This window comes from Desulfoluna spongiiphila (genome assembly GCF_900101345.1).
GTDB lineage: Bacteria > Desulfobacterota > Desulfobacteria > Desulfobacterales > Desulfolunaceae > Desulfoluna > Desulfoluna spongiiphila.
The window spans coordinates 1-47228 of the sequence record NZ_FMUX01000004.1 but is presented as its reverse complement, the minus strand read 5'-3'; the positions used below and the strand labels follow the sequence as shown (position 1 = coordinate 47228).

The following is a 47228-nucleotide window of genomic DNA, read 5'->3' as shown; positions in this document are numbered from 1 at the left end:
TCACGCCATCGCCATCCGAATCCTTTTGTGAATCAGAGCATCCATTGGCATCTACGGATTCACCTTCAGGCGTTTCACCACAAATATCAAGGTTGTCCGTTACCCCGTCTCCATCTGAATCTTTCTGAGAACCAGAACACCCACTGGCATCGACCGTTTCACCTTCAGGCGTCAAATCACAGATATCAAGATTATCCGTCACGCCATCGCCATCCGTATCCTTCTGGGAGTCAGAGCACCCATTGGAATCTACGGCTTCGCCTTCAGGCGTACCACCACAGGTATCAAGGTTGTCCGTTACCCCGTCTCCATCTGAATCTTTCTGAGAATCAGAACACCCACTGGCATCAACCGGTTCACCTTCAGGCGTCGCATCACAGATATCTAGATTATCAGTTACCCCGTCACCATCGGTGTCTTTCTGGGAGTCGGAACATCCGTTGGCATCTACAGATTCTCCTGACGGTGTGTTGTGGCAACTATCCCTGTCATCAGTTACCCCATCGTCGTCACTATCTCTGCAATGGCGATGATCATTAACGATTAAAGCACCAAAATAGGGCGGCACTTCATCTCCCTTGCCATACGTATTCACCCCATGGTGCCCCCATACCACCAACTTTTTATCATTTCTCAGGGCAGTGCTCTGTTCCCCGCCTGCGGACATCACCAGCCAACTGCTGTGGGGGTCCACAAGAATTGGTTCATCAATGACAGGATCATACCAGTTGCTAACCTGACCTGCTCGGTTATCCCCCCAGGCATAAAGTTCACCACCCTGTGTTACGGCAAGTGTATGGTCTTTGCCAGCATCAATGAGTTTTAACTGATTTCCATCCAAGACTTTCTCTGCTATGGGTCGTTTCTCAGGAGCTTCCTGCCCCAACCCCAACTGCCCTCTGTCGTTTTTTCCCCAGGTGTAAACAGATCCGTCCAATTTGACTGCAACAGAATGGCTCTCGCCAGCCGAAATAGAGACCCACGGATTCGGGGAGCCAGGATTATTCTGGCCAGGAAGCATCATGCCCGATGGGACAAGTATTGGATGACTGGTATAATCTCCACGGCCCAACTGACCATAGGTATTTTTTCCCCACGCAAACAGCTGTCCATCGTCCCTAAGGACAAGGGTATGGTCCCCCCCCACAGAGACATCAACCCAACCGTTGTGATCACCAACAACCTTAGGCTCATAATAAACCGCCGGGAAAAAATACCCTTGTCTGAGTCCCCAACGAAATAACCGCCCATTTATCTTGATCCCCGCGCTTGCACCCCTGCCTGCTGAGACTGTTTTCCACCGACCGTCAGAAGCAATCAATACCGGGACATGCCGATCAACTTTCGTTCCATCGCCAACTTGACCTTTATTGTTGTGACCCCACGCATAAAGCCGTCCATCTTCTTTCAACGCAAGGCTATGATCAAAGCCAGCCGAAACGAAGGCCCAATCGCTGTCGTTCCCGATCTGGACAGGTTCATCCCTGTCGATTTCTGAGCCATCACCCAACTGTCCACCCGAGTTATCACCCCATGCAAATAGTTTTCCATCCTCACGAACAGCAAGGGTATGGAGGTAGCCAGCAGAGATGGCTTTCCAATCCGTTTGTATTTGGGTGCAGGCACAACCATACTCATCAACAGGCTCACCGGGATCAGTACCGGGGCATCTGTCGGTAAAATAAGGGAGCCCATCGCCATCATCATCTTCCTGCCATTCGGAACAGCCAGAGTGATTGACTGTTGCTCCCGGCTGCGTTTCGGGGCAAAGGTCCCACGCATCGTTAACGCCATCTCCATCCCTGTCTCTTTGGGTAAAAGAACACCCGCCCCTGTCTACGGGCTCACCAAAGGGCGTATCCCCGCAATAATCATCTATATCTGGCACACCATCCATATCTGAATCCAGTGCGCCCTGCGGACAGCCATGATGACTGCCTTGTATCCCGGCACAAAGATCCATGTTATTGGCGACACCATCAGAGTCGTCATCATCACAGTTATCCGGGGCTTCTATGATAACACCATCTGTGAACCAGGCGTCTCCGTGCCCCAAACGACCATTCCCGTTTGAGCCCCAGGAATAAACCGCACCATCTGCTGTGATGGCAACAGAGTGCAAAGCTGCAGCAGCAAAGTCCGTAAATGTTTTCTCGGTGTCCAAAGCAACGGGTGTCTCTCGAGACTCAAAGGTCGAGTCCCCAAGCATCCCAGTGTGGTTATTGCCAAACGCATAGAGGCGACCATCATCGGCTTTCAAAATCACATGACTTCTGCCGATTGAAACCTCTCGCCAGAAATTATCATCCCCGATCCGGGTCGGAATGTTCAGCTTGGTGTAGGAGGGCACGTTGCGGCCCCATATGTAGCAGGTTCCATCGGCTTTTACGCCAGCCGAGGTATTTGTACCGGCAGCCAGCGCAACCCAGTCAGACTCTGAGCCGACTTGAACCGGTTCATTCCGGTCTTCATAGGTTCCGTCTCCCAATTGGCCGTCATAGTTATATCCCCAAGCATACAGGGTGCCATCACCCTTCAAAGCCAGGGTATGGTAACGTCCCAAGGCCACGTCCACCCAATCACCTTCGTTTCCAACCTGAGCGGGAGTCTGTCTATCTGTATTTGTGCCATCTCCCAGGCAACCGTAGTAATTATCTCCCCAGGTATATAACGTGCCGTCTCCCTTAAGCCCGGCTGAATGCACCCTTCCAGCAACGACTCGGACCCAGCCATTTTCCTCCCCAACCTTTGACGGTGTATCCTGGTCTGTCTTGGACCCATCCCCGAACCGTCCATAGGCGTTGCTGCCCCAAGCATAGAGAGATCCGTCCTTTTTAATCGCCAGGGAGTATCCCTCACCTGCAGAGACAGAGTCCCAGTTGGTATCATCACCGATCCTGACTGGACTCTGCTGATGTGACGACGTCCCATTTCCTATCTCACCAAACCCATCCCCCCCCCATGCATACATACTGCCATCGGCTTTCAACCCAACCGTATGCCAACCCAGGGATGAAATCTGGGCCCAATTCCTTGACTCGCCGATCCGCGTCGGTGAAGCCTTTTCTGCCGTGTTACCGACGCCAAGGGCCCCATCAACATTAGTCCCCCATGAATAAACATTACCCGAACTATCAATGGCAGTGGAGTGCAGAGAACCGCACGTAACATGAACCCAACTGCTATGGTCCGCAATTTGTACGGGGGCAGACTGTGTTTCAAAACTCCCGTCACCCAACTGGCCATATTCGTTAAGCCCCCAGGTATAGAGTTCACCGGTCTGCGTGACTCCTGTGGTGTGATGTTGCCCTGCGGATACCTGAACGAATCCCCCGACTTGGTCTACGAGCTGGGGCTCTGGGACTCCCCATGAGGAGTGGTCCGCCCCCAGGCCAAGCTCACCATGTTCGTTTTTGCCCCAGGCAAATGCTCTTCCATCTGCCTTTAAAGCAATACTATGACGATCACCGGCTTCGACGAAAACCCAGTCCCTTTCAAAACCGACTTGCGCGGGCTGAGTATAGTGTTCAGCGGTAACAATGCCCAGTTGACCGTAATCGTTGATGCCCCACGTATAGATATAACCGTTCTGCTTCAGGGCGATACAATGCTCACCGCCGGAAGAGACCTGATGCCAGTCATAATCATCCCCAAGCTGCCTGGGGACATATATTTTTGAGGGGCCAAAAGGGTCAATGTGGCCATGGTTCATCCCCCAGTAATAAAGGGCACCTTCCTGCGTGATCCCGGTCACGAAATTTGAACCGGCAGATACCGAGGCCCATCTCAAATTGGGTTCAACATATGGATCTCCAACTCGCCCTGGAACACTTCGATCATAGTCCGAGCCGTCTCCCAACTGACCGTCTTGATTCCCCCCCCAGGAATAGAGAATCCCATTTCGTTTCAGTGCCAAAGAAAAATTATGCCCCGCGTCGATAGAGAGCCAATCGCTATCAGAGCTGATCTGTTTCGGTTCATGACGGGTCGTATGTGTTCCATCGCCCACCTGCCCGCGATCATTTTTCCCCCAAGCGTAAAGGGTCCCATCGTGCTTGATGGCAAGGGTATGACCAGGTCCGGAAGAAATAGCCAGCCATCTGGTCCCGAGCTGTGAACAAGAACACCCGGTTTCATCGGCAAGTTCACCCTCTGGGGTATCTAAGCACGCATCATTAACATTGGGGACACCATCGTTGTCATCGTCGTGTTGCGAGTAAGAACACCCTTCAGCATTGGGTGTTTCCTCCGAGGGAGTCCCAGGGCATTGATCAAGATCGTCTGTTACACCATCATTATCGGTGTCTTTTTGGGAATCAGAACAACCGGAGGCATCGGCGCTCTCCCCGGCCGGGGTGTCAGTGCAGGTATCCAGGTTGTCGGTAACTCCATCACCGTCTGTGTCCTTCTGAGAGTCGGAGCAACCGTTGGCATCAACGGATTCACCCGCGGGGGTACCAACACAGGTATCCAGATTATCTGTCACACCATCACCATCGGTGTCTTTCTGGGAGTCGGAACAGCCATTCGCATCTACGGACTCACCCGCAGGAGTAGCTGCACAAGTGTCCAGATTATCAGTCACACCATCGCCATCCGTATCCTTCTGGGAGTCGGAGCAGCCGTTGGCATCAACGGTCTCTCCGGCAGGAGTACCAGCACAGGTATCAAGATTGTCGGTCACGCCATCACCGTCTGTGTCCTTCTGGGAGTCAGAGCAGCCAGTGGCATCAACGGTCTCTCCGGCAGGAGTACCAGCACAGGTATCAAGATTGTCGGTCACGCCATCACCGTCTGTGTCCTTCTGGGAGTCAGAGCAGCCAGTGGCATCAACGGTCTCTCCGGCAGGAGTACCAGCACAGGTATCAAGATTGTCGGTCACGCCATCACCGTCTGTGTCCTTCTGGGAGTCAGAGCAGCCAGTGGCATCAACGGATTCACCCGCTGGCGTATTCGTACACGTATCAAGATTGTCAGTTACGCCATCACCGTCTGTGTCCTTCTGAGAATCAGAACAACCGTTGGCATCAACGGACTCTCCGGCAGGGGTACCAGCACAGGTATCCAGATTATCCGTCACACCGTCGCCGTCCGTGTCCTTCTGAGAATCAGAACAACCGTTGCCATCAACGGCCTCTCCAGCAGGAGTACCAGCACAGGTATCCAGATTGTCCGTCACACCGTCGCCGTCCGTGTCCTTCTGAGAATCAGAACAACCGTTGCCATCAACGGCCTCTCCGGCAGGAGTATTCGCACAGGTATCCAAGTTATCGGTGACACCGTCGCCATCGGTGTCCTTCTGGGAATCGGAGCAACCATTGGCATCTACGGGTTCACCGGCAGGAGTAGCTGCACAGGTGTCCAGATTATCAGTGACACCGTCGCTGTCGGTGTCTTTCTGGGAGTCGGAACAGCCATTGGTGTCTACGGATTCACCCGCAGGGGTACCAGCACAGGTATCAAGGTTGTCCGTCACCCCATCGCCATCCGTATCCTTCTGGGGGTCGGAACAGCCATTCGCGTCTACGGCCTCACCCGCAGGAGTAGCTGCACAGGTGTCCAGATTATCAGTGACACCATCGCTGTCGGTGTCTTTCTGGGAGTCGGAACAGCCATTCGCATCTACGGCCTCACCCGCAGGGCTATCAGCACATATATCCAGGTTGTCGGTGACACCATCACCGTCTGTATCCTTCTGGGAATAAGAGCAGCCATTGGCATCTACCGGCTCACCGGCAGGAGTACTTGCACACATATCCAAATTGTCCGTCACACCGTCGCCATCCGTATCCTTCTGGGAGTCAGAGCAGCCGTTGGCATCAACAGACTCTCCGGCAGGGGTACCAGCACAGGTATCCAGATTGTCCATCACACCATCGCCATCTGTGTCCTTCTGTGAGTCGGTGCAACCTTTGGCATCGACTGACTCACCTGCAGGGGTACCAGCACACATATCCAAATTGTCGGTCACACCGTCGTCATCGGTGTCCTTCTGTGAATCAGAACAACCTTTGCCATCAACCGCCTCACCGGCAGGGGTCCCAGGACAGCTATCAACGTTATCTTTTACGCCGTCTTTGTCCGTATCTTTTTGAGAGGAAGAGCACCCCCGGGAATCCACGCTCACCCCAGGCGCAGTGCCCGGGCACATGTCAATGTTGTCAATTACACCATCGGTGTCAGAATCCCTTTGGGAAGAAGAGCAGCCATTTGCATCAACAGATTCACCGGATGGGGTGTCGGGGCAGGCATCGACGTTGTCATGAACGCCGTCATTATCGGAGTCTTTCTGGGAAGCGGAGCAGCCGTCTGCGTCAACAGATTCACCGGATGGCGTATCAGGGCAGGCATCGTCATCGTCTTTCACCCCGTCGTTGTCGGAGTCGACAGGGGCATTAACGGTGATTGTAAGAGTTTTAGAGGCATCGCCGTCATCGTTTGATGCGCTAAACACGTAGGTGGTTGTGTGGGAAGGCGAGACCGTTTCACTTCCTGAGCAGGCCGAGTTTTGCTTGATGTCCGGTTCAATGGTGCAGGACTCTGCGTAGGTCGACGACCAGGTAAGTCGCACCGATTCGCCTTGGGAAATCTCGGATTTGTCAGACGAAAATTCAAGGATAGGGGGTTGTTTCAAATTGCCCAGAGCAAATGTTTCTGCGACGCACATAACGTGTGAGATAACCACCAACATGCATATGGACACTACAGAGCGAAACCGTTTCATAAAATGGGCCCCCATGTACTCGTGCTTACAAAGTTAACTTCGTGCAGAAATATGCCTCGTCCAGCAAGACAAAACAATCTGAATCATGCTAATTTCTTAGGCCAACCACTCATACATTTCATTGTTGTCGGATGAAAAGCTACCTGCCGTACCTGCTCGTATAGATATCAGTGTGAGGCTGAAAGGCATCCATTTGAGCAAGTGAGCCAGCATTAAGGCACAACCGTAGTCCGAAAAAAACAGTACTTTTGATCACGGAACACAAAATCATAGGGCATAGTCTTCAGCCCTGTTATCTACAGCACACCGCAAGAAAGGACATCAGGAGAATAAATCTATCTATCATATCACCCGGAAAGTAATCCACAGAAAAACAGACACGCCTCAAACTAAATTTAAATAATAAAATTAGGACAATACACAAACATAGAAATTACCAAGAAGAGAAAAACACCATAAAAAAAGGCCACAGAAGAACCAGTAGGAAACACACATATTGCGGGGGAAGGATTACTGAACGATAAGTTGCAAAACGATCGAATTAAACAATAGTCGTAGGGCTAAGAACAAAGCGAAAAAATAAACTGAAGAGACATAATCAAAACAAATTCCATGAACATCGTCCCCCACCCTTCCTTCCAACGCACACATCCCCGCGCACGAAAACCATTTTTTCAAAGTTCCGTGGCGGGGATGCAGATAATGCGGTAGCTATGGCTTCAGTACCGGGCCAATACACTATAGGCAGACATATCGAGCAGCATGGCGTATGGGATACTGACCATCCGAAGATAGGTCTGTGCGTACATAAGGCCAACGCTGCTCACAGGATCCGGTTAAGAATAACCGGCCCCTTATTGATTCGACCAATCAGCAGGATACGTCACATACATAAACCGGGCCGAGTCCGGGGTGCTGAAGGTGATGGTGGAGTGCTGGGGAATAAAGAGAATATCCCCTTTATGGGCAATGACTTTGCGGTCATCCAGAAGAATCTCAAGGGTGCCGTCGATGATGTAGTCCACCTCATCGTAGCGCAGAGTCCAGTCAAAGGCGGAGCCTTCCTGCATCTCCATGATGCCGAAGCCGAGGCGGGGGCTCTCTTCCAGGGTCACCACGTCGGTGATAAACACCTTGTCGCCCTTTTTGCCGGTGTCAAAGGGCTCGGGGGTTACCGTTGCGGCTTTGACGCAGAACACCCCGCTCTCTTTATCGACGATTTTTTCAAACTCGCCGGCCTTGCCGCTGAGCTGCTCGGCGACGATCTTGCGAATCAGGGCTTCGATATTGACCTCTTGTTTATCCATGACACACTCGCTGCAATTCATGCACACCGGGGCACCGCAAGGGGCCAGGGGCGCGTTTTGGTTGTGGGCACTTGTCCCTGCCATGAGCAACACCCGGTTGTCCCGCAACAGGTCGCGGGCAGCCGGGGTCAGAATGATATCCTCGTCCAAATGGAAGACGCCGTCCGTCACGTGTTTCATAACGGTTTCGGCGCCGATCAGTTTCTTCTTCATTTTTTATCCCTTTCATGAAGCCTTGTGCAGCGCCATAAAGCGAGCCACCTAAGGCTGTCATCCACCGGACACCGTGCTCATCTTTTTGAGCTGATCCATGATCATGTGAGTCACCGCCTGGGCGTCGACGGTATCGGCAGACCGTGCCGGAACGGCCGCCGCATCATCGAGGCCGTAGGCCATGCGCCGGATATTGAACAGGTGCTGGGGCCCCACGTTTTCCGAGGTGGCGCTGCCTCCCACCGTGCCGCACCCCAGGGTAAAGGAGGGGGAGAGATTGGTGGTGATGCCCACGGCGCCCTGGGTGGTGGGGGTGTTCACCAGAAAACGAGAGACGGGCTTTTTCAAGGCAAACTCACGGATTACGGTCTCGTTGTTGGAGTGGATGCCCATGGAGTGGCCCATGCCGCCGTTTTCCAAGAGCTTGTAGCAAAGCTCGCAGGCCTCCTGCCAGTCATTGACCGTGTAGAAGCCGAGGAGCGCGGTGAGCTTCTCCTTGGAAAAGGGGAACTTCGGCCCCACGCCCTCCTCCTCGCACAGGAGCATGGTGGTGCCCGCGGGGACTTCAATGCCTGCGATCTTTGCGATATCTGCGGCAGAGCGCCCCACGATGGCAGGGTTCATGGCGCCATTGGGTCGCTCCATGACACGTTTCACCCGGTCCAGTTTGTCCCCTTCGAGAAAATACCCGCCTTGGGCAACAAGACTGGCCTTGACCCTGTCGGCGATGCACGCCTCGGTGACGATGGCCTGCTCGGATGCGCAGATGGTGCCGTTGTCAAAGGTTTTCGAGGCCAGAACCTTTTGAACCGCCACATCCACATCGGCGCTGCGCTCAATGAAGACAGGCACGTTGCCCGGCCCCACGCCCAGGGCCGGGGTGCCCGAGCTGTAAGCGGCCTTCACCATGGCCGCCCCGCCTGTGGCCAGAATCATGTCGCTGATCTTCATGAGTTCGTCCGTGCCCTCCATGGTGGGCACGCTGATAACGCCCACCAGGTCTTCGGGCAAACCCATGGCCTTGAGCACGCGTTTGATCATGTCCACGGTGGCGGTGATGCACGCAACGGCCCCCGGATGGGGACTGAAGACAATGGCGTTGGCACTCTTCAGGGCAATGATGGCCTTGTAAAGCGTAGTGCTCGTGGGGTTGGTGGATGGAATGAGCCCTGCGATAACCCCCATGGGCATGGCGATTTCAACGATCCGTTTCTCAACGTCCTCGCTGACGATCCCCACCGTCTTCATCTCTTTGAAATAGGCCGCCAGTTTTTCAGTGGCGAGGATGTTCTTCTGGGTTTTGTCTTTCCACTTGCCGAAACCGGTCTCTTCGGCTGCCATTTTGCCCAGCTCTTCGGCCATTTCAGCGCCTACCCCGGCGATGGCGTCCACCAGAGCGTCCACACGCTCCTGACCGGCCTGTTCAAGGGAAGGCTGCGCTGCCCGTGCCGCTCGAACCAGTGCCCGTGTTTCCTGAATGGAGAGTAAATCCTTGTCTACCATAGTGTGTCTCCTTGCTTACGACTCCGATGTCGTCATGTACTGAACAAATGCGTCGAGAAGGTCCTTTTTCCTGGCATATTTGATCTCACCCCGTGCCAGGGGAAACCCGGGGATCCCCCGGGCAAGTCGCCTCAGTGCGGTGACCTTCTTTTTCTTGAGATCGGCCATGTTGTGGGCAACGGGTTCACCTGCATCGGTTCTCCCGTCTCCCGAATCCGAAAGTGGCCCCTGCGAGGAGGCATGGGCGTTGTCTCGTTCCGCGCCACCCTTGGAGCCCGCGCCCGGGTTTCCGGCAGGCACGCTTTTAGGCCGTGCTCCCTCCCGGACCAACACCTCCTCCAATCCTTCTGCGGTGCGAGCGATGACGGTCACGGAGTGCACCTCGCCGATGCGAGCCGCCGCCGTGCTCCCCGCATCCACCGAGGCCTTCACCGCGGCCACGTCCCCTGTCATCAAGACGGACACAAGGCCACCTCCCACCGCCTGGGAGCCAAGGATGGAAATGTCGGCGGTCTTCACCGCCACATCCCCTGCCTCCACTGCCGGAACAAGCCCCACGGTTTCAATCATGCCCAAGGCCTTACCCTTCATGGCATCCTCCCGTCCTCTAGTATTTCAAAGGGTTGTCCGCCACGTGCTGAACGGCATCGGCAAAGGCATCGCAGGCCGCTTTGCAGGCGGACTGGCTCCCTGTAAGAAGCGCCCCGCCGAAGTTGGTCTCCGAGGGAGGGCCGTAGAAGACCGCCATCTTCACGTCGGCCGCTTTCAGGGCAGCATCCACGGCGTACACCGCCTCGATGGGAGGGGCGATAAGATAGGCCAGGGCTTCCCCTTCCTGAATGCCCCCTTCGGCGGAAAGAAACGAGCCGGTACGGGAGATGCAGTGGGCGTAGTAACAGATGGAGTCGTCGTCGTTGCAGCTGTAAAAACAGGCGTCATTCTCCAGAAAATCCACGGCCGCGTTGATGCCGCTTTTCACCTCCGCCGGGTTGGGGCCCGAGAGGATGGCAATGAACTCACCGGCCAGCTTGGTGTTGGCGTTGACGGCCCCGCCATAGAAACTTTTTGCATAGGCCACCTTCACGTCGGCCTTCTTGGTGGCCTCGTCAATGGCGGTGTACCCCACGTCATCGATATCGCAGGTGAGCATTCCCACGCTGCGATGGCCCTCGGGGAGCGAAAGCTCCCGAACCATGTCCCGGTCCACGTTGGGTATCATTTTCACGCTCAGCACCTTGGACTTCAGGGCATCCCCTTTCATATCTCTCCTCCTTGCCGGCCTGTGCCGACATCATTCATGCGTCGATGCGTCGCAGCATCTGAAGTGACATCTCACGTCCGTGCGCCATTGCACGGAAACGGAGGGGTCGTCATATAAACGTCGCAGTAACTATTCAGCTCACCTTTGCCTTTATGACCACAGTAGATTCAAAAAGCATGCCTTCTATGGTTAAAGTCGGATGAATCACAGGGTCAAAAGGGCTCAGGAAAAAATAAAAGCAATGCCTCCGGCGGCGAGGGTGGCGAAGCCACTTAGGCAAAACACCTCGAAAGCTGGTTGCGAATGCGCTTTCCCCTTCGTTCCTCAGGGAAAATCACATTCGCTATTAATTCAGATTAAACCGAATCTATTTTTGAAACCTGTTTATTAAACCCGTCGTTATAAGATCAGGCAAAAGTTTAGCCCCCGGCAGGGCCGCCGGAGGCAGCTAAACAGAAACACGCTGCCTTCGTACCCTTTCACGACTGCCGGGTTTCAAAAACAAGTGTCTTGATCACCACAGGCACCACCGTCCCCCCGGCAATGGAGCGGCCGATGTCGATGTAGTCCCCTTCGCCGACCTCGATCTGGTCCACGCAGATGACCTGTGCCCCCGGATTCAAGGCCCGGAGGCTCTGCCCCAGGACCTTGCCGCTGTCCTGTTCCATCACCACCACCACGGGGTGACCGGCCCGGATCAGGGGGGCCAGGCCGGAAAGGAGCCCCCGGGCGAGCAACTGCACCTTTTTATAAGAGAGGTACCCGTCCCCCTGAATGCCGATGGCCAGGGGCTCCAGGTCCATAGCCTCGTAGAGGCTGGAGACGCCCCGCCCCACGGCGTCAGCGATCTCCTCCGGGTTCTCGGGGATCCCCTCACCAAAGGGGATGACCACGGGGATGTTCTTCATGGGCAGACGTTCGTCACTCACCACAATGGTGCTCCCGCTCACATCCACGGTCTGGGCTCCGGCGCCGATCACCGTGGCACGGATGGTCTCGGTGGGCCGGATCATCTCCATTCCCTCGGCCTTGAACACCTGCCGGACCTGCCGCCCCAGCATGGGACCGATATCACCGTAACGGGCAATCTCTTTAAGCGTATCGCAGGGAGCTGTTGTGTAGGCATGGTCGGCCACGCCCCCTGAAATCATCACGCAATCCACCTCGTAATCGAGGCGCAGGGGCGCCGTCATCATCAGCGCATCCTCCAGGCCGGCCAGTTTTTTCGTCTTCAATGCGTTGGCGACAACCTCGGCCATGCGGCGGCAGATGATCTCCACAAGCTGGGGATCCACAAGCGCCCCCGGAGAGAGAGAGAGCCTCAAGTCATCCAGCACGCGGGCCATAGGCTCTGTCACCTGGACAACCTGTCCCCCTTCCGGGTCCACCCGGAGCAGGTGTCCCCCGACGTTGATGCAGCAGCTGTCGATGACTTTTCCGCACCTGTACACCCCGATGTTTGCCGTGCCGCCCCCGATGTCGATATTGGCCACGGTGAGAAAATGCCTGCGGGAGTAGTCCGAGGCCCCGGACCCGCGCCCGGCGATCACCGACTCCAGCTTGCCCCCAGCCGTGGCCACCACAAAATCCCCGGCATAGCCCGCCATCTCGCCGGAAATGCGGCGGGCGTTCTCTTTTTTGGCAGTTTCACCGGTGATGATCACCGCCCCGGTGTCGATGTCCGAGGGCGAGATCCCCGCCCTGGTAAACTCCGCGTTGATGAGGCGGAACACCGCATCCGTGTCCACGAGGTTGTCCCCGGTGATGGGGGTGAAATGGATGTCGCTTCGATAGATAACCTCCTTGTCGGTGATCTCCATACGCGGCACCAGGGTCCCCGGTGCGGTGTTCTTCACAGTCAGCCGACTGATGACACACTGGGTGGTGGTGGTGCCGATGTCGATGCCCACACTGGTCACCACCTCGGCGACGGATGAATCCACTGCCCCACTCAGGTGGGCCGAATAAAGGGACGATATGGTTGAACTCTCAGACATGGTTGGCCTTTCACTGGTTGGTGCTGCAGGGCTGAAGGATTCACGGAGGCAGACCCGTTTTTTCCGGTTCTCCGACGTTGTCTGTGCCTCGCTTTTCTTTCAACGCAACTATTCAGCTTGAAAAAACAGCCTCCGGCGGCAAGGTGTGCCACCTTGAAAGCAGGTTGCGGATGCGTTTTTCCCCTCGTTCCTCGGGGAAAATCACATCCGCCTTTGACCAAGGCTGTACCGAATCTGTTTTTTAAAAACCTACTTGTTAAACCCGTCGTTATAAAATCAGGCAAAAGTTTATCCCCCGGCAGAGCCGCCGGAGGCATACGCTGAATAGTTACCTTTCAACTTACCCTTTCATCGCCTCGGACAGAGCCACGCCACTGGCCTTGTGGGCGAGCATCTGCTTGACCACCGTCGCCATGTGAGCCCCGGCCTCAGCAGGGGGCGTTCCACCCCTGTGAATGTTGGAGATAATGGTGCGATCTGCCTCCACTGTTTTTTCACCGGCCTTATAGACCATGTAGGCACTCATGGACTCGGCGGTGATAAGGCCGGGCCGCTCGCCCACCAGTTCCACAACCACGTCGCAGCCGAGGAGGGCGCCCACCTCGTCCATGACGCCCACACGGCCGTACTTGATAAAAAAGGGCGTGCCCACGCTCAGCCCTTCGGCCTTGAGCCCCTGGACCAGGGCGGGGACGGTGTCGGCGATGTTGGCTTCAATGGCCGTGGAACTCAACCCGTCCACCACCACGATTTGAACCTGGACGCCCCTGTCGCATCGTTCGGAAAGGGTCTTTTTGGCCCCCTCACTGAGCCGTTTGCCAAGCTCGGGCTTCATGAGGTATTCGTCTTTGTCCTTCACCACGGTCTGGACACCGAACAACCCGTTCTCCGCCAGGCATTCATCGGAGACATCCAGAAAAACGGCGTCCACGGCCGCTGCGTGGTCGGCCTGGAAGTGAAGAAACGAATGGGTCTTCTGACGCGCACCGCACCGGCCCATGAGAATCCTGGCGGGGGTGGTCTTTCGCATGGCCTCAAGGGCCGCCATGTTTTTGGGGTTGTCCACCTTTACCTCGTCCAGGGGAGGCAGGGTAACGGGCTCACCGGCAGCAAGGCCGGAAGCCGTCGATGCAGCCGGGACCGGCCCACCCGTCTGCGCTGCAGGGGCCCCCTGGATCACGCCCTGCGCCACCAGCTTGCCGATGACGCTTTGAATCAATTCCTGTTCGTTCATTGCTTTAACGCTCCTTCGCTATTTATCAAAAATTGAGGCGTCGCCAGCAGCCTCTGTGAGGCAGCCCTCTTCCATGATGCCCATTTTCTCAAGCCAGGTTTCAAATTCAGGGGCCGGACGAAGGCCCAGAATTTCGCGGGCGGCGGCATCGTCGTGGAAGCTGGTGTCCTGGTAGTTGAGCATGCAGTCGTCCCCGCCGGAGACCCCCATGAAAAAATTGGACCCGGCCATGGCGCAGAGCATGGTGCCCAGCTCCTGATCGTCCTGGTCTGCTTTCATGTGGTTGGTGTAGCAGGGAGCAATCCCCATGGAGATGCCGTGCATCTTACCCATGAAAAGATCCTCCAGATCGGCCCGGATCACCTCTTTTCCGGTGTAGATGGTCTCAGGACCGATGAATCCGGAGACATTGTTGAGCATAAAGGGATCGTAGCGCCTGGCCAGGCCATAGGTACGGGCCTCAAGGGTCATCTCGTCCACACCGTGGTGGCAGTCCAGGGAGATCTCCGAGCCCTGGCCGGTTTCAAAATACATGACGTTGGGACCGGTGGAGGTGGCCCGGTGCAGGGCCAGCTCCCGCGCTTCCGCCAGCATGGCGGCGGAGATGCCGAAGGCGTCGTTGGCCGTCTGGGAGCCTGCGATGCTCTGGAACAAAAGATCCACGGGCACGCCCTTTTCCATGGCCTGCATCTGGGTGGTGATGTGGGCCAGCACAACACACTGGGTGGGGACCTCGTAAAGGTCCCTGAAATCCGTGATGGCCCGCATGACCCGCGTGTACCCTTCCACATTGTCTTCCACGGGGTTCACCCCGAAGCAGGCGTCCCCGGAACCGAAGGAGAGCCCCTCCTTCAGGGAGGCCAGGATCCCTTCGATGGAGTCCGTGGGGTGGTTGGGCTGACACCGGAACGAAAGGGTGCCGGGCAGGCCGATGGTGGTGTTGCAGTGGGCGGACACCTTGATCTTCTTGCTGGCGTAGACCAGGTCCATGGTGGACATGAGCTTGGCAGCGGCTGCAATCATCTCGCTGGTAAGGCCCCGGCTGATGTTGAGCAGGTCTCCCTGGCGACGGGTCTTGAGGATGTACTCCCTCAGCTCGGCCACGCTCCAGTTCTTCACCGAGTCATAAATCGTGGTATTCAGGTCGTCGTAGATGACCCGGGTCACTTCGTCGTCATCGTAGGCGATGACCGGGTTCTCATAGATGTCCTTGAGCTGCAGGTTGGCCAGGCAGAGCTTGGCCGCAACGCGCTCTGTGGCGGATTCCGCGGCGATACCGGCCAGGGCGTCGCCGGATTTTTCGTTGTTGGCCTTGGCCAGGACATCTCGGACCGATTGAAAGGCAAACACCTTATCGCCGATCTTGCTTCTCAGATTCACGTGTGTATCTCCTTACTTGGTTATGTGGTTTTACTCTTCCTCCTGCTCCTGCTCGATTTTCACGGCAGCGGGAACGGACAGGATATAGGCCAGACAGAAACCTGCAATGCCCCCCGCCAGCTTACCGCTCATGACGGGCAGAATCATGTTGGGCTGGAAGTTGGCGGTAAAGGCGAGGTGATCCCCGAACATAAAGGCGGCGCAGACGGAAAAAGCGATGCATAGAACCTTGTCCTTGGCCCGCATGTCGGCGATGAGGCGGAACATGGCCAGGATGTTGGCGGCGGCGGCCAGAATGCCTGCGGCCCCTTCGCTCCTGAGGCCGATCTTTGCACCCACGGCGTCCATGGGACCGGCCAGGTACTGCTTAATAAGGTAGACCATGGGAAAGGCGCCGCAGAGCATGATGCCGATGTACCCGGCGATCTCAAGGGCCCGGAACTGATCAGCCTCATCGGCGATGATGGGGTCAAAGCCCCAGCCGCCCAGAAGGGTAGAAAAGACACCGGTAAAGTACTCCACCACGGAGAAGACCAGGACCAGGGTCAGGCCGATGCTCATGGCCCTGCCAAAGACCAGAAACCCTTTGATCATGGCCTTGGGGGCAAGCTTCAAGCCGATGGCAAGGGCCACACAGAAAATGGTCAGGGGCAGCAGGTTGGCGAAGATGGTGCCGAAGCTTAAGGAAAGAACATAAACGGACTCGGCGTTGGCCGAGATCACGCCCCGCACGGCAAGATCCGTCACGGAGAGGATGGCGCTGCTCACAAAGACCCCCACGGGAATACTCAGGATCCCCGCCATCACGCCCAGGGCCATGTACTTGTGGTCTTTCTTCTGCAGCATGGTCAAGCCCACAGGAATGGAAAAAACGATGGTGGCGCCGGACATGTAACCCACCACCATGGCCATGATCCAGCTCTCTTTGGTCTGGGCAAGGACATCCGCCAGCTGATACCCCCCCATGTCCACGGCGATGAAGGTGGTGGCGGCAATGGCCGGATCCGCACCGATGGCAGAAAAGAGGGGACCAAAAACGGTTTTTACAAAGGCGGAAATGTAGGGGGTGGCCGCCATGATCCCGGCCACCGGGACAAAGATGGGGCCGATGCTGTTGAGGCCCTCGATGAACTCCCGGCCCAGGCCGCTCTCGTCGTCCCTGATGTAGGCAAAGGCGCCAAGAACAGCGCACCCCATGATAATGTAAATGATAATCGTACCGATGCTACCCATAAGGCAATTCTCCTGATCTGTGGTGTCACTCCATCATGACGGTTCGTCAGGGCTGAGAAAAAAGGATGAAGCCACCCTGCGGCCTTTACAGTGAAGAAGCCCGCGCTGTAAGCTGATCCGTTTGGTTTTTCCCCGCGCCCTTAGATGCTTCCGGTGGCTCCCCGGTCTCCTTCCGGGGCCGGTGCAGACATGGCCCGGGTCAAACCGGCCCCATTGCCGGTCAATCCGAGCGGAAGGCACCCCTTCCCTGCACGCGATCGCCACCCATGCCTGTGGCCCTGCAACGCATCCATCCCATTGCAGGTACACCCTTTCCTTAATCAAAATGCATACCAACCGCGGGCAAATGATTTTTCAGCCAAAGTTACAAGGAGTTAAAACCGAAGAGACTATTTTGGTGGGATATCAAAAAACCGCCCGTCCAGCAGGGAAAGGGATGTATCCACTTTTCGTGAACGCTTGTGCAGGGGGGATGGAGAGAGAGAGGGGCTAAATTTTTACCTGATTTGAAAGAGCGGGTTTCACAAACAGGCCTTCAAAAAACTGTTTGAATGAACTTCACCTTAAAGGCGGATGTGCTTTGACCCGAGGGACGAGGGGCAAAGCACATCCGCAACCTGCTTTCAAGGTGGCTCACCTTGCCGCCGGAGGCTGTTTTTTTTGCGTTTTATTCTTACTCCTTCACGCCCCAGCCCATGCGATCCACGCTGTGCTTTTTAAGAAGGGTGTAAAGACGGGTGCGGCCAAGGCCTGAAATGGCACAGGCCTCTTTGATGGCACCCCGGGTGGCCTTCATCAGCTCCTGGAGGTATTTTTTTTCTGCCCGATTGAGAACGGCCTCACGGTACACTTTGAAGGTGGCCAGGGAAGATGCCGACGTGCCGTCCCCTTCGATGGCATCCCCGGGGACAGGCGCCAATCCCGCAGGAATTTCAAAAACCGGGGCATCCGACACAGAGCCCGGTACCCCGGCCGTGTCGCGCACCACCGGGGCAACCGCCGAGCGGGCCATGGTGATACGGATCCGTTCGGGCAGATGCTTGGAGAAGAGCTCCGGCTCGTAGTAGGCGTCGCTGATGGAAGATTCAAGGATGTTCACCAGTTCACGCACGTTCCCCGGCCAGTGGTAGCTGCCTAAAGTCGCGATAAAATCCTGGGAGACGAGTTTTGGCTTGATGCCCAGGGTCGCATACACTTTGGCGCTGAGCTGTTTCACCAGGCCGGGCAGGTCTTGAAGGCGCTCGCGCAGCGGCGGAAGGGTAAGGGAGACGGCATTGAGTCGGTAGAGCAGGTCTTCCCGGAACCCCCCTTTGTCCACCATTTCGGAGAGATTCCGGTTGGTGGCGGCCACCAGCCTGAAGTCGCTCTCCACCTCTTTTTTGCTTCCCACGGGACGGTAGCGCCGCTCCTGAAGGACCCGCAGAAAGGCCTTCTGAAGGTTGAGGTTCATCTCCCCCACCTCGTCTAAGAACAGAGTGCCCCCGTTGGCAAGGCCCACCAGCCCTTCGGTGGCCTTGTCCGCTCCGGTAAAGGAACCCTTTTCATGACCGAACAGGGCGCTCTCCACCAGGGTCTCGGGCAGGGCCGCGCAGTCCACCACCACAAACCGGTGGCGGGAGCGGCTGCTGTTGGCATGAATGGCCCGGGCAAAGAGCTCTTTGCCCGTCCCGGTCTCCCCGGTGATCAGCACATTGGAGAGGCTCTGGGACGCCTTGGCCACGGTATCGAGACACTCCTGAATCTGGTAACTTCCCCCGACGATTCCCGCACGCTTGAGGTTTCGGGTGGGCCGGTTTGCGCTGCGGATGTTGTCCCGGTACTGGAGCACCCGGTTCAGGGGCTGGATGATCTTTTTGGGGGACAGGGGCTTCTGGATGTAGTCCCAGGCCCCGTTTCGAATGGCCCGCTCCGCACCGTCGGAATCCCCCATGCCGGTCATGACGATGATCTCAGGGGGGAAATCGATCTCCAGGATGTCCTTCATCACCTCAAGACCGTTGCCGTCGGGCATGCGCACATCCAGGAAGATCACGTCAAAGCCCCCGGTGAGGGCCAGCCGCAACCCCTCGGCCAGGGTCTGCGCGTAGGCAGCCTCGTGGTCCACATGGTGGACAAGGTCGCACAGCATGGTGCACATCTGCAGGTCATCATCAATAATCAATACATTGGACATCTCTTTCCCCTCTGGTATGTGGTCCCGACATCGCCTCCTGACCAGAGGCCCCTCTCATCATGCCACCGGCTCACGGTGCAGCACGCGGGTGACCAGATCGGCCAGCTGACGCGCCCCGATGGGTTTTTTCATAAAACTCCGTATCCCCGCAGCCCGGGCCTCCTCCTCCAGCTGCGATGAACTGAACCCTGTGCAGAGCACCACGGGCAGCTCCGGCCTCACGGCCATGACCTCCAGGGCAAGGTCAAACCCCGTCATCTCGGGCATGGTCTGGTCGGTGATGACCAGGTCAAAGGCGGACGGATCCTGCATAAATCGCCTGCGGGCATGGATGCTGGAGGTTTCTGCCACCACATCGTACCCGAGGTGGGACAAAATCTCCGAGCTGAAGCTCACCAGCTCCTCTTCGTCGTCCACAAAAAGAATCTTCCCCCGGCCCCGGCTGACGGCCACACGGGCCTCCTCTGCCGCCGCGTCCCCGGCTTCTGAACCGGCGGGTATCAAGATATGAAAGGCAGTTCCCTCCCCCGGTGTTGAACGCACCGTGACGGCACCGTTAAAGTGCTTCACGATGCCGTGCACCACGGCAAGGCCCATGCCGGTGCCGTCCCCTGTCTGTTTGGTGGTGAAAAAGGGGTCGAAAATACGATCCATGAGTTCCGGCTCGATGCCCGGCCCCGTATCAATCACCGAGAGCTGCACATGGGGGCCGGGAAGCACCCCCGAGAGTTCCCACGCCTGGTCCGCATCCACATCCACCTCGCAGAGGGACACGGTCAATGTCCCTCCCCTGTCCTGCATGGCATACGATGCGTTGGTGCACAGATTCATCAGCACCTGGTGCATCTGGGTGGCGTTTGCCATCACCGCATCATTGGGGCAGTCCACCCTCTCTTCAATGCGAATCGTCGATGGAATGGAGGCCCGCAGAAATTTAAGGCTCTCTTTGACAATGGGCCCAAGGGCAAGCAGGCTCTTCTCCTGTTCGCCGTGACGGCTGAAGGTGAGGATCTGGTCCACAAGTTCCCGGGCCCGGTATGCCCCTTTCAGGATATGCTCGATGCGCACGGCCACCCGGTCGTTTCCTTCCACGTCAAACATCTCGACCATCTCGGCATACCCGATGATACCCCCCAGAATATTGTTAAAATCATGGGCAATGCCCCCGGCCAGCGTGCCGATGGCCTCCATCTTCTGGGATTGCTGCAGCTTGGTTTCAAGGGTCTTCTGCTCGGTGAGGTCCCGCTCGTTGACCACCACACCGCTGACGGCACCTGCCGAGTCAAAGCTGGGGTAGAAGGTAAAATCCACAAAACGAAGCCCCCGCTTCGGAAACCGCACCCAGGCCCTGTGGCGAACGTTTTTTCCCAAAAGGCACGCCTCAAGATACGGCTTTACGTGCTCTGCAAAGAGGGAATCGCCCAGCACCTCGGCAACGGGGCGGTTGATAAGTTCGGCCCGATCCCGACGGGTGGCCTGGAGGTAGGCCTTGTTCACTGCCTGCATGGAGAGGGCTCCGTCCACCAGCCACATGCAGTCACTGGATGCCGCCACCATCTGCTCATACTTCCGCAGCTCATCTTCCGAGTGCTTGCGCCGGGTGATGTCCCGGGCAATGCCCATGGCCCCCATGGGGGTGCCGTCGAAATCCTTCTGGATGGTGATGTTGAGCTCCATGTAAATGAGGGTGCCGTCTGCCTTGGTGAGCCGTATCTCATGCAGGTTGGTCCTGCCCTCAAAAAACCCCTGCTTCAACCGGTGAAAATCATCCGGCCCGTACCCCGAGGCCAGGAGCTCGAAAAAGGGCTTGCCCAGGAAATCGGCCACCTGAAAGCCGGTCCATTTCTCAAAGTTCTGGTTCATATAAACCAGACAACCATCCAGATTAGTTCGAAAAATAATATCCGTTGTCCCTTCCACCAGGTTTCGGTATTTGGTTTCGCTCTCACGGATCTTGCTGTCCCGCAAGGCCACCTGTTCCACCATGGTGTTGAACTCATAGGCGATGACCGAGAGTTCGTTGTTTTTCCTCAACCTCACCCGTCGGGAATAATCCCCGGCGGAGATCCGGTGAAAGGCTTTTTCCATCACCCCCAGGGGTTTTAAAATCTGACGGTTGAGGAGAATCCACGTGGTGCCCAGCACCGCAAAGAGGGCCGAAAACATGATGGCAAGGTCCGAAAAGATCATCTGCTGGGTCAGCATCCAGACATCGCTGTTGGTAAAGGTCATGACAATGCGGCCGATGTTCTTGCCGTTGTGGCTCACCGTGCGTTCCAGCTCCCAGCGAATGCGTGCCGTTGCCAGGGAGTCTCCGGCGCGGTCTTTCACCACCAGGGTTTTCCCCTGCTCGTCAAAGACCTCCACGTGGACCAGGCTGCGGTCGTTGGCCAGAATCTCGGCAAAGGTCCGGATAAAGGCCACGTCGTAATGCCAGAGGGGCTGCTCCAGGGTCTTTACTGCCCTTTCCATGGTGCTCCCCGCGTTTTTTTCAAGCATGCGGGTGTTTCGCGAATAAACCATGTAGCAGTCGATAATCGTCACGATAATGCAGGTGACCCCCAGAACCATAAAAAACGCATAGATAAAATCGGACCTCAGGGAGGTCTGTTTGCCGAGGTCGCTGTGCACCGGCTTCATCGCCCCTCCCCGGCCCGTTCGGACGGTCTCGTCTTCATGGCTTCGCTCCATAGAAATTTAAAGGCGTTGCGATCCCGCGTTTCGAGAATCTGCCAGGGGATCCTGTTTTTCAGTAAAAGTCTCAAGGTGTCTCCGGACGCCGTATCCGGCAGGGAGGCCACATACTCGGAGAGTCCTTTGCGGGTCACAGGGTAGGTCCCCAGCTCCATGGCAATGGACCGGGTCTGGACCTCATCGGTGAGCAGGTGGTTGATCCACTCTTCGGCAATGCGTCGCAACAGGGGCTTCTCCTTTAAGGTGTGGCTGATGAGCATGGCATCCACCCACCAGGTGGTCCCCTCTTCCGGCACAGCAATGCGCCAGCCTTCAAAGGCGCCGTCCGCCGAAGGGAATATGCACCGCCAGGTGGTGGACAGGGCCAGCCCCTGGTAATTTTCAGGTTTGTCAAACCCCTGCCAGAACGTGGCGGACTCTGCGGCAAGGTAGCCGACCCTCTTCTCCAGCGCCCCCCCCTTGATGGCATCAAAGCGGAAAATATCAGGCCTTCGGTACCCCAGGGCCAGGGCGGAGATGTAGACGTTCAGCTCGTAGTAATCCTTGTGAACCATGAATTTCCCCTGCCAGGCGGGGTCCCAGAACACGCGCCAGCTGGTGGGTTCTTCCCGCACAAGGGCGGTGTTGTACGCAAGGGCGTAAGGCCCCTGCACCACGGGAACGGCGTAGACGTCCCCCCCTTCCATGGCCCAGGGCTGCCTGAAAAGTTCCGGTACGAGATGTGCGTAATTGGGAATGTTTTCCAGCCGGATGGGCAGGGTCAAACCGTTGGTGGTCAGGTTGTAGCGAAAATCCTTGGGCAGGTTGTGGGCGGGCGAGATGAGATCCACCTTGTCGTTTCGGAGGGCATCGAAAAAATCATCGGGATTGGACGCGTAGGTGATGGCAAAGGCAAGATCCACTCCGTAGGTTTTTCGGACTCTTTTGATAAAGGAGTCCCGAACCTTTTGCGGAGCGTATCCGTCCCAGATGAGAAGCCGCAGGGTCATCGGCTTCGGAGCCTCCCCGCGGTCCCGGGCCACGGCCCCGGATTGTGCCCACATCACCAACAACATGACGGCCCCCACCGTCGTCACCCACCTCTTCATACCATCCATTCCCCGTCTCCCCAGAACCCTGCCCGATGGTTTCCGTCCGGCATCACCAGGCGGAGCCATGGGGTCGTCACTCCATTGACCGACAGCCGGCTCGGTCTGTTCGCCGTTGCCTCCCTCACTGGATACACGGCCTGACCTGCCCCGACTTCAAAGCAATAAACCTGCCGAACCCCCTTGGAACCGGCACGGCACGTTAAACCCTTTTCAAAACGTCGTTTTTTTAACCCCATGGGCACAACACATGTTCCCCACGGAAGAACCACTATCCACTATTTGTGAACATTCTGCCAGCCCAACGGGACATTTCTTCGGTTTTCGTCACCCCATCCAAAACAGACATGAAGTAAACAAAAAGGAGGGCTGACGCACCCCCGGGACCCGTTAAATACCACGGCCCGTACCCCACAGCCGCAGGATAACCCCCTTGATTTGGAGCACAATAAAATTTGACATAACCCCATCCGCATGGGATATGTAATGAATACGTCGACACATGCTTGCCTGTCATCCAAAGCTCAAAGCCCGGCGGGTACCGCCTACGATACAAATCGATTTTTCTAAAACAGAAGGTAACGATTCAGATTGCCTCCGGCGGGTCGCTTTTTTGAAAAAAAGCTCCGCAATAAACGTTTCTAATGTGAAAAAGTGGAAATTATTTCGGCGGAGCCTGGAAAGGCTTGCTTAAGACCTGTTTGTCAAACCCGGTTTTATAAATCAGGCTAAAAGTTTGGCCCCCGGCAGGGCCGCCGGAGGCTTGTTTGAGCTGAATAGTTACAACAAAAGAAAGAAACACACTGTCTGTGCGTGGCCTGCACTGCCTTGGGCTTGTCCACCCTTTACATTCGGTTCTTTTCAGGGAGACTTACATGCTGAAGACATCGCTTCGTTCTTGTGCCATCGTGATCGCGCTCACCCTCTGGCCCGTTGCCTCCATGGCCTTTACTCCCATGTCCGCAGATGCACTCAAGGCAACCACGGGCCAGGCCCTTGAGCCCTCCGGGACAACCAGCACCGAGGCATTGCTTCAGACGTATTATTCACTCTTCGACAGTTGGGATTACGGCCTTTCGGAATCCACGTACGGAGAGGATGAGGCCTTTACCAACGGAGGGGAGACCGGTGAACTCGGAATCCTGAACTGGGCGTATCGCGCGTTGAACCCAACCCCTGAAACGGCTCCCTCCCTCTTCGACAGAATAAGGACATTCAATGGCCGGGGTGCTGACGCAAACGATCAAATCCCCCTCGTGATCATGGACATTCCCCGGCTTATCATCATCGCCCCCAAAACCTCCTACGCCATTATGTTCAGCTCAACGGACGGCAAAGACGACGACAAGGATTTCCTCACCGTCACGCGAGAAGCCTCCCTCATGGCTCTTCAAGGCGGGGCCATCGAAGTGGCGGCGCGCTGACAGACATCCCCCGTTTGCTTCCCCACTATGGTATCCCTTCATCCCCTGCGATGCCCGATCCTAAAAAAGCGAATTCAGGACTCGGGCAATCCAGGCTCCCGCCCACCTGGCGCCCTTTTCCCCATACCCCACCGGATATACCGTTGGGGAAAAGGCTCATCTCAAGTCCAACCCAACCATAATTCCTATTTTTATCGAACTATTAGACCCCAGCGCAATCATTTTAACTGATCCCATGAAATGCAGTGGTTTACCATACGTATAAAATTAACTTATTTTTATTTTACACCCATAAAAAAACAGTCCTCCCGCACCACCTCATACCCCATCCCCCCGCCACCATCAAAATCTCCATAGCGCTTATTTTCAGGTAGTTATCCATGGAGCACTTCAGTAGCCACAAATGGTTAACCAGCCAACTATTCTCCCAAGCATCCAGAATAGTGGACAAAAACACACTTCCACCATTTTGAAATTATTTTCCCCTTTATTATCAAGGGATTAAAAACAAATCCCCACACCTTATTCAAAATAAAATTTGACACGAAATATCATGCATGGCATATGAAAAACAAATCATACCCATTCTATCGCTGTTCTAATAATGAAACAGAGTTCACACAATGATGCAACCCGCAAGACCCAGGCATCATGCCGTTTTCAAGCATTCTAAACCAAAGAGGTGCATGTGACGGCCGCGTTAACAAAACAACCCCAGGATGTGAACATACTTGCCCACAGCTCTGCTTTTCCTGTGGGAACGACTCCCCCCAAAATAGACATGCAATGCCGTCGTAAACGTTGGTTTTAAACACTCTGTGTTTTGCAATTTCATACAGGTTGTACCCAGGCATACCACACCACAGCCACCGTAAAGCCAAACCCGGAGTAATCCGGCGACGGAAAGCCACGAGTCCGTATTCCTAAAAAGTACGGATCGTCGGGCCGCCTCTGGCACCATTCATTCACTTATTTATTTTGGAGGTAATTGTAGATGAAGAAATCAGTTCTTTCCCTTATCGTTGGTGCTGCCATCACCATCGCCCCCATGACGGCCTCTGCCCTTTCTCCCATGTCCACAGACAGCCTCAAGGATGCCACCGGTCAGGCCGGCGTCAGCATCGCCCTTGACAACATCGTGCTGTATCAGTCTGTTGGTGAAACCACCTACACCGATACCGACGGTTACTACGACATGGACGCGGCCAACGGCATGGGCGGCAACGCTGAAGGCGCTGCGGCTTCTGTGGTCATCGGCAACAAAGAAAAAATGGTCACCATTTACGCCATCCTCGACGACACCGATCGCGGCGGCAAGCTCGCCAGATCTTACGGTTCAGCGTCCCTTCTGAACAACGGTGAGGCCATCGGCGACATCGGCATTGACCAGGGCGATATCCGTCCCCTGAACATTGACGTTGCCTCCCGCACCCAGGTGCTCTCCGCCGGTATGATGTTCAACGCCTCCGGTATTGCCGTGGCCGGTCAGGATGCTGCCGTTGCCGCATCCACAGCTGACATTACCACTGCCGTACAGGCTGATTTCGTCGCATCCGGTGCTGCCGATTACGCCACCTGGGCCGCTGAAGAAGTCTCACCCGGCGTCACCAATTACGATGCCTCCGTTGCAGCCTTTGCCGCCGGTGGCGGAAACACCGCAGCCATTGCTTACGCAGGCACCCAGGTCGCCGGTGTTGTCATCGGCCTTCCCACCGTTGAAATCTGCACCACGGCTGATTCCTACGACGTAGGCATCGCATCCTCCGGCGCCCACAATGACGGCGCCAAGTTCATCCACATCTCCAAGGGCCAGTCCGTTATGGCTATCCTCGGCGGAACCGTTGAGATCGCCGCTCACTAACAGCCGGGCACGTCTCACGAACCGCTTCGTATGACGCTTGATGCGGGCCCCTTTCATCCGGAAGGGGCTCGCTATTTAAGCACCACGCCAGACAAAGCCAAACCCGGAGTAATCCGGGGACGGAAAGCTTCGAGTCCGCAACCGGTAAAGGCGACAAACACATCGAGCTGCGGATGGTCGGGTTGCCACAGTGTCTGAGGATATCACGCACATGAGAAAGCCCTTGGGACCAATCGGCACGCTCCTCTGCCGTTGTTTGTCGTACCTGGCTGGGAGCCCGGCACGCACTGGAATACGCGGCCTTTCGCTTCTGGTGGCGCTCCTTGCCCTCCCCTGCGTCGCGTCCGGCATGGAGGCCCTTTCCGAGCACCAGATGAAAGGGACCACAGCCCAGGCCGGCATCAGCATCGCCATGGACGACGTGACCTTCTACCACCACGTCGACGCCTTCCGGCTCACCGACCCCGACGACCCTTCCGGCTACATGGAATTCCAAGACATTGAATCCCTGACCACCATTGATGTGGGCACCTCGGATGTGAACGGCGACAACACCATCGGCTGCATCACCCTGGATCTGTTCACCGTCTCCGATGCCACCAGCCCCATCAACGGCAAGCCCCTGCTTTACCTGGTGGGGGCAGATATCGATTACAACAAGGACCTCACCATCGGGGCCATCAATGTCTGCGGCACCGACATCGGCTCGGCAGCCGTCGACAATTACGCCATGCCGTCGTTTCACCTCTACCTCGGCGCCCACGACTGCGGGGTCGATCTGGAGTTCGGGGCTCGGATCACCATGGACCAGTTCTCTTACGGCACCAGCCCCGACGATACCCTGACCCTCTCCGGTATCACCCTGGCCGGATCCTTTACGGACAACCCGGCTGACACCCCTTCCGATCCATCCACCTGGCAGGCAGGCGGCGAATTTGTCCTGGGAGACATCGCCTCAGGAAATCCCCTGACCATCGACGTGGCAACGGACACCACCGCATCCTGGGCCGACGACGCCGACGGCAACCCCATCCCCAACCCGCGACTCGGAAGCGGTTTCATCGCCATCAACATGCCCATGGAGGGATCGCTGCGCATAGAAAACATGGGCTTCGGAACCAACGATTTCGGGGCTCTGGCCCTGGACAACATCCAGGCCCACAAACTCTACATCGAAATCCCCGGGCGGGGACTTGGGGTACCATGAATTAGGTCATAGGTCATAGGTCATAGGTCATAGGTCATAGGAAATGAAATTACGAAGTAGTGAAATACGAAAGGAAACAATAAACCACAGGCAAACGGGACCACCCCATGCTGAAACCGACTCATCACATAGCCTTGGCGGGCGCTTTTTCAGCAGGCCGCACACCGGCTTTCCGGTTCTGTGTCTTGGCCTTTGTGTTCCTTTGGTTCTGCCTTGGGGCTGTCCCTGCCTTTGCCAAGTTGAAACCCCTTGCCCCTTCGGAGATGAAAGAGGCCACGGCCCAGCAGGGTTTCACCCAGTTTGTCATGGACAACAACACCGCGCGGATGTTTCTCGATATCCATATCGAAACGTACACCACCGTGAATGCTTTTTCCGCCGGTTACTACGAAAAAAACGGCACCACCGGCTGGGACCAGCAGTGGTCCCAGGTCTCCATCGGCAACTCAACAAGCGACGACATGGACATCGACGGCCTAGTGTTCATGGCTGATTTTGACGGCACAACCAATGACCTCCAGCGCGTGGTCATCGGAAGCAACCGGCTGCAAGGAGACCTGACGGCCACCTTCAACAGCTACTCCGGCACCTACAACAACGCCCTTGTGGGAGGAAGCTGGGAAGCCATGGACACCAGCCGGTCCCTTGTGACGGAGCCGTCAACCCCGGGGGATCCTACTCCTTCGACGACCTTTGCCTTTAACTCCGAAGGCTACGCCGACAAAGACATGGGCCTCTACTTTATCATCAACATGGAAGGCCCCCAGCAGGGGATTCAGGTGGTGGCGGGGTTTGACGAACAGTCCCTGACGCCGGGACAGTGGTGGGACAAGCCATAAAAGGGCTAAGGGCTAAGGGCTAAGGGCTAAGGGCTAAGGGCTAAGGCACGGTAGAGAAACCCACCGACCCTGTCAAGAAAGAGCACCATAAAGACACCCTGCGTTTTTACCCAAGAAGTGGTCAGGCCTGTCTCGGAATGTCGGCCACACGGCACCTGAACGACATCGGTAGCGAAGGGGTGTCGGCTGCTACGCAACTTTGTTTTAGCTACAAAACTGATGTTCACTGCAGACCTTACAACGCACACAACCGCATGGCACGGTCTGCACCGCAACGAAAAAAAGGAATTCATTCATGCACGCTGCCCTGGGTATCATCCTCTGCATCTGTTTTTTCGCCGGGTTCCATCCCCAAAAGGACCTCCCGGAAGGCGAGCTGAACCTAGCGGTGGGAAACGAGCACCAGTTCAGGGTTCGCCAGGAGGTCTCCCCCCTTTCGGAATCTCTTTTCGAAAACATCGTCAAGCAGGAACACGATTACAGCTGCGGGTCCGCCGCCCTCGGCACCCTCCTCAATTATTGCCTGGGAGAAAACCTCTCGGAAACCCAGATCATCAACGGGCTCATGAAGTTCGGAGACATGGAGCAGATCAAGCGGCTCCGGGCCTTCTCCCTCTGGGACATGCAGCAGTTCGTCAGTGCCCTGGGCTATGAATCCGGCGGCTTCAACGCCGAACTCGAAGACATCAGGGACGCCGATAACTGGCCCTGCATCGTCCCCCTGGAACTCTTCGGATACCGCCACTTTGTCGTCCTCAAAGGGGTGCACAAGGACCACGTCCTCGTGGCGGACCCCTGGCGCGGCAACGGCAGCTACACCATCAGCCAGTTCACGGACATGTGGTACAAGAGCATCCTTTTCAAAATCTTCCCGGACAGAGGGTGCGCGGTCTCCGGCCTGCGCCTTAAACCGGAAGACATGCGATTCATTGATCAGGACATGCAAAAAAGCCTCATATTCGATCTGGAAACGCCCTTTGATATCCCCAAAGAACTCGAAACGGATTTTTATGTCGGACCGTCACAGCGTTACAAGCCGTGACGAACACACCCCAGACCTGGTCGGCCCTGTGCCCAGGGCCCCATTGATTTTGCCACTGACGAAGGAGATTCTATTGACGAGGCGCTTACACATACTCCCCCTCCTGGTTTTCGCGGTGCTCTTCTCTTCCGTCGCCCTGTGCGACGAGTCCCAAGAGGTGCAGCAGCTCAAAGAGAAGCTGCAGGTCCTTGAAGAGAGATTGTCCCAGATGGAGAAAGAAAACGATATTCGAAAGGAACTCCAGACCACGGAGGAAGAGAAAAAAGGGTCCACGGAAGACGTCCTCTCCGCAGCGGGCAGGGCCTACACCCTGATGAGGGAAGGGGCGTTGGGGCTGGAGTACAGCTTCAGGTACACCGGCTACACCTACGACGCCATCGTCGAGGCCTCAAGGGTTGAGCACAACGCCATGCACAGCATCACAAACGCCGTTCTCGTGGAATACCCCCACAAAGACAACCTCACCCTGAGCATGAACGTCCCCTTTGTGTACAAAAAAAACAGCTCGAGCAGCGCCTCTGCCAAGGACGTCACCGACCTGGGGGATGTCTCCTTCAGCGCCCAGTGGCAACCGGTCAAAGCCGGGGGGGGCACCACCTCAAAGATCCTCAGCGGCTCCCTTATCGTCCCCACGGGCAGAAGCCCCTACAAAATAGACAGCGCCACAGAGATCTCCACGGGTTCAGGGGGCTACGCCGTCTCTGCCGGATTGAGCCTGAGCAAGCCCATCGACCCCCTGGTGGCCTTTGGGAGCCTCCTTTACCAGCACGGCTTCGACATCACGGGCCTCAACTACAAAACCGGGACCCAGGGCGAGGCCGGGGTCTACTTAAGCGAAGTGCAGCCGGGGGACACCTACTCCCTGAGCATGGGTATCGGTTACTCGCTCTCCTACAAGGTCTCCCTCAACTTAAGCTACCAGTACAGCTACTCCATGAAGACACACTACGACTGGGTAGGCATTGACGACACCCGGTCCGAGGCGACCATGTCGTCCACCTTCAGCGTCGGTACCGGATGGAACCTTTCACCCAGGCGATCGGTCAACGTCAAGCTCAATTTCGGCCTGACCAACAACGACCCGGATTTTTCTGTCCTGGTGAGAGTCCCCTTTGAGTTCGATCTATAGGCATCCCCCTTAAGGCGCGGAGGAATAACTGTCTTGTTATGTAACAGCAAAAAACGACCCTCACCGAAGACGGAGTTCATGATGGCAGCGCCATGGCGATGTGCCGCGTACCTGGTCTGCGTCATGGTTTTTGTCTTTGCCTCCCCTCCCCCGTCCCGGGCCGTGTTCAATGAGCAAGTGGCCACTGACGCCCTGGCCCTCTCCCTTGCCAACACCGTCACCGCCGATCCCCCCGGCATCATGTCCATCCACTACAACCCGGCCGGGCTCTCCCTCCTCCCGGAGGGGAAAACCTTCGGCAACAGCCTGGTGCTGGCCAATATCGAGCGAACCGGCCGGTTCAACTCCGATCCCGATTGGCCGGGGCTCATGAGCGGCCAGTGGGGGCCGGACCCCGACAAATGGCCGGACACCTACTCCAAGGAGACGGACCCCAACAGCGACCACGCCGGCCCCGACCCCTTAGACGGCGCCGAAGGGACCAACTCGGCCAACCAGATGTACATCCCCTTTGTCGGCCCCGTGGAGGTCCCCGTGATGCCCAGCCCCAACCTCGGCATCGCCACACGAAAGAAAAACAGCCCCTGGACCTTTGGCATTGCCAACTATGTCCCCTACGGCGCCGGGTTTGTCCACGGCGACGAGGACGACCCCTACCGGTTCAGCGCCAAGTCCGTCTACACCCAGCACCTGGTCTATGCCGCCCCGTCGGCCTCCCTGAGGCTGTCCAACACCCTGTCCGTGGGGGTCTCCGTGGGATTTGCCCAGCGTGCCATGGGGGTGGAAGTCGACCTGCGGACCCCCAACGAGCTGGTGGCCATGACCCGCGTCATCGGCGATGCCACCCAGGACCTGGAGATCCCCGTGGTCTCCGAACAGACCCTGCCCCCGCCCTGGCTGGGGGGCGGCCTGGGACCCTATGAGCATGTCCTGAGCCTGCAACTGGACGAACTGCGCGACGATTTCGTCCCCTCCTTCAACCTGGGGCTCCTCTGGCGACCCAAGGAGTGGTTCTCCTTCGGCATCTGCTACCAGAGCGAATCGGTGGCCGAGCTCACCGGAGAGTACACCTGGACCTACAGCGAGCAGTTCCAGCGCCATGTGGAGTGGAACGGGAAAACCGAGATGACCATGCAGGGTGCGGGCATGCTGGATCTCCCCTTTATCCCGGTGGAGGAGCAAACAGGCACCGTCACCTCCACCCAGACCTTCCCCATGAGGGTCCAGACCGGCATCATGGTCAAGCCCTTCAGCCGCCTCAAAATCCTGGCAGACCTCCACTGGGCCAACTGGTCCGTGGTGGAGGAGGACCGGTTCACCTTCGACCAGCGGATCCAAATCCTGCGAATCGCAAAGCTCCTGGGCTACGCCCACGGCGACAACGACTATGTCGTGGACCGGAACATGAAGGACACCTGGCACTGGAGCGCCGCCCTGGAATACCAGGCCACCGACAACCTGGCCTTTCGCCTGGGCTACGAGCGACGCCCCACCTCATTGAACGAGGACCAGATGGACGCCCTCTATTTCCTCCCCGATGCCACCCTCTACGGAGCCGGTGTGGGGCTGAAGCTCGACAAGGGGATCAAACTCAACCTGACCCTTGGCCTTCTCCTCTCCGACGAGTTGAAGCTGGCCAACAACGAAAGCACCAACCTCAACTCCACCGATTTCACCAAAATGGGCAACCACTATGCGGGCCTCGATTACGAGCAGGAAGCTGCCATCTACATGGCCGGGTTCTCCATCGAGATGCCCCTTGAGGTCCAGATGGAGCTCCTTCACCACCAGCTGGAGACCGTCAAACACCTGGTTGGGAAACTCAATCCGTTTAAAAAGAGAAAAAAGGAGACGCATGAAGAAAGTGACATACCGTCCCATGAAATTCCGGAATAAGTCGTCATGGTTCCGGGCATCTGCGTTTGTGCTGCCCATGCTCCTGCTCCTGCCCGCGGGCAATACCGCCTTCGGCACGGAGGACGGATCGTCCCCCCCCCTGCTTCAGGAAGTCAGGCTCAAAGAGACCCCCGTCTCTTTGGGAAAAGTCCCTGCCGGGGCCAAAGTCTACGGAATCCGGGTCAACCTGCCGGACGCCGATCACCTGGCCTATGCCACCAGGATCAACGATAAAATGGCGGTTCACGTTGACGGCAAAAAAGGCCCGGACGTGGAGGCCATCGCCAAAGGCACCCCGATCTTCAGCCTGCATACAGACCGCGTGGCCTATATTGTCTATGAAAACAACAAAGCCTTCACCGTTGTGGACGGAATAAAAAGCCCGGGCCTTGACGGGGCCACGGACCTCACCTTCAGCCCGGACGGAACCTCCTGGGCCTGCCGGATCCAGGAAGGGAAAAAACAGGCAGCCATGGTGGACGGCAAAATCGGGGAACGCTTCGATTTTGTGAACGGCCAGCCTCTGTTCAGCCCCGATTCGAAAAAGACAGCCATCCTGGCTGCCAACAACAAAGAATGGTTTGCCGTGGTGGGGGGCAAAAAACACGGTCCCTACGACGGCGTCAAAGAGCCCGCCTTCAGCCCGGATTCCACCCACTTTGCCTTTGCGGCCCTGAAAAAAAAACAGTGGATCCTTGTCTGCGACGGCACGGAAGGCAAGGCCTACGAAAACATCAGCGCCATCACATGGAGCCCCGATTCCAACCACCTGGCCTGTGTGGCCCAGGCCGACAACATGCTCCTCATCGTTGAGGACGGCAAGGAACACGAGCCATACCGCACCGTAAGTGCGCCCCTTTTCAGCCCCGATTCCGCCCATCTCTCCTACTCCGCACAAAAAGGGAAAAAATGGGTGGTGATCTCAGACGGCAAAGCGGGCCCGAAATTCGATGTGCTCGGCCCCACCATCTCCAATGCCGATTCGTCCAGGCTGGCATACGTCGGCATCAGGAAAAACAAACCCGTTGTGGTGGTCAATGGGAAAAAAGGGAAAAAATACGACTCCGTGGGCATGCCCGTCTTCAGCCCGGACGGCAGGCACCTGGCATACAGGGCCATGAAAAGCAACCGATGGTTCATCGTCAAAGACGGCGTCGAAGGCCAACCCTACGACGAGGTCAAGCGCCCGGAGTTCAGCCCGGACTCGTCAACCATCGCCTATGTGGCAACCCGGGGGGAAAACCGGACCATGGTGGTCAACGGCACGGAGCAGGCACCCTTTGAGGATGTCGGCCCGCCCTGCTTCAGCCCCGACGGCAACACCCTGGCCTACAAGGCACTCGTGGAGGACCGATGGGGCATCTGTGTCAACGGCACCTTAACGGAAAACAGGTACATGGGCTTTCTGAAGTCCGTGCCCATCGTCTTTGGCTCCAACACCACCCTGCACGGCATCGCCCTGAAAGAAAAACCCGGCGCCGAATTTTTCCGGCTTGAGGTGGAGATACAAAGGGCTAATGATGGACTGAAGGTGAAAGGTCAAGCAAAAATATGATGGGAATACGGCACACACGAACACTCTTGACTGCCACCCTGTTGCTTCTTTTTCTGCACGCAGCCTCGGGGCGGTGCGCACCCGTGGGAAACATCGGAGATCCGGCCCTGTGGAACGACAGGCTGTTTAAAACCCCGGGCTCCCGGACCCTGTTTATCTCAGCAGAGTACGACAGCCAGGACAACAGCCTGGACGACCAGCAACGACGCGTTCGGTGGGACGACCCCAGGTCGTCCACCGAAGAGGTAAGGCACTATGAACAGGTCCGCGCCTCAGAAAGCACCTTCACCTGCATGGGCACACGCATCGGGGCCGTGTTGACCGACGCCTGGACCCTCTATGCCCTCACCGGCGTCTGTGACACCGAGCTGACCTTCATCCACACCGACACCACCGTCAACTTCGGATTTGAAACCAGCAGTGATTTCGAGTCGGACTCAGATCTTTACTATGGCATCGGTACCACGGTGCTGTTGCACAAGGGGACCTTCAGAGGCACCGTCCCCCTTACCCTCGGCATGGATATCACATACCGCCGGTTTGACTTTGAAGACGACAGCTTAAGCGAAAACGGCACGTTTTACTCCGCCACCTTGGACGAAATTCAGCTCGCCATCGTCCTCGCAGCCGACTTCGGGCGCGTGCACCCCTATGCCGGGGCCAGGATCTCAAGCATCACCGGCAACGAGCACTACATCAATAAAACCATCCAGAGTTACTGGTACCCCCAGGGGTATATCGACTACGAAGACGACATTACCTGGACAAAAAACGTCGGCTTTGTTGTCGGTGCATCCGTGCAGCTGCCCGGAGCCATCTCCCTTACCGTTGAATCACGGCTCGGTGACGAGGAGGCCTTGGGCGTTTCAGCCACGGTGGCCTTTTAACCCATGTGTTTTCGGTCAAGACGATTTCAACGCCATACACACCAAGAACCCGTTCCTGCACGGAGGAATTCTTCATGAGCTTAAAACACTGCCTCCTCGCCCTGGTCGTCCTCTGCGCTGTTACAGTCAATGCCGACGCGACCACCTCGTTGAGCGCCATCGCCAGATGGCCCTACACCCCTGTGGCCTCCTTTCTGAACCCATCGCCCAATGCCGTGGACTCCGGGGCCCACGTGAACTACACCGAGCCCCTTGTCATATGGTCTGTGGGGGATACCGTCTCCATCCTCACAAGCGACACCATGGCCCCGGTCAGTGCCTTCCGTGTGGAAACGAGCACCGTCATCCACGATATTCACTACGACTCAACCCCCGGAGCAGAGACCTTGTATGTCGCCGCCGGAAAGAGCGGCCTGCTCATCTACGACCTGTCGGGGCTTACCGGAGCGCCGTCAGCTGCGGCGTCGGTCCCCAGGGGGACCCTGAGCCAGGCCCCGGGCAACCCGGGCTCGCGGCTCATTTCTGAAACGCAGACCCAGGCCGTGCCGGAGATCGACGCCAGGGGCCTCGGGTATTATGACGGCTTTATTTTCCTTGCGGACATGAACTTCGGCATGCGGGTCATCAACGTCACCGATCCGGATGCCCCCGTGGAAGAGCCCCTGACAACCCAGACCGCCGACCGGATCTCCGGATACAAGCAGCCCGACATCAACGGCACTTACAAAACCACCGGCGGCTACACCAATGCCGCGGCCTGCCGCTACGACAGCAGGACCTATGCCCTGGTCCTCGACTATTACTACGGCATGCGGGTCTTTGATGTCACCGACCCCAAGGTCATCGCCGCCCCTGTGTCCAAAGACATGCGAAGCAACCTCCTGTACGGCTCCATCGCCCTGGTCACAGGACTCTTTGCAGCCGAAGCTCCGGACGGGCGCTTCTACGCCTACGTCACGGCCATGGATGCCTACGCCGAATACTCCGTGGCGTCCAAGCTCAAGGTCCTTGTCCCCGGAGCCACCCTCGGAGACAGCCCCATCGTCAACACAGGGCGGAGCCTCAGCCCGGGGGATGCCACGGGGATCACGGTCTCAAACCTCACCGGATTTCTTGCAGACGGGGACAAAGGCCTTCAGGTCATCGACTTTTCGGCCACTCCCGTGGATGGTGAGGTCCTTGACTACCCGATTATCGGCTCCTACGACACACACACCCGGGGGTCTTACAGCGTGGACCTTGTTGGGGATGACGCCTTCATGGCCGCTGCCGAAAACGGCCTGCAGAAAATCGATGTGGCCACCCCGTCCGCCCCGGCCCACACCCAGACCGTTCCTTCCCCGGTAAGCGGAGACGCGGTCTGGCATGAAGCCGACCATGTCTATCTCCTGGACGGCGACAGCGGTCTCTTCATTTTTAACGCCGCCGAGCCCTCTTCCCTTCTCCTGAAAGGCTTTTACGAAAATGGAGGCCCCGCGTACGATATCGCCGTATCCGGAAACGTCGCCTGCATCGCAGACGGCACCAGGGGGCTGACCCTTGTGGACGTGTCCACCAAATCCGCCCCCGTGCTGTTTTCCACCACAAGCACCTCCGACACCGCCACGGCCGTGGCGACCTTTGCCTCAGGGGCCAAAACGTACGCCTGCGTGGCCAACGGAGCCAGCCAGCCGTACCTGGTCATCGATATCACCACCCCGGCAACCCCCGGATCCCCCAGGGCCGCAACCACCGCAGGGTTTACACCGGGCGCGGCGAAAGACGTCGCCACCCTCGGCACCCATGCCTATTTTGCAGACGAACGGGGCCTTAAAATCGTGGACATCGCCAACCCTGAATCCCCTGCCGTTGTGGCGGAAAAAGACACCCCCGGAACCGCCGTGGCCGTGGCCGTCTTTGCCCAGGGTGGCAGGATCTATGCCCTCATCGCGGACCAGAGCCGGGGCATCATCATCGAAGACGTGACCAATCCCCTTGCCATTCCCGGAACCGTGGCCCTCATCCCGCCCCCGGATACCGGCACCTACAACCACCTGGACATCGAAAACCAGATAGCCTTTGCCACCGCAGGGGAAGGCGGACTCACCGCCTTTGACATCAGCAACCCCGAAGCCCCCAAAGCCGTTGCCTCCTACAGCACGAAAAGCAGCGCCGAGCAGACCTCGGCCTTTGTAAAGGACGGAACGCTGCACGGGGCCCTGGCCGAGAAATACAATGGGCTGGTCATAACCACCCTGAAAGAGACCACGCCCGAGGAACCTGCAGCCCCCATGGAGAGCCCCTCATCCTCTTCATCGAGCTGCTTCATCAACAGCGCCGACGATAACCGGTTATTCTAACCAGACCTGATTCCATTGCCTCCGCCGAATCGCTTTTATGCAAAAAAACGCAGCAAAAGCGTTTCGGTTACGAGGCAACAGGTGCCCCCCGCAACAACCCACTGCAATAACGATCATTCCGTTCAAACAAGTCATTTCCCCATAAAATATCCGGGTTAGCGGACAGTGTCCACGTGCCGTAGCTACTCCCCTCCCCCCCACGTGGGTTCGCGCAGGCAAAATCCTAAGCAACTTTTCCCGCCCACGGGTATGTGTTTTTATCTGTAAACCCTACCCCTTACAAATCATCCCCCGCCTTTCTTTCCTGACCCGGCCCAAATGGTACGCCCAATGCAACGTATGTTCCTACCAAACCCATCGCATACATGGTCTTTCTTTCCGCTTGATATGATTCACTTTAATTACAAATAAGCAAATCACAAACACTCAACACAGGATAAAATCCATTGACATCTCCCGGATTGAATGTGAGTATTGGCCATACCAAAAATAATGTTCACTTTTTTAACTGAGCAAATACAGATAGTTAATCTGGCAAATTCGATGGATATAGTAAAAACTATGGTAGTACCATTGCAGAAAAATCAGGATATGGCAGATAAACCGGTCTTTAAACCGGCACAGCCCGGCAGAGCTGTTGAAGATGTCTCTCTTCAGATTGAAGCCGCCATCATGGGTGGCGCATTCCGTCCCGGAGACAAGCTTCCGAGTGAAAGGGAACTTCAGGTTCATTTCGGAACAGGCCGCGGCGTTATAAGAGAAGCACTTCGTATTCTCAAACAAAAAGACCTTGTTGAAGTAAAGAAAGGGTCAAAAGGCGGCGCCTTTGTTAAAGAGGCGGATGTGGCAAATGCGAGCGCATCGCTGGCCCTTTTCTTAAAGCAGAAACAAATAGATCCTGAACAGCTCATCGTATTCCGGGAGAGCATCGACAAGACCATCACAATGCTCGCCATTGCACAGGGAAGCACCGAAGAAAAAAACCTGCTTTATGAAAAAAGCCTGGAGTTTACGTCGCTGGTTTCAGCTGAGGACGTAAACATGGATCATATAGGGGAGACAGACAGGGAGCTCAACACGCTTCTGGCACAGATGTCAAAAAACCCCCTTTTTGTATGGATCATGCAGGCGATCCAGCTTGGGTTTTCATCCTACGACTATGCCCTTTACGAAGAGGAGCACTACAGGAAATTAACCGTCAACAACTGGAGAGATACCGCAAGGGAGATCAAAAACGGTGAGATTATGAAGGCCCTTTCCTATATCGGGTATCACTACTCCCTTTTACGAAAATGCATCAACGATAAACATGGTGAGCCGTTGGGTAAAGAAATTCGGTTTCTCACCGTAGAGGAATAAGGTCAGGCTGATTACGGCCGGTTGATATTATTATTCTGGAGGATTTATGACCATTGAAAAATACGATTACGTTATAGTTGGCGGTGGTTCTGCCGGCAGTGTCCTTGCCAACCGACTCAGCGCCGATGCGTCAAATAAAGTGCTTGTGCTTGAAGCCGGAAGACCGGATTACAGGTGGGATTTCAGAATTCACATGCCTGCAGCACTCACCTATCCCCTTAAAAGCAGATTTTACAACTGGTATTACGAGTCCGACCCCGAGCCCCACATGAAAAACAGGCGGGTGTATCAGCCTCGGGGGAAGGTTCTGGGCGGTTCAAGCTGTATAAACGGCATGATCTATATTCGCGGCAATGCCTTGGATTATGAAAAATGGTCACAGGAGAAAGGGCTTGAAGCCTGGGACTATGCACACTGCCTTCCTTACTTTAAAAAGTATGAAACACGCCTTACGGGTGCCAACGCGTACCACGGGGCCGCGGGTCCTTTAAAAATAACAACCCCGGAATGTGACAATCCCCTTTTCAGGGCGTTTTTCAAGGCGGTTCAGGAAGCAGGCTACCCGTTGACGGAAGATGTCAACGGATATCAGCAGGAAGGGTTTTCAAAATTTGACCAGAACATCCACATGGGTCGCAGACACAACGCCGCCAGAGCCTATATCCACCCCGTAAAAAAGAAGAGAAAAAACCTCAAGATCCAGTGCCATGCCCACGCAACAAAAATTCTCTTTGAGGGTAAAAAAGCTGTTGGCGTGGAGTATCTTCACAAGGGAAAAAAGAGAGTGACGGTCTACGGCAGCGAAATCATATGCTGCGGAGGCGCAATAAACTCCCCGCAACTCCTACAGCTTTCGGGAATCGGTGACGGAAATCATCTGAAATCCCTTGGGATAGATGTGGTAAAGGATCTTAAAGGGGTCGGTGAGAACCTCCAGGATCACCTTGAACTGTATGTCCAGTATGCGTGTAAAAAACCTGTCAGCATGTTTCCTGCCCTGAAGTGGTACAGGCAGCCCCGTATCGGTGCCCAGTGGCTGTTTCAAAGAAAAGGCGCTGCGGCAACCAACCACTTTGAGGCAGGGGGTTTCATCCGGGGAAATGATGAGGTGGCCTATCCGAACCTTCAGTTCCATTTTCTCCCCATCGCTATCCGATATGACGGCTCCGCTCCCCTGGAAGGTCATGGATTCCAGCTCCATGTCGGCCCCATGAACTCGGATGTACGGGGTCATGTCAAGATCAAATCGAAAGATCCGAAAGAGTACCCCTCCATCTTGTTTAACTATCTTTCCACAGAGCAAGAGCAAAAAGAGTGGGTCGAGGCCATTAAAAAATCGAGGGAGATCATCGGTCAGCCCGGCTTTGACGAATTACGGGGAAAAGAACTGGCCCCCGGTGCCGAGGCTCAAAGTGATGAAGAGATTCTCGACTTTGTGAAACGTGAGGGGGAGAGCGCATACCACCCAAGCTGTACCTGCAAAATGGGCTACGATGACATGGCCGTTGTGGATGCGGAGCTCAAGGTCCACGGCGTCGAAAACCTGAGGGTGGTTGACGCATCGGTCATGCCCTTTGTCACCAATGGGAATATCTATGCCCCTGTCATGATGATCGCGGAAAAAGCGGCCGACTTGATCCTCGGGAAAAAGCCGGAGGCACCCTCCAAAACGCCATGGTACAGGCACAAATAACAGGGAGAGGTGTGTTTTGCTGAATAAAAAGATGTTTATCAATGGGGAATGGGTCGATTCGCTCTCCGGGAGAACCCGCAAAATCATAAACCCTTATAATTCAGAGGGGATTGCAGTTGTTGCCGAAGGGAATGCTTCGGACAGTAAAAAAGCCATCGCAGCGGCAAGACAAGCGTTTGATTTCGGGGTATGGCCCACCCTCACAGGCAGTGAAAGAGGCCGCTTTCTATCCAAAATTCGTGATCTTATCCTGAGAGACCATGAAGAACTCGCCATACTTGAGAGTCTCGATACAGGTAAAACGGTCGAGGAGAGTCGGTGGGACATGGATGGAATCGCCGATGTCTTCAAATACTATGCGTCTCTTGCCGACGAGAACCGGGGGGACATCATTGATTCGCCGATCCCTGACACATCCAGTGTGGTGGTTCGGGAGCCTGTCGGCGTCTGCGGCCAGATCTCTCCATGGAACTACCCCCTTCTTCAGGCGTCATGGAAAATGGCGCCTGCCCTTGCGGCAGGGTGTACCATCGTCATGAAACCAAGTGAGATCACACCTCTTACCACAGTGAAAATCACCGAGCTTGCCGAAGAAGCCGGTTTTCCCCCCGGGGTTGTAAACCTTGTCCTTGGTCCGGGAGAGGGTGTCGGCTCCGAGCTTGCGGAGTCCCCTGATGTTGACCTCATCTCGTTTACCGGGGGGATAGAGACAGGGAAAAAGATCATTCAGGCCGCAAGCTCAAATGTTAAAAAAATTGCACTGGAGCTTGGGGGCAAAAATCCCAATATTGTCTTTTCAGATGCAGACTTCGACACAGCCCTCGATTTTGCCATGAATGCCGTCTTCTTCCATGCCGGTCAAATCTGCTCTGCGGGTGCGCGACTGATGGTTGAGGCTTCCATCCACGACCGGTTTGTTTCCGAGCTTCAAAAACGAATGGAAAAAATTCAACTCGGCAACGGCTTTGATGCCAATACCCAGATGGGCCCCCTCATCTCCGAGGAACACAGATCCAAGATAGAAGACTACGTCGACCTGGCGAAGAAGGAGGGAGCAACCCTTGTCCTTGGAGGACGACGACCAGAAGCCCCTGAACTTGAAAACGGATTTTTCTACCTCCCCACTCTTTTTACTGGCTGTACATCACAGATGAGAATCATCCGGGAAGAGAGTTTCGGGCCGGTTATTACGGTTGAAAAATTTGAGGGCGAAGAAGAGGCACTGAGGCTTGCAAATGATACCGACCACGGACTGTCAGCAGGATTCTGGACCAACGACCCGGCAAGAATAGAACGAATGTCCAGGAAGTTGAGGTTCGGCACCGTCTGGGTAAACGACTTCAATGTCTATTTTGCACAAGCCCCATGGGGTGGCTACAAGCAGTCGGGAATGGGAAGGGAACTCGGCATGACCGGCCTTGAAGAGTATTGCGAATTGAAACATGTCTTCCAGAATTTCAACACCAAACCCGTCAACTGGTTTGGTAACTAAGGCTTCAAGAAAAAAAGCCTCCGGCGGCAAGGTGAGCCACCTTGAAAGCAGGTTGCGAATGCGCCTTTCCCCATGTCACGGCGAAGACGGATCGCTTGTCGCGCCATAGCCCATTGGGGCCTTAGTCATCGTTTCGGTCAGGACCATAAAAACCGCGAATTACCTTTGGTCGCCATACTACAGACGGAACATGTAATTCCGGGCATGGGTCTCCGGTCACTTGACGATACGAAAGGTGGCAAGTGCCGGCCAGCAAAACGCTACAACCAGCCCCTTTTCCCGGGCAGCCGGGGAAGACGAGGAGGTGCGAAGGGCATCACACTCTGTACCGTCTTTCCCGCGAAGGCGGGAACCCATGTTGGTTATGGGATACTGCCGGGCTTCATGATGCGGGTGGTGCGATATACGGGAAGGTGGCCTTAACGATGATCAAGGCCCCCATTGGCGTTGGTTGGATAGTGACGCATTGACATGGGCGTAGGCGGTTTCCTCGGGTCAAATCCCAGCGGCATCTTTCGTAAAAATTGTACATTTATTTTTTGCGACAGCCCTTATTAGCAGCACAAAAATATGACAAACAGGCTGTATTATGAATGACGGCCTGCCCCTATTGCGCTGTTTAAGAAATCTCAATTGAACAGCATATCGTAAACAAAATATTAGGAGATATTAATGTTAAGGCCGCATCAATGTAGACTCGCTGTTCTTTTTCTGATGATTTTTTCTTTTGTATCTGCAGGTTCAGCCATGGCGAAAAAAGAGGTCCGCTTTGTCAGCGTCAGCTGGACCGGAGTAACCGTCAAAACCGAACTTGGAGTAAAAATATGCGAAAGCCTGGGATATGAAGCTGAAAACACGATGGTTTCTGTCCCCATTGCATACAAGGCCCTGGAGATAAACGAAGCGGATGTTTTTCTCGGCAACTGGATGCCCTCCATGAAAACAATTGCCAACAAGTATTTCAGCAGGGGGCATGTCGTAAAATACGTGGCCAATATGCCCGGCGCGAAATACACCCTCGCCGCCCCGTCCTATGTGGTTGACGGAGGGCTGAAGGATTTTTCGGATATTGTAAAGTACGGAGAAAAACTTGGCTGGAAGATTTACGGCATTGAAGAGGGAAATGACGGGAACGCGGTCATTCAGGATATGATCGATAAAAATATGTTCGGCCTTGGGAAATTCGAAATTGTTCCTTCAAGCGAAGCCGGCATGCTGTCTCAGGTCCAATCGTTTTCCAGGGAGAAGAAGTGGGTTGTTTTTCTTGGATGGGCCCCCCATCACATGAACGAAATCATCGATATGAAATACCTAACGGGTTCAACTCCTGAGACCTTTGGTAAAAATGACGGCACCGCCGTTGTCTTCACAAATATCAGAAACGGTTTTGATAAAGAGAACCCAAACGTCTGTACCTTCATTAAAAATTTCAAATTCCCCGTATCGATGATGAACCAGATCATGACCATGCTCCACGACAACGAGAATTTGAAACCGGTGGATGCCGGCCTTGCCTGGGTGAAAAAACACCCCGAGGTCTACAAAACCTGGTTGAAGGGCGTCCAGACAGCAGACGGTGGCTCAGGCCTCGAAGCCTTTGAAACGTATCTTGCTTCTGTAAAATAGTCCCTGCCGGAAACGGGATGTGATTCTTGAAAGACCTCTTCGGAGTCAAAAAAACTGCCTCCGGCGGCAAGGTGTGCCACCTTGAAAGCTGGTTGCGAATGCGCTTTCCCCTTCGTTCCTCAGGGAAAATCACATTCGCCATTAATTCAGATTAAGCCGAGTCTGTTTTTTAAACCTGTTTATCAAACTTTTCAAAAGTTTGGCCCCCGGCAGGGCCGCCGGAGGCATCTTTAACCGGGCTGCCTACGGCGGCGAGGTGTGCCATCTCTGCAGGAGACGGGCTGAATCGTTACCCCGGATCTTACGTGGGGTTACGAATCAAAACAAAAAACGGAGAAAGGCCTTAAAAAAAGGTCTTTCTCCGTTTTTTGTCCGGTGTGCCGACGGCAATCACCGCACACTTACTTTTCCGCCGGCTGACGCACGCCCCAGGCTTCCCAGCTTGCATTCAGCAGCACACCGGCGATAACAGCGGTGACAGGCGCCACCATGACCAGGCCGATGCTGCCAATTAAAATCCTGAATATTTCAGCGGCCACAAGCTTCATGTTGACGATGCGGGTAAAGCTGGTGCCCTGGGAGACAAACACCATGAGCATGGTGAGGTACCCCCCCGAGTAGGCCAGAAGCAGGGTCGTTGCCATGGTGCCGATGACCATCCGCCCGACATTGAACCCGGAGGCGATGAGCTCACGCACCCCGATATCGGGCCGTTTGGTCTTAACTTCGCCCATGGACACGCTGACGTCCATGGCAATGTCCATGGCCGCTCCGGAGGCTCCCAGGAGCACGGCTGAATAGAAAATATGCTGCATGTTCAACCCGTACCCGCCCTGGACAAGCAACAGGGTGGAAAAGGGAGTGGTCATCCCCCCCAGATGGAGCCTGGCCCCGAAAAAAAGGGTCAACCCGAGGGTCACGCCCAGGCCGCAGACGGTCCCCAAAAATGCCGAGACCCCCTGGCGCGTAAAGCCGGACACGGTGAAGATGATCACCATGGAGAGCAGCACCAGCACCGCAAGGCTCAAGGGGAGAGGCGCGGCCCCCTCCAGAAGGTTGGGAATGTAATAACACCACAACACCCCTAGGGCCCCCAGAAACGAAAGCAGGGCCTTTACACCGATGAGCCGCGAATAGACCACCAGGGCCGCGGCAAAAACCGCAAAAAGAGCCAGCTCCCAGTGCTGGCGATACATGTTGATGGCCTTGGCATCGGTGATCTCCCCTTCCACCTCCTGCACGGCAAGGAGGATCCGGTCCCCCGGCACATAGATTTCATCCATGTCCAGCTGTCCGTTCAGATGGTTGATCGCCCTGACCTGCATGCCTTTCCACTTTCCGTCAACAATCACCACGGTGGCGGCCTGCACCCCGACGGCCCCGGCCCCGGCCCGGAGGATCTCGTCGTTTTCCACGGAAATGACCGTACCGGGCACTTCATGGACGTTGCCCTCCTCCCCGGCGTGCAACCAGCGCTGCCCCACCAGGCACACCACCGCCAGGATGATGAAAAGGAAAACCCATTCCATGTTTTTTTTCACGTCTCCCATGGTGTCTCCGTAGCCGCCCTCCTGTCATCAGGGGTGTCGGTGCTTAGCAACTGTAAAATCAAACAATTTAAATTGCCTCCGGCGGCTCTGCCGGGGACCAACCTATTAAAAAGGTTGCCAAACAGATTTTGGCCTTGGTCATCGTTTGGACCACCAGGGTGTTATGGATGACACCGTCCCAAAAGGCCGCCAGCCCGTAGGGTGCACTCTGTGCACCGTGTCCGGGGCACCCAAGGTTTTGATTTCACCGAGGTGTTCGAGGCATGATGGGCTTTGATTTTGGTGCACGGAGTGCACCCTACGAATCTGCACTTTGCAGGTCCCGGCCCAAACGATGATCAAGACCCAGATTTTTTTTTGTAAACGACGCTGAATGAGGATGCGATTTATCATAAAAAGATGGGCCAGAGGAGTGTTAAAAAAATCCCCTGGCCACCGGAAGTTGATTTTCAGATCAACGTATCCTTTTGGTGTTCCTTAGTTTTTCCCGGCAACGTTCTCGGTGTGGCCGTAGGGAATTTTGGAATACTTCTCGTTGGGACCGACGGTTTTTCCCAGAAGGGCCTTGGACGGAACGGCATCAAAGGAGGAGAGCTTGACCCCCATGATACCCGCCATGATTCGGGGAATGTCTGTGTTGTCCCTGAAGCCGTCGAACTGCTCGGCCTGGTACCCGACCGCGGACAGAGCGATAACCGAAGAGGTGTGGACATAGGAAGTCCAGCTGATGCGGGCACGCTCGGAGACCAGGTGAGCCACGGCGATCATGGTGGGTGTATACGCGTAGCCGTAGGTGGTTTGCTGCTCGGCTTTCAGGGTCTGATTCCGGTCCTCAACAGCCATAGCGGCTTTGAGCTTCTTGAGCTCACGGGCGTTGAGATCGGTCAGGCCGAAGTTGTCTGCCACGTAAGCCAAGTAGGCTTTCTGACGGCTCGCCACCTCAGGGTAATCCGTGATCATCTGGGGGTAAACATAGGTCAGAACATCCTCCACGGAGGCTTTCACTTTAAAGAGTTCGTCCAGCTTCAGGAAGTAGCCCTTGGAATCGAGGCTGATGCCCATGGCCATGCCACCGGTTTCGTGGTCGGCAGCCACAACGATGAGGGTCTCTTCCGGGTGCTTCTTGTAAAACGCGTACGCTTCGGCCAGGGCGGCATCCAGGGCCAGGGTGTCGTAAATGGTTCCGGCGGCGTCGTTGCAGTGGGCAGCATAGTCGATGCGACCCCCTTCAACCATCAGGAAGAAGGGCTTCTCCTGGGCGGTTAAGGTCTCAATGCCCTTTGCGGTCAGCTCGGAAAGCGCAGGCATGGCGTTTTCTTTCTGCGTGCTGAAGCGACGATCGATTTCCATTCCCAGGGCGCTGTATGACAGCGGGGCCAGGACTTTCTCCCCTTTTTTCGGCTCATAGGCACGGAAGGCATCACGCGCCTTGTCTCCAATGAAGGTGGTGTAGCCCTTGGTTTTGAACTCGGCCACCAGATCCCGGCCGTCCTTGCGCTTGGACTTGAGGCCGTCGGCATTGCCCTTGGCCACAAAGTGACGGAAGCCGCCACCTGCCAGGTAGTCAAAATTGGCGTTCAGCTGGTCAACGGCGATCTCGTTTTCATTGCCACGGCTCATGTTGTGGGCGGAAAACGATGCGGGGGTGGCATGGGTGATGCGGGTCGTGGTGGCAAGGCCCACCGCATAGCCGGCGTCACGGGCGGCCTCTGCAATGGTTTTGACGTTGGTGCCGTCGGGGAGCTTGCCCACCAGGCCGTTGGTGGTTTTAAACCCCGTGGCCAGGGCGGTACCGCCGGCAGCGGAATCGGTGACCAGGGTGTTGTCGGAGTGGGTGGTTACCAGGGCCGAGGTGTCCAGGCTGTTCATCAGCAGCCGGGCATCGGGATTTTTGGTTTCCATCTTGTAGAAATACTGAGCGGACTGGCGCTGGGCAGGGCCCATGCCGTCACCGATAAAGTAAAACACATACTTGGGGGCCCCTGCTGCAACTGCTGCTGTGGCCATCAGGACCAGACCGGCGGACAGCACCATGGTGCGGACCGCCTTTTTACCACGTCGATAGAATGTCATGCATTTCTCCATTATGTAGGGTGTTTCGGATAACTGCCGACTGCTGGCTTGCACCGCAACAGCCGGCGTGCTTTCTCAACTTTATATCGTCAGTTTTTCATTGCAATCATTGTTATATAGAGGTTGCTGAATAATATCTATTCCACTGAAAATAGCTACGAAACGTGATATGTTTTGTGCCTGAACTGCAATGATAACAGGCTGGTTTTTGAAAAAGCCTTGCACTTTGAGGTTAAAAATTTATGTACAGGCACAATGGGAAGCAACTTGTTTTAGAATTTGAGCTACCTTTTGGCGGCAGATTGTCCCCAGACAACCGCTGGGTAAAATTGGGTCATCTGATTCCCTGGGATGAATTTGAAAATGAGTACCATGGAAAGCTAACTCAATCCGGTCAAGGCCCCCCAGCAATATCAGCACGAATGGCTCTTGCTACGCTCATTATTAAG

Annotated in this window: 28 protein-coding genes, 1 pseudogene and 2 riboswitches; of the genes and pseudogenes, 15 read left to right on the top strand and 14 right to left on the bottom strand. The window is 55.9% G+C overall.

Annotated elements, in window-relative coordinates; translation table 11 throughout:
* The 12 genes from BLQ12_RS28480 to BLQ12_RS07020 form a co-directional block, all read right to left on the bottom strand.
* Window positions 1–6667: RCC1 domain-containing protein (locus BLQ12_RS28480; RefSeq protein ID WP_437438240.1), on the bottom strand; the 6667-nt coding region annotated here is incomplete at its 3' end.
* Between the two features lie 911 nt (window positions 6668–7578).
* Window positions 7579–8244 carry a cupin domain-containing protein gene (locus BLQ12_RS07070; RefSeq protein ID WP_217640253.1) on the bottom strand — a complete coding sequence of 222 codons (666 nt, stop codon included), beginning with the start codon at window positions 8242–8244 and terminating at the stop codon, window positions 7579–7581.
* 57 nt (window positions 8245–8301) lie between these two features.
* A complete protein-coding gene (locus BLQ12_RS07065) occupies window positions 8302–9747 on the bottom strand; it encodes an acetaldehyde dehydrogenase (acetylating) (RefSeq protein WP_092209705.1) in 1446 nt (481 codons plus the stop codon).
* 15 nt (window positions 9748–9762) lie between these two features.
* Window positions 9763–10338 carry a BMC domain-containing protein gene (locus BLQ12_RS28160; protein ID WP_092209703.1) on the bottom strand — a complete coding sequence of 192 codons (576 nt, stop codon included), beginning with the start codon at window positions 10336–10338 and terminating at the stop codon, window positions 9763–9765.
* Window positions 10339–10354: 16 nt separating this feature from the next.
* Window positions 10355–11008, bottom strand: coding sequence for an ethanolamine utilization microcompartment protein EutL (gene eutL / locus BLQ12_RS07055; RefSeq protein ID WP_092209701.1), 654 nt, complete (start codon window positions 11006–11008; stop codon window positions 10355–10357).
* Window positions 11009–11487: 479 nt separating this feature from the next.
* Window positions 11488–13005, bottom strand: coding sequence for an ethanolamine ammonia-lyase reactivating factor EutA (locus BLQ12_RS07050; protein WP_092209699.1), 1518 nt, complete (start codon window positions 13003–13005; stop codon window positions 11488–11490).
* A gap of 340 nt (window positions 13006–13345) precedes the next feature.
* On the bottom strand, window positions 13346–14239 hold the full coding sequence (gene eutC / locus BLQ12_RS07045) for an ethanolamine ammonia-lyase subunit EutC (RefSeq protein WP_092209697.1): 894 nt from the start codon (window positions 14237–14239) through the stop codon (window positions 13346–13348).
* 18 nt (window positions 14240–14257) lie between these two features.
* Entirely contained in the window at window positions 14258–15619 is a 1362-nt protein-coding gene (locus BLQ12_RS07040) for an ethanolamine ammonia-lyase subunit EutB (RefSeq protein ID WP_092209695.1), read from the bottom strand.
* A 30-nt stretch (window positions 15620–15649) separates the two neighbouring features.
* Complete coding sequence (gene eutH / locus BLQ12_RS07035) at window positions 15650–16852, bottom strand: ethanolamine utilization protein EutH (RefSeq protein ID WP_092209693.1); 1203 nt, start codon at window positions 16850–16852, stop codon at window positions 15650–15652.
* Between the two features lie 673 nt (window positions 16853–17525).
* Complete coding sequence (locus BLQ12_RS07030) at window positions 17526–19025, bottom strand: sigma-54-dependent transcriptional regulator (protein WP_092209691.1); 1500 nt, start codon at window positions 19023–19025, stop codon at window positions 17526–17528.
* A 57-nt stretch (window positions 19026–19082) separates the two neighbouring features.
* Entirely contained in the window at window positions 19083–21665 is a 2583-nt protein-coding gene (locus tag BLQ12_RS07025; protein ID WP_175469564.1) for a PAS domain S-box protein, read from the bottom strand.
* Window positions 21662–22816 carry an ABC transporter substrate-binding protein gene (locus BLQ12_RS07020; protein WP_175469563.1) on the bottom strand — a complete coding sequence of 385 codons (1155 nt, stop codon included), beginning with the start codon at window positions 22814–22816 and terminating at the stop codon, window positions 21662–21664. Before BLQ12_RS07020 ends, BLQ12_RS07025 begins: the two co-directional genes overlap by 4 nt.
* Before the next feature lie 866 nt (window positions 22817–23682).
* On the opposite strand from BLQ12_RS07020, the gene BLQ12_RS07015 reads away from it, so the two are divergent.
* The 14 genes from BLQ12_RS07015 (at window position 23683) to BLQ12_RS06950 (ending at window position 43156) form a co-directional block, all read left to right on the top strand.
* Window positions 23683–24231 (top strand): hypothetical protein, encoded by a 549-nt coding sequence (locus BLQ12_RS07015; protein ID WP_092209685.1) that lies wholly within the window; start codon window positions 23683–23685, stop codon window positions 24229–24231.
* A gap of 866 nt (window positions 24232–25097) precedes the next feature.
* Window positions 25098–25184: riboswitch (cyclic di-GMP riboswitch) on the top strand.
* A 41-nt stretch (window positions 25185–25225) separates the two neighbouring features.
* Window positions 25226–26092 carry a DUF6160 family protein gene (locus BLQ12_RS07010; protein WP_092209683.1) on the top strand — a complete coding sequence of 289 codons (867 nt, stop codon included), beginning with the start codon at window positions 25226–25228 and terminating at the stop codon, window positions 26090–26092.
* Between the two features lie 86 nt (window positions 26093–26178).
* Window positions 26179–26282: riboswitch (cyclic di-GMP riboswitch) on the top strand.
* A gap of 33 nt (window positions 26283–26315) precedes the next feature.
* On the top strand, window positions 26316–27299 hold the full coding sequence (locus BLQ12_RS07005; protein ID WP_139163886.1) for a DUF6160 family protein: 984 nt from the start codon (window positions 26316–26318) through the stop codon (window positions 27297–27299).
* Between the two features lie 107 nt (window positions 27300–27406).
* On the top strand, window positions 27407–28138 hold the full coding sequence (locus BLQ12_RS07000) for a hypothetical protein (protein ID WP_092209679.1): 732 nt from the start codon (window positions 27407–27409) through the stop codon (window positions 28136–28138).
* 295 nt (window positions 28139–28433) lie between these two features.
* Window positions 28434–29180 carry a C39 family peptidase gene (locus BLQ12_RS06995; protein WP_092209677.1) on the top strand — a complete coding sequence of 249 codons (747 nt, stop codon included), beginning with the start codon at window positions 28434–28436 and terminating at the stop codon, window positions 29178–29180.
* Window positions 29181–29253: 73 nt separating this feature from the next.
* Window positions 29254–30309, top strand: coding sequence for a coiled-coil domain-containing protein (locus BLQ12_RS06990; RefSeq protein ID WP_092209675.1), 1056 nt, complete (start codon window positions 29254–29256; stop codon window positions 30307–30309).
* A 78-nt stretch (window positions 30310–30387) separates the two neighbouring features.
* A complete protein-coding gene (locus BLQ12_RS06985) occupies window positions 30388–32205 on the top strand; it encodes an OmpP1/FadL family transporter (RefSeq protein ID WP_092209673.1) in 1818 nt (605 codons plus the stop codon).
* Window positions 32165–33760, top strand: coding sequence for a PD40 domain-containing protein (locus tag BLQ12_RS06980; RefSeq protein ID WP_175469562.1), 1596 nt, complete (start codon window positions 32165–32167; stop codon window positions 33758–33760). Before BLQ12_RS06985 ends, BLQ12_RS06980 begins: the two co-directional genes overlap by 41 nt.
* 83 nt (window positions 33761–33843) lie before the next feature.
* Window positions 33844–34647, top strand: coding sequence for a hypothetical protein (locus tag BLQ12_RS06975; protein WP_139163884.1), 804 nt, complete (start codon window positions 33844–33846; stop codon window positions 34645–34647).
* Window positions 34648–34721: 74 nt separating this feature from the next.
* Window positions 34722–36986, top strand: a complete 2265-nt coding sequence (locus tag BLQ12_RS06970) for an LVIVD repeat-containing protein (RefSeq protein WP_092209668.1) — start codon at window positions 34722–34724, stop codon at window positions 36984–36986.
* Between the two features lie 543 nt (window positions 36987–37529).
* Window positions 37530–38345: a FadR/GntR family transcriptional regulator gene (locus tag BLQ12_RS06965; RefSeq protein WP_217640252.1), complete on the top strand. Its 816-nt coding sequence runs from the start codon at window positions 37530–37532 to the stop codon at window positions 38343–38345.
* A gap of 46 nt (window positions 38346–38391) precedes the next feature.
* On the top strand, window positions 38392–40038 hold the full coding sequence (gene betA / locus BLQ12_RS06960) for a choline dehydrogenase (protein ID WP_092209666.1): 1647 nt from the start codon (window positions 38392–38394) through the stop codon (window positions 40036–40038).
* 16 nt (window positions 40039–40054) lie between these two features.
* Window positions 40055–41530, top strand: coding sequence for a betaine-aldehyde dehydrogenase (betB, locus tag BLQ12_RS06955; RefSeq protein ID WP_092209664.1), 1476 nt, complete (start codon window positions 40055–40057; stop codon window positions 41528–41530).
* Between the two features lie 747 nt (window positions 41531–42277).
* Window positions 42278–43156 carry an ABC transporter substrate-binding protein gene (locus BLQ12_RS06950; protein WP_217640251.1) on the top strand — a complete coding sequence of 293 codons (879 nt, stop codon included), beginning with the start codon at window positions 42278–42280 and terminating at the stop codon, window positions 43154–43156.
* Window positions 43157–43557: 401 nt separating this feature from the next.
* Here BLQ12_RS06950 and BLQ12_RS06945 read toward each other — a convergent pair whose 3' ends face one another.
* Both BLQ12_RS06945 and BLQ12_RS06940 read right to left on the bottom strand, forming a co-directional pair.
* Complete coding sequence (locus tag BLQ12_RS06945; RefSeq protein ID WP_092209660.1) at window positions 43558–44706, bottom strand: YibE/F family protein; 1149 nt, start codon at window positions 44704–44706, stop codon at window positions 43558–43560.
* A 477-nt stretch (window positions 44707–45183) separates the two neighbouring features.
* Window positions 45184–46779, bottom strand: coding sequence for an alkaline phosphatase (locus BLQ12_RS06940; protein WP_175469561.1), 1596 nt, complete (start codon window positions 46777–46779; stop codon window positions 45184–45186).
* A gap of 242 nt (window positions 46780–47021) precedes the next feature.
* On the opposite strand from BLQ12_RS06940, the pseudogene BLQ12_RS27670 reads away from it, so the two are divergent.
* Window positions 47022–47228: pseudogene (locus BLQ12_RS27670) on the top strand (IS5/IS1182 family transposase); the annotation flags it as partial.

Bases quoted from the DNA above. Each gene is read 5' to 3' on its own strand.
- BLQ12_RS07015 (WP_092209685.1), top strand. From the start codon at position 23,683: ATGCTGAAGACATCGCTTCGTTCTTGTGCCATCGTGATCGCGCTCACC.
- BLQ12_RS06995 (WP_092209677.1), top strand. From the start codon at position 28,434: ATGCACGCTGCCCTGGGTATCATCCTCTGCATCTGTTTTTTCGCCGGG.
- BLQ12_RS07025 (WP_175469564.1), bottom strand. From the start codon at position 21,665: ATGAAGCCGGTGCACAGCGACCTCGGCAAACAGACCTCCCTGAGGTCC.
- eutL (WP_092209701.1), bottom strand. From the start codon at position 11,008: ATGAAAGGGGATGCCCTGAAGTCCAAGGTGCTGAGCGTGAAAATGATA.
- BLQ12_RS07020 (WP_175469563.1), bottom strand. From the start codon at position 22,816: ATGGATGGTATGAAGAGGTGGGTGACGACGGTGGGGGCCGTCATGTTG.
- BLQ12_RS06950 (WP_217640251.1), top strand. From the start codon at position 42,278: ATGGCGAAAAAAGAGGTCCGCTTTGTCAGCGTCAGCTGGACCGGAGTA.
- eutH (WP_092209693.1), bottom strand. From the start codon at position 16,852: ATGGGTAGCATCGGTACGATTATCATTTACATTATCATGGGGTGCGCT.
- BLQ12_RS06945 (WP_092209660.1), bottom strand. From the start codon at position 44,706: ATGGGAGACGTGAAAAAAAACATGGAATGGGTTTTCCTTTTCATCATC.
- BLQ12_RS06970 (WP_092209668.1), top strand. From the start codon at position 34,722: ATGAGCTTAAAACACTGCCTCCTCGCCCTGGTCGTCCTCTGCGCTGTT.
- BLQ12_RS07065 (WP_092209705.1), bottom strand. From the start codon at position 9,747: ATGGTAGACAAGGATTTACTCTCCATTCAGGAAACACGGGCACTGGTT.
- BLQ12_RS06965 (WP_217640252.1), top strand. From the start codon at position 37,530: ATGGATATAGTAAAAACTATGGTAGTACCATTGCAGAAAAATCAGGAT.
- BLQ12_RS07070 (WP_217640253.1), bottom strand. From the start codon at position 8,244: ATGAAGAAGAAACTGATCGGCGCCGAAACCGTTATGAAACACGTGACG.
- BLQ12_RS06980 (WP_175469562.1), top strand. From the start codon at position 32,165: ATGAAGAAAGTGACATACCGTCCCATGAAATTCCGGAATAAGTCGTCA.
- BLQ12_RS07030 (WP_092209691.1), bottom strand. From the start codon at position 19,025: ATGTCCAATGTATTGATTATTGATGATGACCTGCAGATGTGCACCATG.
- eutC (WP_092209697.1), bottom strand. From the start codon at position 14,239: ATGAACGAACAGGAATTGATTCAAAGCGTCATCGGCAAGCTGGTGGCG.
- BLQ12_RS06940 (WP_175469561.1), bottom strand. From the start codon at position 46,779: ATGACATTCTATCGACGTGGTAAAAAGGCGGTCCGCACCATGGTGCTG.
- BLQ12_RS07000 (WP_092209679.1), top strand. From the start codon at position 27,407: ATGCTGAAACCGACTCATCACATAGCCTTGGCGGGCGCTTTTTCAGCA.
- BLQ12_RS28160 (WP_092209703.1), bottom strand. From the start codon at position 10,338: ATGAAGGGTAAGGCCTTGGGCATGATTGAAACCGTGGGGCTTGTTCCG.
- BLQ12_RS07050 (WP_092209699.1), bottom strand. From the start codon at position 13,005: ATGTCTGAGAGTTCAACCATATCGTCCCTTTATTCGGCCCACCTGAGT.
- betA (WP_092209666.1), top strand. From the start codon at position 38,392: ATGACCATTGAAAAATACGATTACGTTATAGTTGGCGGTGGTTCTGCC.
- BLQ12_RS07010 (WP_092209683.1), top strand. From the start codon at position 25,226: ATGAAGAAATCAGTTCTTTCCCTTATCGTTGGTGCTGCCATCACCATC.
- BLQ12_RS06985 (WP_092209673.1), top strand. From the start codon at position 30,388: ATGATGGCAGCGCCATGGCGATGTGCCGCGTACCTGGTCTGCGTCATG.